At 64.9% G+C, this 52,801-nt stretch carries 41 protein-coding genes; 15 read left to right on the forward strand and 26 right to left on the reverse strand.

The genetic code is table 11. From position 1 onward, the window contains the following. Nucleotides 1-211 precede the first annotated feature (211 nt). Nucleotides 212-3,082: a S8 family serine peptidase gene (locus ABLA28_RS00645; protein WP_347712092.1), complete on the forward strand. Its 2,871-nt coding sequence runs from the start codon at nucleotides 212-214 to the stop codon at nucleotides 3,080-3,082. A 234-nt stretch (nucleotides 3,083-3,316) separates the two neighbouring features. On the opposite strand, the gene ABLA28_RS00650 is transcribed toward ABLA28_RS00645, so the two are convergent. From ABLA28_RS00650 to ABLA28_RS00670, 5 genes are all read right to left on the reverse strand, one after another. After that, nucleotides 3,317-3,781, reverse strand: a complete 465-nt coding sequence (locus tag ABLA28_RS00650; RefSeq protein ID WP_347712093.1) for an Hsp20/alpha crystallin family protein — start codon at nucleotides 3,779-3,781, stop codon at nucleotides 3,317-3,319. Nucleotides 3,782-4,116: 335 nt separating this feature from the next. After that, entirely contained in the window at nucleotides 4,117-5,352 is a 1,236-nt protein-coding gene (locus ABLA28_RS00655) for a dicarboxylate/amino acid:cation symporter (protein WP_347712094.1), read from the reverse strand. 129 nt (nucleotides 5,353-5,481) lie between these two features. After that, a complete protein-coding gene (locus ABLA28_RS00660; RefSeq protein WP_347712095.1) occupies nucleotides 5,482-6,123 on the reverse strand; it encodes a YigZ family protein in 642 nt (213 codons plus the stop codon). A gap of 21 nt (nucleotides 6,124-6,144) precedes the next feature. Then, nucleotides 6,145-6,627, reverse strand: a complete 483-nt coding sequence (locus ABLA28_RS00665; protein WP_299301304.1) for an HIT domain-containing protein — start codon at nucleotides 6,625-6,627, stop codon at nucleotides 6,145-6,147. A 110-nt stretch (nucleotides 6,628-6,737) separates the two neighbouring features. Next, the gene (locus ABLA28_RS00670) at nucleotides 6,738-7,490 is read right to left on the reverse strand and encodes an HD domain-containing protein (RefSeq protein ID WP_347712096.1); all 753 of its coding nucleotides are present in this window, start codon (nucleotides 7,488-7,490) and stop codon (nucleotides 6,738-6,740) included. Between the two features lie 169 nt (nucleotides 7,491-7,659). Here ABLA28_RS00670 and ABLA28_RS00675 point away from each other — a divergent pair, with 169 nt between their 5' ends. Continuing rightward, nucleotides 7,660-8,715: a PQQ-binding-like beta-propeller repeat protein gene (locus tag ABLA28_RS00675; protein WP_347712097.1), complete on the forward strand. Its 1,056-nt coding sequence runs from the start codon at nucleotides 7,660-7,662 to the stop codon at nucleotides 8,713-8,715. Nucleotides 8,716-8,798: 83 nt separating this feature from the next. On the opposite strand, the gene ABLA28_RS00680 is transcribed toward ABLA28_RS00675, so the two are convergent. Genes ABLA28_RS00680 through ABLA28_RS00715 form a run of 8 tightly spaced genes read right to left on the reverse strand, consistent with a single transcriptional unit; the run spans nucleotide 8,799 to nucleotide 15,225 of the window. Then, a complete protein-coding gene (locus tag ABLA28_RS00680; protein WP_347712098.1) occupies nucleotides 8,799-9,590 on the reverse strand; it encodes a histidinol-phosphatase in 792 nt (263 codons plus the stop codon). Continuing rightward, nucleotides 9,587-10,264 carry a bifunctional phosphoribosyl-AMP cyclohydrolase/phosphoribosyl-ATP diphosphatase HisIE gene (gene hisIE / locus ABLA28_RS00685; RefSeq protein ID WP_347712099.1) on the reverse strand — a complete coding sequence of 226 codons (678 nt, stop codon included), beginning with the start codon at nucleotides 10,262-10,264 and terminating at the stop codon, nucleotides 9,587-9,589. Before hisIE ends, ABLA28_RS00680 begins: the two co-directional genes overlap by 4 nt. A gap of 8 nt (nucleotides 10,265-10,272) precedes the next feature. Further along, entirely contained in the window at nucleotides 10,273-11,058 is a 786-nt protein-coding gene (hisF, locus tag ABLA28_RS00690) for an imidazole glycerol phosphate synthase subunit HisF (RefSeq protein ID WP_347712100.1), read from the reverse strand. A 45-nt stretch (nucleotides 11,059-11,103) separates the two neighbouring features. Next, on the reverse strand, nucleotides 11,104-11,817 hold the full coding sequence (hisA, locus tag ABLA28_RS00695; RefSeq protein ID WP_347712101.1) for a 1-(5-phosphoribosyl)-5-[(5-phosphoribosylamino)methylideneamino]imidazole-4-carboxamide isomerase: 714 nt from the start codon (nucleotides 11,815-11,817) through the stop codon (nucleotides 11,104-11,106). Nucleotides 11,818-11,848: 31 nt separating this feature from the next. Further along, on the reverse strand, nucleotides 11,849-12,442 hold the full coding sequence (hisB, locus tag ABLA28_RS00700; RefSeq protein ID WP_347712102.1) for an imidazoleglycerol-phosphate dehydratase HisB: 594 nt from the start codon (nucleotides 12,440-12,442) through the stop codon (nucleotides 11,849-11,851). Further along, nucleotides 12,429-13,532, reverse strand: coding sequence for a histidinol-phosphate transaminase (locus tag ABLA28_RS00705; protein WP_347712103.1), 1,104 nt, complete (start codon nucleotides 13,530-13,532; stop codon nucleotides 12,429-12,431). The genes hisB and ABLA28_RS00705 overlap by 14 nt, the downstream gene beginning before the upstream one ends. Continuing rightward, the gene (hisG, locus tag ABLA28_RS00710; protein ID WP_299299706.1) at nucleotides 13,529-14,140 is read right to left on the reverse strand and encodes an ATP phosphoribosyltransferase; all 612 of its coding nucleotides are present in this window, start codon (nucleotides 14,138-14,140) and stop codon (nucleotides 13,529-13,531) included. The genes ABLA28_RS00705 and hisG overlap by 4 nt, the downstream gene beginning before the upstream one ends. Further along, nucleotides 14,137-15,225: an ATP phosphoribosyltransferase regulatory subunit gene (locus ABLA28_RS00715; RefSeq protein WP_347712104.1), complete on the reverse strand. Its 1,089-nt coding sequence runs from the start codon at nucleotides 15,223-15,225 to the stop codon at nucleotides 14,137-14,139. The genes hisG and ABLA28_RS00715 overlap by 4 nt, the downstream gene beginning before the upstream one ends. Nucleotides 15,226-15,839: 614 nt before the next feature. Here ABLA28_RS00715 and ABLA28_RS00720 point away from each other — a divergent pair. The 4 genes from ABLA28_RS00720 to brnQ all read left to right on the forward strand — a co-directional run bounded on the left by ABLA28_RS00720 (nucleotide 15,840) and on the right by brnQ (nucleotide 23,484). Beyond that, nucleotides 15,840-17,894 carry a methyl-accepting chemotaxis protein gene (locus ABLA28_RS00720; protein ID WP_347712105.1) on the forward strand — a complete coding sequence of 685 codons (2,055 nt, stop codon included), beginning with the start codon at nucleotides 15,840-15,842 and terminating at the stop codon, nucleotides 17,892-17,894. A 2,562-nt stretch (nucleotides 17,895-20,456) separates the two neighbouring features. Continuing rightward, nucleotides 20,457-20,759 carry an HU family DNA-binding protein gene (locus ABLA28_RS00725; protein WP_299301450.1) on the forward strand — a complete coding sequence of 101 codons (303 nt, stop codon included), beginning with the start codon at nucleotides 20,457-20,459 and terminating at the stop codon, nucleotides 20,757-20,759. Between the two features lie 136 nt (nucleotides 20,760-20,895). Further along, a complete protein-coding gene (locus ABLA28_RS00730; RefSeq protein ID WP_347712106.1) occupies nucleotides 20,896-21,789 on the forward strand; it encodes a phosphatidylglycerol lysyltransferase domain-containing protein in 894 nt (297 codons plus the stop codon). 381 nt (nucleotides 21,790-22,170) lie between these two features. Then, complete coding sequence (gene brnQ / locus ABLA28_RS00735) at nucleotides 22,171-23,484, forward strand: branched-chain amino acid transport system II carrier protein (RefSeq protein WP_347712107.1); 1,314 nt, start codon at nucleotides 22,171-22,173, stop codon at nucleotides 23,482-23,484. Nucleotides 23,485-23,550: 66 nt separating this feature from the next. On the opposite strand, the gene ABLA28_RS00740 is transcribed toward brnQ, so the two are convergent. Beyond that, entirely contained in the window at nucleotides 23,551-23,775 is a 225-nt protein-coding gene (locus tag ABLA28_RS00740; RefSeq protein ID WP_314717015.1) for a DUF3343 domain-containing protein, read from the reverse strand. A 365-nt stretch (nucleotides 23,776-24,140) separates the two neighbouring features. On the opposite strand from ABLA28_RS00740, the gene ABLA28_RS00745 reads away from it, so the two are divergent. Next, nucleotides 24,141-26,216, forward strand: coding sequence for a TerB N-terminal domain-containing protein (locus ABLA28_RS00745; RefSeq protein WP_347712108.1), 2,076 nt, complete (start codon nucleotides 24,141-24,143; stop codon nucleotides 26,214-26,216). 138 nt (nucleotides 26,217-26,354) lie between these two features. Next, nucleotides 26,355-27,590, forward strand: a complete 1,236-nt coding sequence (locus tag ABLA28_RS00750) for a four-carbon acid sugar kinase family protein (RefSeq protein ID WP_347712109.1) — start codon at nucleotides 26,355-26,357, stop codon at nucleotides 27,588-27,590. 208 nt (nucleotides 27,591-27,798) lie between these two features. Here the strand turns inward: ABLA28_RS00750 and ABLA28_RS00755 are convergent, their stop codons facing one another. The 5 genes from ABLA28_RS00755 to dnaA form a co-directional block, all read right to left on the reverse strand. Beyond that, nucleotides 27,799-28,320, reverse strand: a complete 522-nt coding sequence (locus ABLA28_RS00755; RefSeq protein ID WP_347712110.1) for a DciA family protein — start codon at nucleotides 28,318-28,320, stop codon at nucleotides 27,799-27,801. Next, nucleotides 28,317-30,224: a tRNA uridine-5-carboxymethylaminomethyl(34) synthesis enzyme MnmG gene (gene mnmG / locus ABLA28_RS00760; RefSeq protein ID WP_347712111.1), complete on the reverse strand. Its 1,908-nt coding sequence runs from the start codon at nucleotides 30,222-30,224 to the stop codon at nucleotides 28,317-28,319. The genes ABLA28_RS00755 and mnmG overlap by 4 nt, the downstream gene beginning before the upstream one ends. A 98-nt stretch (nucleotides 30,225-30,322) precedes the next feature. After that, complete coding sequence (locus tag ABLA28_RS00765) at nucleotides 30,323-31,366, reverse strand: hypothetical protein (RefSeq protein ID WP_347712112.1); 1,044 nt, start codon at nucleotides 31,364-31,366, stop codon at nucleotides 30,323-30,325. An 88-nt stretch (nucleotides 31,367-31,454) separates the two neighbouring features. Further along, a complete protein-coding gene (gene dnaN, locus ABLA28_RS00770) occupies nucleotides 31,455-32,690 on the reverse strand; it encodes a DNA polymerase III subunit beta (protein WP_347712124.1) in 1,236 nt (411 codons plus the stop codon). Nucleotides 32,691-32,977: 287 nt separating this feature from the next. Next, entirely contained in the window at nucleotides 32,978-34,303 is a 1,326-nt protein-coding gene (dnaA, locus tag ABLA28_RS00775; protein WP_299301281.1) for a chromosomal replication initiator protein DnaA, read from the reverse strand. 353 nt (nucleotides 34,304-34,656) lie between these two features. Between dnaA and ABLA28_RS00780 the strand changes: the two genes are divergently transcribed. The 4 genes from ABLA28_RS00780 (at nucleotide 34,657) to ABLA28_RS00795 (ending at nucleotide 40,144) form a co-directional block, all read left to right on the forward strand. Further along, nucleotides 34,657-35,430 carry an acyl-ACP thioesterase domain-containing protein gene (locus tag ABLA28_RS00780; protein ID WP_347712113.1) on the forward strand — a complete coding sequence of 258 codons (774 nt, stop codon included), beginning with the start codon at nucleotides 34,657-34,659 and terminating at the stop codon, nucleotides 35,428-35,430. Then, nucleotides 35,427-36,824 carry a Trk system potassium transporter TrkA gene (gene trkA / locus ABLA28_RS00785; protein ID WP_347712114.1) on the forward strand — a complete coding sequence of 466 codons (1,398 nt, stop codon included), beginning with the start codon at nucleotides 35,427-35,429 and terminating at the stop codon, nucleotides 36,822-36,824. The genes ABLA28_RS00780 and trkA overlap by 4 nt, the downstream gene beginning before the upstream one ends. After that, a complete protein-coding gene (locus ABLA28_RS00790; RefSeq protein ID WP_347712115.1) occupies nucleotides 36,821-38,284 on the forward strand; it encodes a TrkH family potassium uptake protein in 1,464 nt (487 codons plus the stop codon). Before trkA ends, ABLA28_RS00790 begins: the two co-directional genes overlap by 4 nt. A gap of 270 nt (nucleotides 38,285-38,554) precedes the next feature. Then, complete coding sequence (locus ABLA28_RS00795) at nucleotides 38,555-40,144, forward strand: fused MFS/spermidine synthase (protein ID WP_347712116.1); 1,590 nt, start codon at nucleotides 38,555-38,557, stop codon at nucleotides 40,142-40,144. 129 nt (nucleotides 40,145-40,273) lie between these two features. Here ABLA28_RS00795 and ABLA28_RS00800 read toward each other — a convergent pair whose 3' ends face one another. From ABLA28_RS00800 to ABLA28_RS00830, 7 genes are all read right to left on the reverse strand, one after another. Next, nucleotides 40,274-41,026: a class I SAM-dependent methyltransferase gene (locus tag ABLA28_RS00800; protein WP_347712117.1), complete on the reverse strand. Its 753-nt coding sequence runs from the start codon at nucleotides 41,024-41,026 to the stop codon at nucleotides 40,274-40,276. Between the two features lie 27 nt (nucleotides 41,027-41,053). Next, nucleotides 41,054-41,884: a class I SAM-dependent methyltransferase gene (locus tag ABLA28_RS00805; RefSeq protein ID WP_314717056.1), complete on the reverse strand. Its 831-nt coding sequence runs from the start codon at nucleotides 41,882-41,884 to the stop codon at nucleotides 41,054-41,056. A 76-nt stretch (nucleotides 41,885-41,960) separates the two neighbouring features. After that, complete coding sequence (locus ABLA28_RS00810) at nucleotides 41,961-43,064, reverse strand: ABC transporter substrate-binding protein (RefSeq protein WP_299302378.1); 1,104 nt, start codon at nucleotides 43,062-43,064, stop codon at nucleotides 41,961-41,963. A 257-nt stretch (nucleotides 43,065-43,321) separates the two neighbouring features. Beyond that, entirely contained in the window at nucleotides 43,322-45,118 is a 1,797-nt protein-coding gene (locus ABLA28_RS00815) for an ATP-binding cassette domain-containing protein (protein WP_347712118.1), read from the reverse strand. Further along, nucleotides 45,115-46,161: an HlyD family efflux transporter periplasmic adaptor subunit gene (locus ABLA28_RS00820; protein ID WP_347712119.1), complete on the reverse strand. Its 1,047-nt coding sequence runs from the start codon at nucleotides 46,159-46,161 to the stop codon at nucleotides 45,115-45,117. The genes ABLA28_RS00815 and ABLA28_RS00820 overlap by 4 nt, the downstream gene beginning before the upstream one ends. Before the next feature lie 97 nt (nucleotides 46,162-46,258). Further along, a complete protein-coding gene (locus ABLA28_RS00825; protein WP_347712120.1) occupies nucleotides 46,259-47,368 on the reverse strand; it encodes an ABC transporter permease in 1,110 nt (369 codons plus the stop codon). Nucleotides 47,369-47,370: 2 nt separating this feature from the next. Then, nucleotides 47,371-48,483: an ABC transporter permease gene (locus ABLA28_RS00830; RefSeq protein ID WP_314718100.1), complete on the reverse strand. Its 1,113-nt coding sequence runs from the start codon at nucleotides 48,481-48,483 to the stop codon at nucleotides 47,371-47,373. A 426-nt stretch (nucleotides 48,484-48,909) separates the two neighbouring features. Here ABLA28_RS00830 and ABLA28_RS00835 point away from each other — a divergent pair, with 426 nt between their 5' ends. The 3 genes from ABLA28_RS00835 to ABLA28_RS00845 all read left to right on the forward strand — a co-directional run. Then, nucleotides 48,910-49,605, forward strand: coding sequence for a hypothetical protein (locus ABLA28_RS00835; RefSeq protein ID WP_347712121.1), 696 nt, complete (start codon nucleotides 48,910-48,912; stop codon nucleotides 49,603-49,605). A 215-nt stretch (nucleotides 49,606-49,820) separates the two neighbouring features. Then, nucleotides 49,821-52,511 (forward strand): EAL domain-containing protein, encoded by a 2,691-nt coding sequence (locus tag ABLA28_RS00840; protein ID WP_347712122.1) that lies wholly within the window; start codon nucleotides 49,821-49,823, stop codon nucleotides 52,509-52,511. Beyond that, nucleotides 52,508-52,801 (forward strand): hypothetical protein (locus ABLA28_RS00845; protein ID WP_347712123.1); only part of this gene is annotated, 294 nt, incomplete at its 3' end. The genes ABLA28_RS00840 and ABLA28_RS00845, both read left to right, overlap by 4 nt.

Here is a 52,801-nt window from a genome sequence, read left to right on the forward strand (position 1 = left end):
TCCGGGAGCGGCGGTTGCGACGCCGGCTTCGGGGGACTGCTCCTCCTCTCCGCTGTAGCTCTGTTCCCGTTCCGTAAAGTGTTTAAGGCAAGATAAGGCAGTATGTCATGCGGCTCTCCCCCGCCGTGCCTCTGGGGGGTGGGGGGCCGCGTATGTCGTTATTGGAAGTATATGTCGCTATTGGAAGCAAAGGTAAAGGAGTGTTTCGATGTTGAAGCGTTGCAGGTGCTGGCTTTCGATCCTGTTGGCCTGTTTGTTGTCGACGGCGGCCTGGGGATCGGAGCATTCGGAGTATGTGGAAGGGCAGGCCCTGGTGGTGCTGAGGGGCGGAGTTTCGCGCGTGACGGCCGCGGACGTCTCCCGCGGTGGGGCCAGGAATCGGCTGAATCACGTGGCGGCCTCCGCCCAAGCCCGGGTCCTCAGCACGTACCCCGCGCTGTCCGAGGCGTCCGGCAGGGAGGTCTTCGCACTGGTGGCGTCGGACCGGAAGACCACGGAGGAGCTCGTCAGGGAATTGGAGAAGGACCCCAACGTTCTGGCCGCCTCTCCGAACTACAGGGTCTATCCTTTGAAGAGTCCCAACGACCCTCAGTATGCGGATGGAAGCCTCTGGGGAATGGAAAAGATCGGGGTTGCCGAGGTATGGGATACGGCGACGGGCAGCCCGGACGTCTACACGGCAGTCATAGACACCGGGATCGCTAAGGAGCACGAGGACCTTAAGGACCGCGTCAGCCTGCAGTACAGCCGAAACTGCTGCGGCGAGGCGGAGACATATATCGATGACAAGAAGGGTCACGGTTCCCATGTAGCCGGGACGATCGCGGCGACGGGGAACAACGGCAAGGGCGTGGTCGGGGTCAACTGGAACGGCGGGATCATCGCGCTCAAGGTCTTCCCGGACCGGGGGAAGGGCGCGGCGGACTCCGACATCGCGAAGGCCCTCGACTATCTGACGAAGCTCCTGCTGAAGGACCCTTCCCTGAAGGTCCCCGCTGTGAACCTGTCTCTTGGAGGCTATGAGCCCAACAGGCCAGACAAAAACATGGGAACGCCCATGTGGCTGGCCTACAAGGCGCTGGACAAACTGGACCGGACGGTGATCGTGGTCGCCGCCGGAAACGAGGGGCTCGAGGTCGGCAGGCCGGCCCCCTTCACGGACTACGCAAGGAGCGTCGTGCAGGGCCATTACGTCTACCCGGCCTCCTACATCGGAATCGACAATCTGGTCGTCGTGGGCGCCATGCAGAGCGACGACCAAGGGGCTTCCTTCAGCAACTGGAGCGACACGAACGTCGACATCACGGCCCCCGGGGCCGGCATTCTGAGCTCGATCCCGCGAGAGGCGCCCGATGAGAATGGCTTGCCGTACAATAAGGATTATGACCGGTGGAGCGGCACCTCCATGGCGGCGCCTCACGTGGCGGGAGCGATTTCCCTTCTGGCCTCCATCTTCCCGGACAAAAAAGCCTCGGAGCTCAAGGCGGCCATTCTGGAGGGGGCCAACCGGGAGATCAACCCCATCGCGAAACCCGATCCGGAGGGGCCCAACCACGTGGGGCTCAACGCGTTGGGTCAGAAGCTCTCCGTTTGGGGAATGCTGGACGTGAAGGGCGCGTATGACCGGCTCAGGACGGGGAGCCTCAATGCTCCCAACCCCATCGAGGTCCCCAGGGCCTCTTGGAGCATTTCCGTAGGAGAGGAGCCCGGAAGGGCGGGGTATAGGAAGGTCATCCTCACGGCGAGCTTCGACCTCGCCCCATTGAAGGGAAAGGTTCCCAGCGCTCCGGAGGTCTTCTGCAACAACCAGTTGGAAAACATTCGAGCGGTGCTGAACGTGGCATCGGGGACGGGGGAGGTCCGTATCGAGGGGGTTCTCTCGAAGGACCTGCTGGACTATACCGTCCTCAGGAGGCTCACCTACGAGGCCGACGGGCACCGTTACGCCGCGAAGCTGCAGGGAGCACCCATGCTTTTTCGCAGGATCAAGGGGTACACGGTCATTCCACCGACCCCGGTGGCCCTGAAAAAGGAGAGCTGGAGGGTCTACATCAACGAGGACACTGACGGCGACACCTGCCGCGTCTGGGTGGAGGCTCCCTTCAATACGGGGTGGCGCAGCCCTTCGAGCCCCGATGTCGAAGTCGTCGACGTTCCCGGAGTCGAGTTGATCACGGCGGCGTACTTCGACTACGCACAGGACGGAAGCGGATGGCGGCTCATCTGGAGGGGCAGGATCCCAACCGCTCGGCTCAAGGCGTTCGGGATCGCCTCGATCCGATACAAGGTCAGGGAATGGAATGACGTTATTGAAGCGACGCTGTCTCCGTCCCCGATGATGATCAAGGATATGCGTGGCTTCAAGGATCCCTCCGACCCCACGCCGCCCAATCCCAATCCTAACCCTAACCCTGGGCCCAATCCCGGGCCCAATCCTAATCCCGGGCCCAGTCCCAGGCCTCAGGACCCCGCGCCGGACAGACCCAAGGACCCCTCTCCCGGCAAGCCATCGCCGGAAAAGCCCAGGCCGGATGAGCCGGAAAACCCGGACGACAACTCCGTCCCGAGGGACCCCGAACAGTGGGGGATCACCGTGGGCGAGTCGGACGCGGCGGGCAACGTGCCCGTGAAGCTCGAGACGCGGATATCGCTGCCCAAGCCGCTGGTCGCGGGTTCCCTGAAGGCGGACGCCATCGGGTTCGTACCCGGGACGATAACGGTCGAGGCCGTGCGGGAGAAAGGCACGATGGCCTTCGCGGAGGATCCGGAGGCGGACCCCCTCGAGCGGACCGCCTCCACCCAGGCTCTGAGCTACGGACTTCGGATCGCAGGCAAGGTGGCCAAGGGGCAGTGGGATACGGCCAGCATCCGGTCGATACGCTGCAGGCTGGAGGGCGTCGAGGGCGAGAGGACCATCGGCCTGGGTGAACGGGGAGTCCTCCTGAAGTCCATGAAAAAGCAGGAGCCGGAGGTAAAGCCCGAGGAGAGGAAAACCTCCGGGAGCGGCGGTTGCGACGCCGGCTTCGGGGGACTGCTCCTCCTCTCCGCTGCGGCTCTGTTCCTGCGCGGACGCTGCCGGTAGGACCGTATTCCGTATCCGTGCGGGCTCGTTTGGGGCAAGCCCAAAAGCTCCTCACGGAGATGTGCGGAAAAGTCCCGATACGCTTACGCTGCCCGAGATTCGTCCTGAGCGAGAGCCCCACGGTTAAACCGTGGGGCTTCGCTTGGTCGCGCCAGGCGCACGAAAAGGGAGGCGGGGCACCCCTTGCGGGCCCCGCCTCCACTCGCTCGCCGATCGCCGCGCCCCTCGTCCGCGCTACGCCTCGGCGGACACGGCAACCTTTCTGTAGCCCTTCTCCTGGCTCTTCTCCGTCATCTCAACGGTAAGGACCCCGTTCCTGAAGGAGGCCTTCGCGCTCTCCGGGTCCACCTCGACCGGGAAGGAGATCATGCGCTCGACCTTGCCGTAGCTGCGCTCGGACCGGAAGTAGCTCTTGTCCTCGCCGCCCTCCTTCTTCTCGGCGCTCTTCTCGGCGGAGAGGGTCAGCTTGTCGGCGCAGACGTTCAGCTCCACATCCTCGGGCCTGACCCCCGGCAGCTCGGCCTCGACGAAGAGCTTGCCGTCATGCCGGTAAAAGTCCACGTGTACGTTCAGGCCCGCGTCAACGTCAAGGAAGGGCAACGCCCCCATCCTCTCGGCAAGACCCTGCATCCCCTGGAACAGAGAAACCGCCGGATCCGAAAACCTGTCGAAGACCACAGGGAAATACCTGCTTCTCATCATGTATCCCTCCAAAAATTTCAGGTTCGGCCCCCTGAGGAGGCCTCCTTGTTTCTGACCAATATGATACTACTGACCTTAATTAACCATATCGTCTATTTTCGTGATTGGCCGATGGTGAGTTTTGCGTAGGGCTCGAGCGTCCTCTCGCCCCCGCTCCGTTACGCTTGAGCACGCCCGCGCTCCGCCGCGGCACTTGGGTGCGGGCTTCCCGGTCAGACCGATCCCCGAGCCCGAAGGGCTCCGCAGAGGGAATGAAAAAACGGCCCGGGACTCCCCCGGGCCGTTCGCGTTATCGCCGTAATAGATGTGGCCGCCGCAACGGGCGCTCCGCGTCAGCCCGCCAGGTTCTCGCCCTCGCTGGCCGCGACCACGGCGCAGACGGCCGTATCACCCGTGACGTTCAAAGAGGTGCGCGCCGCATCCAGAATGGCGTCGATCCCCGCCACCAGGCCGATACCCTCGATGGGCAGCCCCACGCTGGTCAGCACCAGGGTCAGCATGATCAGCCCTCCGCCGGGAACGCCCGCCGTCCCGATGGAGCCCAGCGTCGCCGTCACGACGATCCCCACCTGCGCCTGCAGGTCCAGGGGAATGCCGAAGGCCTGTGCCACGAAGAGCGCGCAGACCCCCTGATAGAGCGCCGTGCCGTCCATGTTGATCGTGGCGCCGAGCGGCAGTACGAAGGAGCTGACCCCCTCGGAGACGCCCAGGTTGTCGCGCACGTTCGCGATGGTCACGGGCAGGGTTCCCGAGCTGGAGCGCGTGACGAACGCGGTGATGGCGGCCTCCCGGATCCCCTTGAAATACCACAGGGGCGAACGCCTGCAGAACGCGGAGATCATCCCCGAGTACACCACCGCGGCGTGGAGGGCGCACCCCAGGTACACCGCTCCGATCACCTTGGCGAACGGCGCCAGGATCGCCAGCCCGTACTTGGCCGCCGTCGTCGCGATCAGGGCGAAGACTCCGTAGGGGGCCAGGCCCATAATCATGTGGGTCATGGCGTACATGACCTCGGCCACCGACTCGAAGAAGCCCGCGACGCGACGCCCCCTCTCCCCGGCGAAGATGCAGGCGACCCCGAAGAACAGGGCGAACACGATGATCTGAAGCATGTTGGCCTTGACCATCGCGTCCAGGGGATTGGACGGGAAGATGTCCAGGATGACGTCCGCTAGGGGCTTGGCCTCCTTGGCCGCGGCCGTCACGCCCTCGATGTTCATCCCCACGCCGGGCCGAATGAGGTTGCCCAGCGCCAGCCCGATCACGATCGCCACCGCCGTCGTGAGGAGGTAGAGCACCAGCGTCTTGGCCCCTATCCGCCCCAGCTTCCTCGGATCCCCGACGGACGCGGAGCCCGCGACCAGGGAGGCGAACACCAGCGGGACGATGAGCATCTTCAGAAGCGTGAGGAATATCCTGCCGACCACGTCCAGCGCCGGCATCACGAAGTCCTTCAAAACCGGAGTCCCCGCAACCGACGGGCCGACCGCAAAGCCGAACACGATGCCCAGGACGAACCCGATGCCGATCTTCCAGAGCAGGGACATGCCTCTTTTGCCGCTCACAACAGATCACCCCTTCGGTTCAAGATGGCCGGGACCTGCGCCCCATCGAGAGGGCCGCGGTCCAGCTGTCTTTATTGTACAGCAAATTCATCGTGCGACAGCATAATAAAGGGGTGAGATTCGAAAGGGTCAGGCGGACCAGGCATCGAGCGTGCCCCGTGCCCTAAGCTCGTCCAGCGCCGCGAACAGCGACTCCGAGCGGGACAGGGGGACGGAGGCGCGCACGCAGGCGTCCGTTCCGTAGGTCCACTCCGGGGCATCCCCGGCATCGTGTTCCTCCAGAAGGCGCGTCACTGCGCCGATGGAGGCATAGGGAAGCCGAACCTCGACGGGCCGGGCCACCCTCCGCTCCACGCGCTCCGCCGCGGCCAGGACCCGCTCCGCGGCCAGGCCGTAGGCCTCGATCAGGCCGCGCACCCCCAGCTTGACGCCCCCGAAATAGCGCGTCACCACCACCATGACGTTGACCATGCCGCTCCTTCGGACCGCGCCGAGGATCGGCCGGCCGGCCGTCCCCGAGGGCTCCCCGTCGTCGGAGCAGTATTCCGTCGTGGGATGCGGCCCCAGGAGGTAGGCCCAGCAGTTGTGCGTTGCGTCCCGGTGAGCCGCGTGTATCTCGTTCAGAAAGCCGCGGCACCCCGCCTCGTCCCGGCAGGGCGCCAGACAGGCGATGAAGCGCGACCGCCTGATCCGCTCCTCGATCCTCCCGTCGACTCCGACGGGGCCCGACGGCTCAAAGTAAGCGTCCGGCCCCCGCCCGGCTTCACCCATCTCCTAGGACCACGCCCCGGCTCAGACCGAGTCCCAGTCGGCGGCGAGCTCGCGGTAGGTGGCCTCCAGGGACTCGGGGACCACGCGGGTGTCCGCCAGGACGGGCATGAAGTTGTTGTCCCCGTTCCAGCGCGGCACGATGTGACGGTGCAGGTGCCCCTCCACCCCGGCCCCGGCCGGATGCCCCAGGTTGATGCCGATATTGAAGCCGTCCGGCCCCATCTTGCGCTTGAGCAGCGCCACCGCGTGCGCCGTGAGCCGGTGCATGTCCGCGGCCTCCGCCTCCGTCAGGGACTCGTAGACGTTGGTGTGCCGGTAGGGCACCACCATCATGTGGCCGGGATTGTAGGGATAGAGGTTCAGGATGACGAAGCAGGACTCCCCGCGGTGCAGGATGTAGCGCTCCGCGTCGCGGCGCTCCGCGGGGAAGTCGCAGAAGATGCAGCCCTCGTGCTTCGGGGCCGCGATGTAGGCCATGCGCCAGGTGGCGAAGATATGCTCCATGAGGCCGCTCCCCTTTTCTCGAAATTTTCGTGAACTTCATCGAGGCGGGCCCCCGGAGGGGAAAACGCCCCTCCCAAGCCCTTCGTCCATTATATCGCGACCCCGCCGCCTCAGGAGTCCGCGGCCCCGGCCAGCCGCTCCAGGACCCTCTGCACGCGCGCGTCGCCGCGGGGGAAGCGCCCGCGGATGTCGTCCAGAATTCCGCTTCTCCTCAGGATGGCCCGAGAGGGCGCGTAGTTGAGGTCGAGCGTCCAGGTCATCTGGATCAGCAGGTAGTCCAGCATGGACGCGGCGTTCGCGTACGAGCCCCTGCCGGTGCGCTCCACCTCGTCGAGCAGGGTCTCCGAGAGCGGCAGGCCCAGCCTGTGGCTGGGCAGCAGCTCCACCTCCCGCCCCTCCCTCATGCAGCGCTGAACCAGCCGGAACACGTCCAGCTTGTCGGCGTCCCTCACCAGGCGGCAGAACGGCAGGACCCCTTCGCCGAGCCCCTTCGGCAGCTCCCGTTTGTTGTGCAGCCGGACGGACTCCAGGATGGCCGCCCGCGCCCCGTCGTCCGCGAGCTCCCGGGGAAGCTCCGCGGCCAGGACCGCATACCCCCGGTCGCCGTGGTCGATGGACTTTCCGTCCTGGTAGGTGCGGAAGTCCCGGTATTGGCTGAACCGCCCCGTGTCGTGCAGCAGGCAGGCGGCGACTCCGGTCTCCGCCTCCGCGGCGCCCCAGCCCAGGTCCCGGACCAGCGCCTCCCCCACTCGCATCACGTCGCGGCTGTGGACGTATTTCATCTCCAACATGGGCTCCGTCAGATCGAAGCCCCGCGCGTACGACTCGAACCAGCCTCGTACACCCTCCAGATTCACAACCATGAAAAGACCCCGTTCTCCCGTGTCGCGGCGGAATATTTTCAGTAACTATAACATGGCCCGCCCCCTTGAAACTGCTTATAATATTGAAGCAACGACGCTGCCCGGTCCGGATTTCCCGGGCCCGAAGTGCCGCCGTTACGATCGATCAATGTATGGGAGGTTATCGATGATGAGACGCGTTCTTTCTGTAATGCTGCTTTCGCTTCTTGCATGTGCGGCCCCGTTCTTCGGGAATGCGGCCTGGGCCTGGAGCGGCAGGCTCGCCTGGACCTTCAGGGCCGAGGCGCCGCTGACCAGCTCCGTGGCGGTGGCGGGCGGCCTTGTGCTCGCAGGGGACAGCGTGGGCAATCTGTACGCCGTCCACAGCGCCTCGGGGCAGGCCGCCTGGATCTATAACGGGACGAATTCGATCGTCGGCCGTCCGACGGTTGCGGGCAACAAGGTGATCTTCGCCCAGGCGGACGGGACGATAACGTGCCTGTCCCTGAAGAACGGCGACGTCGCCTGGCAGTACGTTCCCCCGGAGGAGAGCTATGCCGCCGAGACGGTGGTCGACGGCGCGGCGGTCGGAGACGGCAAGGTGTTCTTCGTGAAGGGGGACGGCAAGCTCTACGCCATCTCGGCGGTCAACGGCAGGGCCCTTTGGACCTATAACTCCGAGCTGGAGCTGCGCAGCGCCCCAGCCTTCGCCTCCGGGCTCGTCCTGCTGGGCGAGCAGAGGGGCGTCTTCAGCGCCATCAGCCCCGCGAACGGCAAGCGCCTGTGGGGCGGCGGCGCGGGCGGCGCGATCAACACCCCGGCTACCGACGGCGCCAACGTCTACTTCTCCAGCTGGGACGGCTCCGTCCAGAGCGTCCGGATCAAGGGCGTGGTCCCGCAGTGGAAGTCGGACGTCGGCGACCCCATCACGACGGCCCCCTTCATCGGCGGCGGCAAGGTCTTCGTGGGGACGGCGAACGGAAAGGTCGCCGCGCTCGACTCCAGGAGCGGCTCGGTGCTGTGGACCTTCGACACCCAGGGGGGCAACATGGCGGCCCAGCCTGTCTTCGCCGAGGGGCTCGTCTTCGCCGGCGGCGGACAGGGAACGCTCTTCGTCCTCGACGCCGCTTCGGGCACGGAGCGCTTCACCTTCTCGGCCGGGGCCGGCATCAACAGCTCGCCCGCCTTCGCGGGGGGCGTGCTTTACCTGGCCAGCGCGGACGGGAACCTCTACGCCATCAGGTAGCGCACAGCGTATTCGGAGCATGAAGGAAGCGCCGACTCGAGTCGGCGCTTCCTTCATGAATGCACTTTTGACCTGGCGCTTCCCTAAAGCCCGACCTCCTGCCAGGCTCCGTCGATCCACTGGAGCGTCGAGCGGAAACCGAAATGCCTCAGGACCTCGGCGGCCTCCGGGATGAAGCGCAGGAGGGCCTGGGCGTCGTGGCAGTCCGCCTGCAGGGTCAGGAGGCGGTTCTTCTCCCGGAGCCGGCGCAGCAGAAAACCGTCCGGGTACGGCCGTCCCCGCCAGCGGAACCCGCTGGCGTTCAGCTCCGGGACGCATTCGCTCCCGATCACGACGTCCAGCGCCTCCAGCGCGGCCCTTCGGTACGCTTCGTCCTCCCTGAAAAAGCGCTCGTCCGCGTTGAACTTGCCGATCAGATCGAAGTGCCCGACGACATTCGGGCGCTGGGTCCGCACCATGTCCGCAACGCTCGCGTAATAGGCCCGGATGGCGCTCTCCGGGCCCCCCCCCGCCGCCAGGAGCGCCGCGAACCGTTCCTCGTCCCAGTCCACGGAAAGGCATTCCCCGCCCACCTTCAAAAAGTGCACGGAACCGATCAGAAAGTCGTAGTCCGAACGGCGGGCCACCGGGGCCAGATAGTCCTGCTCCATTCCAAGGACGATGCGGATAGTCCCGGCGTACCTCTCCCTCAGCCCCAGGATCGTCCTTCGGTACTCCGCCTCGGACCTCAGGGATCCCGCATCGAAAGGGGCTGGAGAATGGGCGCTGAAGCCCAGGTCCGTAAGCCCTGCGGCGACGGCCGCCAGGACCATCTCCTCGGGCGAGCTCCGGCCGTCGCAGAGCGTCGTGTGGTTGTGAAGGGTCGAGCGGATCACCGAAGCGCCTCCTGCTTCACCTTGTGGTCGACGACGTGCCGGGAGGCCAGCTCGCCGCGCACCTCGTCGAGGGTCACGCCGCACTGCACCATCAGCACGAGGGCATGGTAGCAGAGGTCCGCCAGCTCGTAAATCGTCTCCTCCCTCGACCCCTTCATGGCGGCGACGACGACCTCCGTCGCCTCCTCGCCGCACTTCTTCAGAATCTTCTCCAGCCCCTTCTCGAACAGGTAGGTGGTGTAGCTGCCCTCCGGCCGCCTCTCGTTCCGGTCCTGGAGCAGCCGGTACAGGTCGTCGATTGTGAGGCGCGGGTCCCCTTTCTTTTCCGCCCCTGTACCTTCCGCCTCCGCACCGTCGAAACAGGAGTCGGTCCCCCGGTGGCAGGCCGGCCCGTCCTTCACCACCTCCACCAGCAGCGCGTCCCCGTCGCAGTCGGGGCGAATGGACGCCACGCGCTGGACGTTCCCGCTCGTCTCCCCCTTGCGCCAGAGCGTCCCGCGGCTGCGCGAGTAGAAGCAGGTGCGCCCCTCGCGCAGGGTGATCTCCAGGCTCTCGCGGTTCATGTAGGCCAGCGTCAGCACCTTCCGGCTACGGAGGTCCTGGACCACCGCCGGGATCAGCCCCCGCTCGTCGAACCTCAGCGCGCCGACATCAAGTTCGAGGTCCATCCTCATATCCGACCCTATCCTTCCTTCCGGCCCTCGAGCGGCTCCTCGATGCGGACCGGGACCCCCCGCTCCCTCAGATAGCGTTTCAGCTCCGGGATGAGGACCGTTTTCGAGTGGAAGGCCCCGGCGGACAGGCCCGCGCCCACGCCGGGGATTCGGAAGGCCTCGGCGAAGTCCTGCATCGTCCCCGCCCCCCCGGAGGCGACGATCGGGACGCTCACGACCCGGCCCACGGCCTCGAGCATCGGCAGGTCGAAGCCGTCCCGGACGCCGTCGGTATCGATGCTGTTCAGGACGATCTCCCCGGCTCCCAGCTCCTCCCCCAGACGGGCCCACTCCAGGGCGTCCCGCCCCGTATCCGTCTGCCCGCCCTCCGCGAACACGCGGTAGGCATCCCCTACCCTGCGCACATCCATCGACAGCACCACGCGCCGGCTGCCGTACTTCTCGGCCGCGCGCCGGAGGAGCTCCGGATCGCGCAGCGCCCCGGAGTTCACGCTCACCTTGTCGGCGCCGCAGTCCAGGACCCGGTCGAAGTCCTCCAGGCCCGCGATGCCCCCACCCGCCATGAGCGGGATGTGGACGCACTCCGCGACCCGGCGCAGGAGCTCGATGAAGATTGGCCGGCCCTCCCGGCTGGCGGCGATGTCGTAGAACACCAGCTCGTCCGCCTGGTTGTCGTCGTAAAAGCGGGCGAGGACGACGGGGTCCTCCACGTCGCGCAGCCCCTCGAAGCGCACGCCCTTGACGACCCGTCCGCCCTTGATGTCGAGACAGGGAATGATGCGTTTTACGGTCATAATCTCTCCTCCAATTCGGAAGGCGCCGATCGAATCAGCGCTTCCTCAGCGTAGTGCGCAAACGAGTTCCTCCAGACGAAGCCGCCCCGCATAGAGCGCCTTGCCGACGACGGCCCCCGAGACCCCCAGGCCGCGCAGCGCGAGGAGCTCCTCCAGCGACGAGATCCCCCCCGAGGCGATGACGTTGGGGATCCCTGAGGTCCTCAGCCGCTCGTACAGCGCGAGGTTGGTCCCCTCCAGCCTGCCGTCCTTCGCGATGTCGGTCGCGATGACGGTCGCGACGCCGCGCACCGCCAGTCTACCGCAAAACTCCAGCCCGTCGAGGCCCGAGCCCCGCTCCCAGCCGTGGGTCATGACCTCCCCGTCCAGCAGATCGACGCCGACGGCGACGCGGTCCTCGAACAACTCCAGGCAGCGGTCGAGAAAATCCGGGTCGGAGACGGCCGCCGAGCCCAGGATCACCCGTCCGGCCCCGGCGTCGAGATAGGCCCGGGCACGCTCCTCCGTGCGGATGCCGCCGCCGACCTGGACGAAGAGCTCCGTCTCGCGGACGATCGCCTCGATCAGCCGGTGGTTCGCGGCCCGGCCGCCCCGTGCCCCATCCAGGTCCACGACGTGCAGGCACTCGGCCCCCGCCTCGCGGAAGCGCCGCGCCGCCTCGCAGGCCTCCACGGAATACGAGGTCCGGCGCCGAAAGTCCCCCTGCTCCAGCCGGACGACCTGGCCGTCCAGCAGATCTATTGCCGGGTAGAGCCTCATCGCCCGGCACCGCGGCCCGATATCGGCATGGTCATGAGTTCAGGACCCCCTTGCTGGACGGAATCTCGTCCCGAAAATCCGGGTCGGGCCCGGCCGCCTCGGCGAGGGCCCGGCCGAATCCCTTGAAGACCGCCTCGATGACGTGGTGCGCGTTCTCCCCCGAGAGGAGCCGGATGTGCAGCGTCAGCCCCAGGGTCCGGACGACGGCCTCGAAGAACTCGCGCACGAGCTCCGTGTCGAACGCGCCGACCCGCGCCTGCGGCATCGGGACCTCGAAGCGGAGGAAGGACCGTCCGCTCACGTCCAGGGCCACGAGGACGAGGGCCTCGTCCATCGGCAGGAGGCGCTGCCCGTAGCGGCGTATCCCGCGGCGGTCCTCCAGCGCCTCGTTCAAGGCCGTCCCCAGAGCGATCCCCACGTCCTCGACCAGATGGTGGAAGTCCACGCGCGCGTCCCCGGACGCACGGACCGTCAGGTCGAAGCGGCCGTGATAGGCGAGGAGCTCCAGCATGTGGTCGAGGAAGCCGCAGTCCGTCAGGACGTCGCGGCGCCCGCTGCCGTCAAGGTCCAGCGTCAGCCGGACCGTGGTCTCCCTCGTGACCCGCTCGATCTCAGAGCGCCGCATCGGCCGTCCCCCTCCTCATATCCCGCAGGATGTCCCGGAGGGCGTCCAGAAACGCCCCCACCTGTTCGGCCGTCCCCACGGACACGCGGAGCCAGGCCCCGGTCCGTGCGGGCCTGCCGGGCTCATCCGGAAAGTGGCGCACCAGAATGCCCCGCTCCCTCAGGATACGGTGGAGCAACGCGGCGGCCGCCGGGGGCCGCGTGAAGACGAAGTTCGCCTTCGAGGGAACGACCTCCGCGCCGAGCGCCCTCAGTCCCTCCTGGAGGGTCTCGCGGTTCCTCATGATCTCCCGCCGGGTGCACTCGAAGTACGCCTCGTCTCTCAAGGCCGCTTCACCCGCCGCCAGGGCCTGAGCGTTGACGCTGTAGGGGTTGAAGCCGAACTTCAGCGTCATGAGGTCGGCCGCGAGCGAGCTCGACCCCAGGGCGAAGGCCAGCCGGACCCCGGCGAGCTGGCGCGACTTCGAGAAGGTCCGGATCACCAGCAGGTTGTCGTACTCGTCCAGCAGGGGCGCGGCGGACTCCGCCCCGAAGTCGACGTAGGCCTCGTCGACGACCGTCAGGCGGTCCCGGTCCTGTTCCAGCAGCCTCCGGACGTCGGGGAGCGCCAGGGCCAGCCCGGTCGGCGCGTTGGGGTTGGCCAGAAAGACCGTCTCCCTGCGGCCCCGGTAGTCGTCGACGTTCAGGGAAAAATCATCCCGGAGCGGTACGGTCTCGAAGGGCACCCCGAACATCCGGCAGAATACGGGGTAGAACCCGTAGGTGACGTCGGCGAAGACGGCCCCCCTTGGGCAGAACCCGTGAAAGCAGAAGGCAAGCAGCTCGTCGCTCCCGTTCCCGGTTACGACCCGGTCCGTATCGAGGCCGAAGAGGTCGGCGACGGCGCGGGTCAGGCCCCGCGCCTCCGGGTCCGGGTAGAGGTTCAGCCTCTCCGCCCCGGCGGCGGAAAGCGCCTTCACCACGGCCGGAGAGGGCGGAAAGGGGTTCTCGTTGGTGTTCAGCTTGATCACGGGCCGCCCGTCCCGCGGCACCTCGCCGGGAACGTAGCGGACAAGCCCCGCGAGCCTGGGATCCAGGAAATGCCGCGTCATGATCTTGCCCTCCAGGGATCCGTCAGGCGTTCTATCGCCGTCCGGATGAAATGATAGCGGGAGCGGTTGGCGATCAGGCGGGCGCTCAGGGGCGCGATCTCCTCCAGCACCTCGAGCCCGTTCTCCCGAAGCGTCGTCCCGGTCTCGACGATGTCCACGATGACGTCGCCGAGCCCGACGAGCGGAGCCAGCTCGACGCTCCCGTGCAGCTCGATGACCTCCGCCGCCCGGTTCTTCCGGGCAAAATGCTCCCCCGCCACATGGGGATATTTGCTGGCCACGCGCAGGACCCGCGAGGGGTCGTCGGAGAACCCGGCCGGGGCCGCGACGACCATGCGGCAGGCCCCGAACCCGAGGTCCATGAGCTCGAAGACGTCCGGCTCGTCCTCCATCAGCACGTCCTTCCCGACGACGCCGATATCCGCCGCGCCATGCTCCACGTAGACCGCGACGTCGCTGGGCTTGACGAGGGTCGCCTCGATGTCGCCCATCGTGAAGGCCAGCCTGCGCGACCCGTTCCGCAGTCCGGCGCAGTCGTAGCCGCTCCTGTGGAGCAGGTCGGCGACCGACTCGCTCAGACGCCCCTTGGGGATGGCCAGGCGGATCATGACCTTCCCTCCTCCCGGATCTCTCCCGCCGCATCAATGCGCCGCACCGACGCCGCTCCCCCGGCCTCCGCGCGGCTGCGGCAGACGAGCACCTTCAGCCCCTCCCGCACCCAGGCATCCACCCGCCCGAGGACCGCGCGGAGGTCGGGGCATTCGTTGACCAGGGCGACGTCGATGGGCCGCGGCCCGTCGCGGAACAGCGCGTCGAGCTCGGCGAGGTAGACGGCGAACCCCACGGCGGCCGAGGGCTTCCCCAGCTTCTCGAGCAGGTTGTCGTAGCGCCCGCCGCTCAGCACGGGCCTGGGCAGGCCGTTGACGAAGCCCTGGAAGAACAGTCCGTTGTAGTAGTCCAGCCCCTGGACCACGGAGAAATCGAGGCGCAGGCGTCCTCCCAGGCCGCTCGCCTCGAGGACGCCGCAGAGGGTTTCCAGCTCGCTCAGCTCCTCCTCCGCACCCCGATCCGGGAAGACCTCCCGTATCGCCTCGAGGGCACGATCCGGCTCCTGAGGAAGCCGCATCAGCCGGGCCAGGGGCCGCGCCCGTTCCTCCCCGATCAGGCGAACGAGGTCGTGGAGGTTCCTGTGGCGCACGCAGCCCAGCACCGCCTCCGTGAGGGGAACGCCCTCGAGCGAGCGGGCGAGAAGCCCCAGGTGCCCCAGCGCCAGGACGAAGTCCCCGGAGAACACGGCAAGGCTCCTCAGCGCGAGCAGAAGCACCTCGGCCTGAGCGTAGAGGGGATCGCCGCCCAGGGACTCTATACCGATCTGCCGTATCTCGCGAAAGTCCCCGCCCCGCCCGCGGCGGAACACGCTCTCGGCATAATGCCACTTCGCCGAACCGGCGCTGGGCTCGTAGCTCTTGACGATGCTCATCGTAACGTCCGGCTTCAGCGCCATGAGCCGTCCGCGCGAGTCCGGAAAGGTGATCGCCGTCTCCTCGTTTAGGAAATTCCTGTTCTCCCGATACAGGTCGTAGGGCTCGAACTTCTCGATCCGGTAGCGGCGGTAACCGTAGCCCTCGTAGAGCTGCCGAAGCGTCAGGACCGCACGCTCTCCCCGGGTCAGGATATCGGGGGATAAATCCATCTCAGCTCACGCCTCTCTTTAGTTCTTTATGCTATCACTCTAAAGCGATGAATGATATTTTACACCACCTCATTTTGGGGGACAATCGGTCTAGGCAATAAAAAACATTGTCAAGCAAGACAGAGTATGTCAGAATGAACGAGACAGAGACCGTGCGGATCCGGCCCGAACGGCCCGAAGCGCCGCAGCCGGTTTTTTGTGGGCTCCTGCCGTTCCTCGTGGATCGACGAAGGAGGCCCTTTGCGACGGCCTCTTCCGATCCATTGCGGCACGCATTCCGGAGAGCGGGGGTGTTTCGAGAACATTTTACACACAATGACGATACCAACCGGCTCCTGGCGGCGGATTGTTTTTGGGATTTTCGGGAGGGCTGCCGGCGGCAGCCTCAAAGCATGGAGGTATTTTGGAGGAGGGGATGAAAAGGAAGATCGTCTACGATCACGGGAAACGGATGTCTCGTTTCCGCTGCGGCGCTGTCGTTCTATCGTCTCATCTTTGTTTTCGAGTCGGTTTTTCAGGATAACGCATTGGAGTGTTCTTTGAAAAGCGAGGCAAATCGATAAAGAAGTCGGGCTCTTCACATTCCCCACAACTATATGAAAAGAGGGTTTTCGATGACAATTCGAGGGAAGCTGCGTTTGATCGCAGGGGTTATTTTTCTGGTCATCCTGTTGATGACCGGCATCACTTATGTCCGGTCGGGAACCATGCTCGATAATTTTCTGAAGAGCTCCGGCACCGAGATTGCCGTAAACGCGGCGAACATCGTCCAAGATCAACTCGATCGTTACATCATGACCGTGAACATCGCCGCGGCTGCCATGCGCCAGATCTACATCGACGCAGCGAATCCCGAGCTCGGGGCGAAGAACGTCGAGTTGCTCTGCGAGAGAATGCTGAAGAACACCGAGGACAAGAACATCCTGAACATGTACCTGGCCCTGGAGTCCACGGGGCTGCTTGCCATCGCGAGCTCGGAGGGCAAGTGGGTGGCTCCCGCAGGATACGACGCCCGGACGCGGGGCTGGTATCAGCAGGCCGTGGCCGACCATGGGACGACAAAATTTACGGAGCCCTACGTCGAGGCGGCATCGGGCAAGCTTGTGCTCGCGGCGACCAAGGCCGTCTACGACGACGACAACAGGCTGATCGGAGTGGCGACCATCGAGGTCGAGCTGGACAAGCTGAGCGCCTTTGTGGTCGGACAGAAGGTATTCGGACAGGGATCCGGTGCACTGGTGCAGAAGGACGGCACCCTCATCGCCTACACCGACAAAAATTATGTTTTGAAGGGCAATCTTTTGAGCGGGCGGGATTTCAATGCGTCTGTTCACGCCTTTGCGGCAAAGGCCCTCAACGGGGAGACGGGCTTTGCCGATTACGTCAACAACGGCGAGAGACGGCGCGTTTTCTACGCCCCCGCCGGCCATGACTTTTTCTTCATCATCTTCTTCCCGATCTCGGTGATCGAGGCCATGGTGCGCGGCCTGACGGTCTTTCTCATCGTCATCGCCACAGCAGCGTTCCTGGTCATCGGCTTCCTCATCTTCGCCATCATGCGCAGCCTTTCCCGCTCTCTCAAGGGTATGAGCGCCGCCACCGTCGACCTGAGCAAGGGAGATCTGACCGTCCGTTTCAACGAATCCGGACGCGACGAACTGGCCGTCATGTCCCGGGAGCTCAACGCGATGCTCTCCTCCGTCTCCGAGACGCTCCACAACATCCGGACGGAGGCCGACGAGACCTCCAAACAGGCGGACACCCTGGCGGCCCTCTCCGAGGAGACCCTCGCCTCGATGGAGGAGGTTGCCGCTTCCATTGAGCGCGTCAACGGCGTCGTCAACTCCGCCTCCTCCGCGACGGAGCAGACCCACGCCTCTATCGGAGAGATTGCCGACAGCGCCCAGTCCAGCGCACAAAGCGCCACCGAGAGCGCCGAGCAGGCCTCCCGGGTGGCGGACGTCTCCAAGAATGCCGTCGACGAGGTCGGGGTCGTCGTCGCGGGGATGAAGGAGGCCAAGGACAAGTCCAGCCAAAGCATCGCCCAGATTCGGGAGCTCGGACAATCCGTCAATGCCATTTCCTCCTTTGTGACCACGATCACCTCCATTGCCGACCAGACCAACCTCCTGGCGCTGAACGCGGCTATCGAGGCCGCGCGAGCCGGGGACGCCGGGCGAGGGTTCGCCGTCGTCGCGGAGGAGGTGCGCAAGCTGGCCGAGGAGTCGGGACATGCGGCACAGGAGATCGAGAAGTTGATCTTGGGCCTTCAGAAGCACTCCGAGAGCTCCATCGAGGCGACCGAGGAGACGGAGAAGCTGCTGGTCGAGACCTCGGCTACGGCGGAGACGACGCAGCAGAGGCTGAATGGCGCCATGGACGCCATAGCGCGCCTGAACGAGGCCATTCAGAACATCGCGGCGATCTCCGAGGAACAGGCCGCCGCCTCCGAGGAGATGACGTCGGCGGTGCAGCACGTCACGGACGCCAATCATGATGTCGTCCAGGCCACCAATTCGATCCAGACCGCAGCCCATGAGACGACCAAGGCCGCGGAATCCATCGCCGGGGCCGCACAGAGCCTGGCCTCGACGGCGGAGAAACTTCAGGGATTCATCGGGTCCTTCATCCTCGACAATCGGGGCGGCATCGTTCCACAAAAGCAATAGCTTCCGCTTCTCTAAGGAGGGCGCTCGGCGATCTCGGAGAGGGTTTTGCCGAGCGCCCTCCTTTTTTTGGCGCCGAATCCCTTTTATCCTGAAGTTTGGGGGACGTTTGAAGGAGCATCCATTGCGTTTCCGATCCCTCAGAGGCCCCAATGTTTCACGTGAAACATCAGGGGAGGAGATACTCGACTCCATGAGGCTCAGCCCGCGCATTTCAAATCCGGACCACTCCGGACTACTTCGGACCACCTCGACAACATCGTCCCCCCGCATCCCCTCATGAAGGGGAATCGTCCGGGACTCAGGGAACAGAAAGTCATCCTTGAAGGCCCTCGATGGCCCGACATCTCGCCTCGGGGAGATGTCGTTTTACCCTATCCTTTATCCCTGGCTTCTCTCCTGAATGAAGGCGGCTTGGAATGAGCAGGTCTCAGGAAGTCAAGGGCTGTTTACAAAATCCTGAGAGAAAAAGCGAGCTATTCTCCAAGGGGTCAAAACTCCCAAAGCTTTGTAAGGCTTAAACCAGCCCAAAACCGCAGGTAAGGTCCTGGGGCTTCGCCCCAGACCCCACCAGAGGACAAGTCCTCTGGGCACCTGTCTGTCATTTTACTTTTCACCCAATGGGTGAAAAGTAAAATGACAGAAGAGACAGGGAAACTCTCTCCCGCAGTGGGTATGGGCGAGATTCCACGATTTTTAACCTGCGGATTTGGGACCAGTTGTAACCATTGACAAAACGAGCCTGTGATTTTCCGCGAGTCTCCGAAGACGCGAAATGCTCTTTATCCACATCTTCATCGAGGTTCGCAGGACTCATTTCCCTTGCCTTTGTTCTTGGGGGGTGCCGGGCGCGCGAACTTCCGCTCAATGCCGTTTCTCATGACAGCTCCGCAAAAGCATGATGCCTTGGATTCCCTTGAAAGTCTTTGCCGTTATCCCTATGGGCCGTCTCTATCGTACAGGCCCATTTCCCCAACACCTCTTCCGGAAAACGCGCGGCGAAACCCGCCGTCCCATCGGGCGTAACAAGAGCGTAAAGCTCCCGGATGAAGTCGGCGAAAGTCGCCTCCACTCCAGCCAAAGGAAACATGGGCTACAGGCATTGTGAACGGAGCAGTCACATTTGTGGCCTCGGGACGGAATCTTATCGATCGTCGGACGGAAGAGCAGATATTTCTCGGCCGGCAAGGCAACTCGGACACGCTCCCTGTGCTGCTCGAGATCGATCTCTTTCCGCTGCAGGGGAGTCAATTGGGTGCGTTTGTGGATGTTCATTTCGGGCGGCTTTTTCCCGGGCGTTTTTCCCCTGCAACCTTACCCGGCTTGCAAAGGACCCAAAATCAGCCTGCGGATGAGCTTGCGAAGAAAAGAAGCTTGAAAGCCGGCCGTACCGCCCCTGGACAATCTACGAGAGCGAAGCGGATGCCCCTCAAGGCGGCTTCTTTCATCGACTTACATTCCAGCTCCATGAAACCCTCTTTTGTGGACAACTTCTGTGTATATTGTGGGTAACCCCAAAAATCGCGTTTCATCCCCGCATGTCCTCCACAATTACCCATTAGATAGAATATACTTTTATCCCGGAATATTCCGACCAAATAATCCCGCCTGAAACCAGCTGTTCTCCCATCCGTCCGATCCCTCGGCCGAACAGGCGAGCGGGAGCTGAAGCAAAGCCTTCCCGGAAGTTCTTCATACTTCGGATCGTGGAGCGTGCGGCCTGCTCTCCAAGGCCGACCTCCTCCCCGAAGGTTCTTCATACCTCGGATCCCGCTCTCGCCCTCAGGATCTCCCCCCGGTCCACATGAGAAAAAGGCAAGGTCCCATACGAGCACGCCCCGCTCATAGCCGCATCCGATCCATCACAGCCCTGTCAGAGCCCTCATGGAGGAGGGGAGGAGGTTAAGAAAGGCTGGAGTCCCGGGGGCTCCTGCCAGGCAAAGCGCCGCAAGCCCCCTTCATAAGCGGGCGGAGAAGGCTCCTCGAGCAAAGCGAGGCGCCGATACCCTTTCTGCGGAATATCGGAAAGGGGGGCAGCTCGCGGGACCCCATGAACGGTCCTTCAGCAAAAATTTTAAAGCGTTTCAGAGAGGATAAAGATATTGATTTTTATTAACCTATATCCGCCGGGCGATCGGCTTTTCCGTTTTTCGCCCCTCACCGTCCGTCCGGGAGCGCGAAGGCGTGCCGCTCGAAAATCCCCGGCCCGCCATTGCCCTGATCCTGTAGAATTCGGTAAAACCGAGAAAACGGAGGCTTGACCGGGCCATCCCGGGTTTTCGGCGTCCCCGGCGGAGGGTTTCGTCCGACGGCGCGGACTCAGAAGGCCCACCACAGGAAAAGGAGGGGACGATGAATGGCGTCGGGGGTGGAAAAACACCCCCGTGACCGAAGTCAGAATCCCGCATGATTCTTGAGGCTTAATGGGACTGGGCACTATTGTTCATTTATGCGAAAAATCCTCTCAAGAGACGTCCACATCGCTATTTTTTGCCCAAAAGGGGCTTGTATATTTCATAAAGGCTGATAGAATGCAGAAAAATCTTTATTATGGAGGTGTAAGTTGTGACAAAAGCCGAGCTTATTGACCAGATTGCCGAGAAATTGCTTGTGAAGAAGAAGGACGTCACCCCCATCGTCGAGGAAGTTTTCGCTTCGATCGAGGGAGCCCTGGCAAAAGGGGAGAAGTGCACGTTCGTCGGCTTCGGCGTTTTTGAGGTCAAGGAGCGCGCCGCGCGCGAGGGCCGCAACCCTCAGGATCCTTCCAAGGTCGTCAAGATTCCCGCCAAGAAGGTCCCCGTATTCCGTCCCGGCAAGGATCTGAAGGAGAAGGTCCTGGCCGTCAAGGGCAAGAAGAAGGCGAAGTAACGCCTCTTTTTTTCCGCAAATACGGAGATTGCTTACGGAAAGCGGCCCTCAATGGAGCCGCTTTTTATTTTTTCGTCTCCCCGTCGGACAAGGGCGGGGCGGAGGAGCCCGAAGGGGCCGGAGAGGAACCGAATACATGCTCTCTTTCAGACCGTTGACCTGGGAGGACCGGGTACCCTACAGCGAATTATACGGCCGCACCTCCGTCAAGTATGCCGAATACTCCTTTTTTTCCCTGTGGGGCTGGGGGGACACGAACCCCATGGAGCTGGCATGGGACGATACGCTCTGCTGGCTGCGCTCACACGGAAACAAGCCGGGGTTCTGTTCGCCCGTAGGGGACTGGGACGCCGCGGACTGGGACGCCCTCCTTCGGGAACATTTCGCGCCCGGCGACGTTCTGCTGGACGTGCCGGAGGCCGTCGTCGAACGCTTTTCCGATTCCCTCTCCGCCCGGGTCCGGGTTACGGAGGATCGGGACGAATGGGAATATCTTCATTCCGTGCCCGAGCTGATCGCCCTGAAGGGAAGCCGCTTCGCCCAGAAACGGGCCTATGTCCGCTCCTTTCAGTCCTCCTGCGACTGGGAATACGTCCCGCTCCTCCCGGAGGATTTTCCCGAGCTCCTGGATTTTCAGGCGGAGTGGCTGCGGCGCAGGGAGGCCGACCCCTCGCTCTCCCTCGAGGACGAGGACCGGGCCATCCGGCGCGCCCTCGAGAGGTGGGACGATCTTCCCTTTCTGGGGGCCCTGCTGCGGGCCGACGGAACGACCGTCGGCTACACGATCGCCGAGGAACTGGACGCGAAGACCCTGGACATCCGCTTCGAGAAGGCCCTCGAGGATTACGCCGGAAGCTACCAGGCCCTGAATCAACTTTTTCTGCAGAATCAGGGCTCGGACTACGCCTGGGTGAACCGCGAGGAGGACATGGGCAATCCGGGGCTGAGGGAGGCGAAGCTCTCCTATCATCCGGTTCGGCTGCTCAAAAAATACCGTGTCGAGATCCTGTCCGCGCCGCGGCAAGGCTGAGGAACTCCGTCCATGCGGCATCGAACGGCAAACGCGGTTCCCCGCAGAGGCGCAGGACAACGATGACCGCAGAACCCATCGCTCCCATTTTCCGGGGGCGTCATTATAACCATTGGCACTGTTTATTCCCTCCTTGTCGCTCTTTTTCATGATTGTTGAGAAACTTGACAAATCAGGGTATTTCAATATCATGATATGCTAGGTACTTTTCTCGAGGCATCGGCACAGGAGCGACAGCCGCGTTCCCGTTTCGTCCTCTGTTTGGCGGCACTCCGTCGGCCCGTCTCGGTGTTTTTCAGGCATCGCCCCGTTTTTACGAGCTCCATGAACCCTCATGAGCCGGGGTTCAAAAAAATACAGGATCGAAGGAGTTGTGAGCGCATGCAGTCGAAAAACAAGGAAATTCTCGTCATGGGTTTCGCCCTGTTCGCCATGTTCTTTGGCGCAGGCAACGTCATTTTCCCGCCCTATATCGGGATCATGGGGGGCAGCGATTGGCCCGCGGCCCTTTTGGGGTTCACGATCACGGGCATGGGCATGCCCCTCCTGGGTCTGCTCGCCACATTCAGGGCGGGCGGCGATGTCGACAGATTCGCGGGAAAGGTCAGCCTGTCCTTCGCCAAGCTCTTCAACTTCGCCATCCTCCTCTGCATCGGGCCGATGTTCGCCATCCCCCGGACCGCGGCGACGACCTTCGAGGTCGGCATCCTTCCTTACCTGGGACCCCTTCACGCCAGCCCCATCATGGGAATCTCGTGGGAGGCGATCGCCGTCTCCGCGGTCTTCTTCATCATCACCCTCCATTTTTCGCTCAACCCCTCCAAGATCGTGGACCAGATCGGAAAGTACTTCACGCCCGTGTTGGTCTTCATGCTGGGTTTCGTCATCGTCAAGGGCATCATCGCTCCTGTCGGCCAGCCAATCGCCCCCCGCGTCCCGAACGCCTTTGCCATGAGCTTCACCGAGGGGTATCAGACCATGGACGCGCTCGCCTCGATGGCCTTCGCGGCGATCATCATGGCCAACATCATGAGCCGCGGACACGGGAACACCGGCGAGGGGATGGCCATGGCCGTCAAGGTCGCCATCGTGGCCATGCTGGGCTTCCTCTTCGTCTATGGAGGGCTCATCTATCTGGGAGCCACCGGATCGGGGTTCTTCCAGGGCACTGAGGGCCATACCAAGATCACCGTCGAGCTCATCGGCAGGATCGGGGGCGACTTAGGCCGATACGCCCTGTCCATCTCCGTCCTCTTCGCCTGTCTCACCACGGCCATCGGACTGACCACGGCGGTCTCCGAGTACTTCGAAAAGCTCCTGAACAGGGCGGTGACGTACAGGAGCCTGGTCTGGATCATCGTCCTGGTCAGCGCGGTGCTCTCCGTCTACGGGGTCAAGTACATCATCTCCCTGTCCGTTCCGGTGCTCTACGCCCTTTATCCCGTGGCCATCGTCCTGATCCTGCTGAACCTCTTCGATTTCGGTTTCAGCACCGGACTCTACCGCGGAGCCGTCGCCGGGGCGTTTCTGATGGGCATCCTCTATGGAATGCAGCATGTGAGCGCCGTCGCCGACCGAGTCAAAGATATGCTGGTCTCCATTCCCCTGGGGCCGGAGGGATTCGCCTGGATCTTCACCGCCCTCATCGGCGGCATCATCGGCGGCATTTTTGGGCGGTTTATGCCGAAGGCCTGACGGAAATATCCGAGTCAAACCTCAAAATCCGTTTTCTCAAAGGGAAGCCCGGGCATCGGGCTTCCCTTAAATTTTGTCCAGGTCGTGCACGGCGGCGACCTCGATTTTACGCTCGGCGGCCAGGGCCTCCGCTTTCGTCCGCTCCTCACAGGGGAACTCGCAGGCCAGTCCGCAGCTGGAGGACAGCTTGCGGGGAACGGGGGCGATGCGTGCCCCGATCCCGGCCTCCCTGCAGGACCGCTCGAACAAGAGCGCCATGCTGGTCGTCTTGAATGTGGCGAGACAGCTCAACGAAACACACCTCCCTTCTCGAAAAAACGTCTTTCCTCCCGGCTCTCTCCTCTTCGGATTTCCTTTCTTCGAGGACCGGAGCTCGCGATTTTTTTGGAATCCGGGCAAGATTATACCCTCCGGCCGACTTTCCGGAACGGCCTCATTTTCCGCCTCAAACGGCAAAAAGGCCGGGGAACGTATATAATGAAAAACGGCTGCCGGGGCCGCGAAGCACGGGGCAAAACGCGCCTCCCTGCAGGGGGACCCCTGGACGGCGGAGGTCATGTTTTTCGGACGGGGACCCGGGAAACCGAAGGGGGAGAACCGCACTTTCGCTTCGCCGGTACGGCAGCGCTCCCCAACGACAAAAGGGAGGCGGATTCGTGCTTTTTCTCATGATCGGGATTGTCGTTGTCGTGGCCGTCGGGGCCCTGCTCAAGCAGCAGGCGAGGCATGCCCTCCCCAACGAGGCGCCGGCACAGCCCACCCTCAGCGAGTCCGACGAAAGGGCGCCGCAGGCCGTCCCGCTTCCCCTGGAGGAGCCCGATCGCCTCGTCATCGCCGGATCCTCCGAGGAAAGGCCGGCCTCCATAGGCGAAAGGGACGAACGTCCCGCCTCTTCGGCCCCCTCGGAGGAGCGGATCGAAGGACAGGCGGGCCTACCGGCTATCCAGGAGGAGATCGACCCCCTCACCCCGGTTCTGGCTGCGGCCCCGATCAGCTCTCCAAGCGCCGTGGCGAGCGCGACGTACTCCTCCGCGGCCCCAACGGCCTTGGGCGGGGATTCGCCCTACTCCTACGGCGCCCCTCAGGAACGAAAGAAGCCGGGAGCCGCTCCTCTGCTTCTACGCTGGTGCGGAAAGACGGGCTCACTCCAGATCGGGGATTTCGTTATCCTCGGGCCCGTCACCTACTGGTCCGACGGCTCCAGCACCACATCGGAGCCCTGCTGCATCGACATCACCCTGCCCGTCGAGTACCCGGACGAGGAGACGCCGCTTCCGGCCGACGGCGCCGTCTCCTACGAGGCCATGACGCCGCTCCAGCGCGGAATTTACCTGACATGGCTGGCAGGGGGGCGCATCCAGCCTCCCCAGCATGTCTGTTACCCGGCCCTGTGGCTCTTCGGCCTCGAGCGCCGCGTCCTGGTCGACCGTCTGGACCTGGGAATCTGCATCGGCGAGGCCTTTCGCCTGATGCCGCTTCTCCGTTGGGAAAGCCTCAAGGACAGCCTGGTTCGCTTCGTCACCTGGATGGCCGTGAAGCTCTGGCTGCCCGAGGAGGACCTTCTCGCCTTCTGTAAGACCTTGGCCGTCGTCCCCGACGAGCTGCTCGGCATGCTGCTCGGACCCTATGCCGGCTCCGGGCTGCCCCTGCCCGCCATCGTGGCCTTCACCCTGATGCGCTCCTCCCGAACCCTGAACGCCGCATCCGCCGACGACCCGGAAAAAGGCGGCTTTGTCCCTTCCCCCATGTTCCATTCGGAGGCCCTGTTCGAACAGTTCTCCCCCCGGTATCGAAGCGCCTGCAGGGGGGGGCTAGTGCTCTCCCGTCCCAGGACCTCCGTTTTTCTGGCCTACGTCCCGACCAATCCCTCGCTGGCCTCCGAGAAGAACGCCTCCGGCGGGGTTCTGGAGCTTCCCAACTTCTTCGAGAAGCTCGAAGCCTTTGTCCCCCTGATCGCGGTCTGGAGGGATCTGATGCGGGAGGTCTCCCAGACCGCCGCCGAGCGGGAGGCGAAGGAGCTGACCGACCGTCCCGATCTGGAGGGCTTCGTCCTTCGCCTTCGAGGAGAGGCCGACCCCGTGTCGCAGCCGGCCGGCCCCACCCGGACGACGCTCGCCGCCCTGGCGGACCTGATGGGGATCCCCTGCAGCGAACCGGACTCCAAACCCAGGGGATCGGACAGGAAAAGAATCGTGGAGACCGCCCGGGTGGAGGGCTATGGGATCCTTCCGAACCTCGGCATCGCGGGGAAGGATTACCATTGGGGCGACCCCGTCCTCCTCGTGCCCATGGAAATGGGCGCGCGGCTCTCCGCGGACTACTGCGCGTCCGAACTTCTGCTGGAGTTCGCCTGTTCCCTGACGGGACCCGAGGACTTCGCCCGGTTCGAGGCCCTGAGGCTTCGCCTGGACGAGTACTTCGCCCTCTCCCCGGAGGACCACGCCCGGCTTGCCGCCCTGGCGGACCTTCTGATCCCCAACCCCTCGACGCCCGAATCCTGGGGCGAGGTGCTGTGCTTCTGGCTTCAGGAGGATCAGCGCGCGGTCCTGAGGAACTTCATGATGAACTTTCTGGGGTTCCTTCCCTCGGAACGGCACCCGGAACTCCTGGGCCGGATCTGTACGGCCCTCGAGGTTGCGCCGGACACCCTCCCGCTGCCGGACGAGAGGCCCGCCCCGGAGCGGGGGAGGGAGGTCGCGAACATCCTCGCCGCGCTGTTCAAACGCTCGTGATACAATGCACCTTCCGACAAGGGCATTTTGCAAGGGTTTCCGGGACGGCCGGGGAGGCTTAAAATATCCGTGGGACCGCCGTCCGGCCAAAAACTTTCAGACCGTATTTTTCAAGCCGTTTTGAGGAGGAGTCGCAGCATGTTCGATTACGTGGTTGTCGCCGACGATTATACCGGGGCCGTGGAGACCGCGGCAAAGTTCATGAACGGGGGTTACCGCACCGCCGTGACCCTGGATTCGGGTTCTCTGGGGTCCCTCAGGAAATACTCCGTCGTCGCCGTCGATACCGAGACCTTTTTTTCTTCTCCGGAACGCGCCGGCGGCAAGCTTGAGAACGTCGCACGCGACCTGATGCCCTGGAAGGACAGCACTGTCTTCTTCAAGCGCATCGAGCCGGGCCTCCGGGGCAACGTCGGACCCGAGGTACAGGCCCTGGCCCGTGAGATGGGGTTCGACACCATCATCGTCGTGTCCGCCTTCTCCCGCAGCCGCCGGGCCATCGAGGAGGGGACCGTCTACCTGGACAAGCACGAGCGGATGTCGTCCCTTACCGTGACGACCTCGCAATCCGCCAGCTCGGCCGCGACCGTCGCCCTTCTTGCCCAGGCGGGATTGAATCCCACCGAGATCCCGGCCGACCAGATCCGATCGGGCCGGACGGCGGAGATCGTCGCCAAGGAGGGATGCTATTGCTTCGACGCCGAGAACGACGAGGACCTCCGGATGATCGTGCGGGGCGTTCTGAAGGCCCGGCCCGCCAAAGAGGTGCTCTGGGTGGGGTCCGTCGGGCTCGCCGAGGCCCTGGCCACGGCCCCGAAACCCTTCGTCTTCGTCGTCGGGACGGCCCATCCGCGAAGCGTGCGCCAAGCGCGCCAGCTGCTGGAGAATGGATTCGTCCAGACCGTCGGCGTCTCGGCCGCAGGGATTGGGACCGACCGGGCCGCGGAGGCCCTCGTCAAGGCGGCGGACGAGGCGGAGCCGCTGCTCCGCTGCGGACAGTCCATTCTGCTCATCGCGACGACGGAGGAAAAACGTTTCGTGCGCGGCGAATACCCGAACGGGGACATCGAAGGGTTCATGGACCTGATGGCGGACACGGTCCGCGAGATCATGGGACGCACGAAGATCGGAGGACTGTGCGTCACCGGCGGGGACTGCGCCGTGCGCATCGCCCAGAGGGTCAAGGCGGAGAACGTGGCCCTGGAACGGGAGATCCAGGAGGGGATCACGCTCCTGAGCCTGTCCGGAGGGCCCTTCGACAGGCTTCCCATGATCTCCAAGAGCGGCTCGCTCGGGGGCGAACGCGCCCTCGTCCACTGCATGGAGTACTTCCTTCATCACGACGAGAACCCCGACACCCTCCCCTGGATGTGAGGGCACAAAGCAGATTCGCCCCCGGCCGGGAAACGTGTTCCCCGGCGCCCCTCTCAACCGTTCCCCTATGGGAACGGTTAGGGGTTCCAAGGGACTCGTCCCTTGATGAAGCCCCTAAGCGACCTGCACAACTCGCTTTCGCTCGTTGGCGGTCTGCTTATGGCAGGGTTCGGGACGGAGTCCCGAGATCCCGTCTTTCGTTTCTTCATCACGCGCGGGGGAAGCGGCGGGCGAAGTAGGCGCGGAGGCGGGCCAGCCCTTCCGCAGCCTCGTCGGACAGCGTCTCGGGGCAGGCCCTCCTGAGCTCCTCGACCTCCTCCTGCGGAAGCACGACGCGCGCGTGCCGGCGTCGCGGAGCATCCTGTGTGGGCCGGGGCCTCGGGGTCGGCGGCCCGAGGGTGACCCGGATCCTCTCGACGTCCAGGTTCCAGCGGCCCTTCAGGATGCGGAGGATGTTGCCCTTCATATTGACGATCTGCTGGGCGGCATGGGGCGTCGCCGCGGCAATCCGCAGTTCTCCGTCCTCCAGCTCGTAGGGGGCCGAGAGACGGGCTCGGACGGGCCCGACGACCGCCGACCAGTTCCTCGTTACATCCTCCAGCCGTTCGATCCGCTCGTTCCGCCCGGGGACCATCCCCTCCAGAAGCTCCTTCAGGGACGTCACCCGTTCCAGGCGCCCGCGCCCCGCTCGAATCGCGTTTTGGACGTTTTCTCCCGCGGGCCCCTTCATCGCGCTTCCCCCCCGTCCGCGGAGTTCCCGCCCATCCGCCTGACGACGACGGAGAGGAGCTGGACGTCGGCGGGCGTGACCCCGGATATCCTCAGGGCCGCCCCGAGCGACCGGGGCCGGAAGCGCAGGAGCTTTTGACGCCCCTCCGAGGAAAGCCCCTTCACGGCGATGTAGTCGAACCCGTCCGGGACGAGCACGCCGTCCAGCCCGGCCATGCGTTCGGCCAGCCGGGCCTCCTTCTCCAGATAGCCCGCATAACGCAGGCTCGTCTCCACATAAAAAGCCGAGTCGGGCTCCAGGGCCGATCCCTGTGGACCCGGCTCCCCGATCAGCTTTTCGACCAGGGGGTACGTCGCCCCGCGATGCCGCAGGAACGCCGCGGCCGTCAGCGATTCCTTCGGCGGCTCGGCCCCAGACGCCTCGCAGAGGCGGTCCGTCTCCTCCGAGGGCACGATGCGGATCGATTCCAGCCGGGCAACCTCGCGGTCCTCGCGCTCCCACCGCCGCTCCAGCCCGGCCCAGCGTTCCGGGCTCAGCAGCCCGAGACGATGCGCCAGCGGGGAGAGACGGCGCGCGGCGTTGTCGTGCCGCATCAGCAAACGATGCTCGCAGCGGCTGGTCAGCATCCTGTAGGGCTCGTCCGTGCTCTTCGTCGTCAGATCGTCTGCCAGAACCCCAAGGTACCCGTCCGACCGGCTCAGAACGAGCGGCGGCTCGCCCCTCACCGACAGGGCCGCGTTGATCCCCGCCAGGAGCCCCTGAGCCGCAGCCTCCTCGTAGCCCGAGGTCCCGTTGATCTGACCGGCGCAGAAAAACCCCCGGAGCTCGCGGTTCTCCAATGAAGGTGAAAGTTGATCAGGCGTTAGATACGCATAATGGATCCCATATCCGGGCCGGATGATCTTGGCCTCCGCGCACCCCGGAAGGGAACGCACCATCTCGACCTGGACGTCGTAGGGCAGGCTGGTGGAGAAGTTCTGAACATAGACCTCCTTCGAGTCGGCCGACACGGGCTCGAAGACGATGGGATGGGTCCTTCTGTCCGGGAAGCGCAGAAACTTGTCCTCGATGGAGGGACAGTAGCGCGGCCCGAGGGCGTCCATCCCCCCCGTGACGAGGGGGGAACGGTGGATGCTGCGCTCCAGGATCTCGTGGGTACGCTCCGTCGTCCGGGCAAACCAGCAGGCGTAGTCCGACCGGTAGACGCGCTTTTCGCCCCAGATGTCGAAGCAGAGCGGCTCCTCCTCCGACCGCTGCGGCGCCGCCGAGGAGAGGTCGAGGGTGTCGAGGTTCAGGCGCGGCGGCGTGTCCGTCCTCATGTACCCCAGCCTCAGGCCCAGGGCCGCCAGGGAATCGAGCAGGCGCTCGGCCGGCGCCTGTCCCATGGGGCCCGAGGGAAAGGAGGCCTCCCCCACGTAAACCCGTCCGCCGAGGTACGTCCCCGAACAGAGGACGACCGCACGGGCCTCGTAGCGCGAGCCATGACGGGTGAGGACCCCCCGGACCCGGGAGCCGTCGATCGACAGCTCCACGGCCTCGTCCTGATGCAGGTCGAGGTTCCTGCAGGTGTAGAGCAGGCCCCGATAATGGGCCGCGTACCGCGCCGGGTCGCACTGCGCGCGCAGCGCCCGGACGGCGACGCCCTTCGAGGTGTTCAGCCAGCGGATCATCAGGGTGGAGGCATCCGCAGCACGGGCCTGCTCCCCCCCCAGGGCGCTGACCTCCCGGACCAGGTGCCCCTTTGCCGGACCGCCGATCGAGGGATTGCAGGGCATCAGCGCCGTGGCGTCCACCCCGAGGGTCAGAAGCAAAGTGCGGCGCCCCATCCGGGCGGCCGCCAGAGCCGCCTCGCACCCCGCATGCCCTCCGCCGATCACGACGACATCATACCGGTCCTGGAACACGGGAGATCACCTCACAATACAAACGACAACGGGGGCTTTGCCCCCGTCCCCCAGTCGGGGAACGTGTTCCCCGACGCCCTCGACCCTCAAGAAAAAAATTAGCGATCCAGGCCGTAGATTTGGGCCGGGACCTCCGGAAAGGGGTTCTCCGTCCCCGTCACGAACACCTGCCAGCCCGTGCCCAGGAGGGCGGACCCCGCCTCGCGCCTTCCCGCCGCATCCAGCTCCGCCCCAAGGTCGTCGAGAAGCAGGACCGGCCGGGCCCGGAGATACGTCCCGACGAAGCGCCCCGCCATCAGGATCAGGGAAACGACCAGCCGCCGCTTCTGCCCGCGGCTGAGGGCGGCGGAGGCGGGCCGCCCGAGACACGATACGACCAGATCGTCCCGGTGCGGCCCGGCGAGCGGACGACAGGCACGCGCCTCCCGCTCCGCCGTCGCCTCCAGCGCCGCGAGCAGAAAGTCGGAGCCGCTCCCCGGGATCTCGGGCTCGACCCTTAGGACGAAGGGAAAGGGGAGGGAAAGGGGGGAAAAGTCCGGCTCGGTCCTCAGGCCCTCCAGCATCCGATCGAGCACCCGCCTTCGGCTCTCCAGGATCCATCCTCCCAGACGAACAAAGGGCGGGGTCGTCCTCGCGGGAGAACGGCCCTGCCGTAGAAGGGCGACGCGATGGCGGACGAGCTGGCGATACTCCGAGAGCCGGCGCGCATAGGAGGGGATGCAGAGGGCGCAGAGCCGATCGAGAAAACGGCGCCGGACGGAGGACGGGCCGTCGATCAGGTCGATATCCGTGGGCAGGAAGGAGAGGGAGGGAAGGCGCGCCCGGAGGTCCGACCCGCTGATCCGCTCTCCGTCCGCCTTCAGGGTCATGCGGGACGAGAGGAGCGCCGAGACCTCGATGTCCCGCTCCCCGGAGGTCCTCGCGGCCAGAAGCGCCCGCCCGTCCGGCGAGTCCCAGGCCACGGCCGAACTCACCCTCCCCGAGAACGTCCCCCACCCGGACAGGACGTTCAGGGACTCCAGAAGGTTCGTCTTTCCGGCGCCGTTCGGGCCCAGGATGAGGTTCAAGCCCGGCCCCCAGTCCGTGCGGCGCACGGACCCGAGGTTTCGATACCCCCTGAGGGCGGTGCTCTGAAACCTCATCTCGAGGCCCCGAGGGGAGAAAGACGAGCCTCAATGGGAGAAAAACGGGAGAGAGGAAGACAAAAAGGAAAAAATCGGGCGGCTTCTCTCAGAATGGTTCCCCTTCCTCCTCAGGGCTCCTGTCGGGTTCAGAGGCGAGTTCGGCCAGGGCCTGGAGGGGTTCCTGGCCGGGCCCGGCTTCGGCCTCCTCGTCCTCCATGAGGTCCTGGGGGCTCAGGCGGGTCGGCATGAGCATGTACAGAAAATCCTCCGAGCCCTCCCGAAGCAGCCGGGTCTGTCCCTCCCCGCCGTTGAAGTCCATGCGGATCTCCCCGCTGCCGAGCGCCTTCAGGCCGTCCTGAAGGAACCCGACGTTGAATCCGACCCGAAGGGGGTCGCCGTCGATGTTCGAGTCCAGGACCTCCGTGGTGGTCCCCAGCTCCGGCGCCCTGCCGGTCAGGCGGAATTCCCCGCCGGGCGAGAGGTGAAACACCACGAGGCGGGTCAGGGTGTTGCGGACCATGATGTCGATGCGCTCCAGTGCGGGCAGCAGCTCGTCGCGCTGGATTCTGAGGGTCGTGGAGGCCCCGGGCGTGAGGATCTTCTCGTAGTTCGGGAAGGAGGACTCCACGCGGCGCGCCGAGAACTCCAGGCCCTCCAGACGGAACCAGACGGTGGAGCCATCGTACAGGACGTCTATCCGGGACTCCGGCGCGTTTCCCATCAGAAGGCGCACCAGCTCCTTGAGGGCCGGAATGGGAAGCAGCAGGTCGACCTCCGCCCCGGCTTCGCAGGGACACTGGGAGAGGGAGAGCCGCTTTCCGTCCGTCGCCACGATCTTCAGAAAGTCCCTCTGGGCCTTCAGCAGACAGGCGCCCAGGTACTTCGGAAAGTCCGCGGGCGTCGAGCTGGCGACGGAGCCCTCGGAGATGGCCCGGGCGAGATCCGCCGCGACGATGGTGCACAGGGGGTCCGCCCCGTCGCTTCGGGGGATGTTGGGGAATTCCGAGACCGGCCAGGTGGCGAAGCGGGTCCGGTTCCTCCCCGCGGAGAGCGTGCCCCTCTCGTCGTCGATCTCCAGTGAGACCTTGTCGTGGGGCGTTTTTTTGAGAAATTCCCCGAAGATTCGGACCGGCAGGACCGCCGAACCCGCGGTGACGGTACGGACGCCCTGAGCCGAGCAGCGTATCGCGGTCTTGAAGTCCGTGGCCTCCAGGTACGTCTCTTCCTCGGAGGCCGTGATCAGAATGCCGCTTACGGCGCTGATGGTGCTTTTGGTGCTGCTGGAGCGCTCGGTCATCTGCCAGGCCTTCAGGAACTCCAGGCGGTCGAGCTCTATCTTCATCGTGTTCACCGTTCCCTTCCGTGCGCTTTTCTGTCCCGGGTTCCGTCGAGGGGGCTGTGAAGAACCTCCTTGTGGACAGTTGTCCTCGTGTTCTTTTTTTTAGAGTAGAGACAGCAGTAGTAGTGTTGAACAAGGTTGTGGATATCCTGTCCGCCGTCCGTCGCCCGCGCTTTTCGGGCGGTGTGGGCCGGCGGTGGATCCGCCGTGGAGGACCTGTGGATTCCGTGTACGCTTTCGCGGTTTTCCGGGGAGGGTTGTGGAAAACTGTCGGCCGTCCCCATACGCCTTCACAACTTGTTCCGTATGTTGTCCACAGCCCGTTTCACGTCCGGGTCGGACTTGACGAGCTGCTCGATCTTCCTCTGAGCGTGGATGACGGTCGTGTGGTCCTTCTTGCGGAAGGCGTGCCCGATCCGCTGAAGGCTGATGTCCGTGAGTTCGCGGCAGAGGTACATGGCGATCTGGCGGGCCAGGGCGATCTCCGCCGTGCGCTTGGATCCGGTGAGGTCGTCCGGGTTCATGCCGAAGTTCTCGGCCACGACGGCCTGGATGCTCTCGATCGTCACGGGGCCCTTCAGGTCCATGCGGAGGATGTCCTTGAGCCAGACGGAGGTCTTCTCGATCGTGACGGCCTCCCCGGAGAGCTCCGCGCATGCGATGACGCGATTGAGGGCCCCCTCCAGCTCCCGGATGTTGCTGGGGATGTGCTGGGCCAGGAAGTGGATGACCTCGTCGGGCATCTCGTACTCCCGGGACAGCGCCTTTTTCTGGAGGATGGCGATGCGGGTCTCCAGGTCCGGCGGCTGGATGTCCGTCACCAGCCCCCAGGCGAAGCGGCTGATCAGCCGGTCCTCGATGTTCTGGAGCTCGGAGGGCTGGCGGTCCGAACAGATGACGACCTGCTTGTTGCCCTCGTGAAGGGTGTTGAAGGTGTGGAAGAACTCCTCCTGGCTCTGGCCCTTGTTGCCGAGAAACTGGATGTCGTCGATCAGCAGGATGTCCACGTTGCGGTAGCGTTCCTTGAACTGGGGCATCTTCGAGGAGCCGATGGCCTGGACGAACTCGTTCAGGAACTTCTCCGCACTGAGGTAGAGCGCCCTCAGCCCGTGCGAGCGCGAGAGCGCGTAGTGGCAGATGGCGTGCATCAGGTGCGTCTTGCCGAGGCCGACCCCGCCCCAGATGAAGAGCGGGTTGTACGCCTTTCCCGGCATCTCCGCGACGGCCAGGCTGGCCGCGTGGGCGAGGCGGTTGGACTTGCCCACGACGAAGGTGGAGAAGGTGTAGTTCGGGTTCAGGTTGGCCCGGTTCGGCTCCGGCCGGCTGGCCTCCTCGGCGCGGGCCACCCACTCCCGCTTCTTGTCCTCCCCCTCGGGGTGGACGCTGGCCCTGAGGCGGATGCCCCTGACCGCTCCGCCGGCTCGAGCGGAACGGTTCAGCTCGCCCAGAAAGTTCTTGGCGATGTACTCCTGCGTGAAGGGATTCGACGTATCGACCACCAGCTCGTCCTCCTCCAGGGCCACGGGCACGCACGTGGTCAGCCACAGCGAGACCGCGCCCTCCGGCAGAACGGCGCCCTGGACGATTCCGTCCCATAGTTCCTTCAGTTCCCTCATGTCCTTCTGCAATCCGTTTCACCCCTGCAATGGAGTCTGTCCCCCGTTGCGGCAGGCCGCAAAATACCGGTTTTCTCCCGGCCGTCCGGTCCGGAACGGCGTCTTTCGTTTTTTCCTCATGAGGTGCACAGGTTCGTCCACAAAGAGTCTCCTGATTGGAGCTCGTTCAGCCCAATTATACACTTATCCACAGGTAAACCCCGGAAATGGTGTGGATAAATCCGAACGGGCGTCGGAACGCACCCCTCGAGGCGGAGCCGGTTCGTATGTCGGGAAGTTAATGATATCATGGTGCGAAAGAGGGCTTTTCGGAAAACGGAAAGTATGGATTGGGTAAGGAGGAACGCTGAACGATGTACGTCCGGGAATTGACGGTTCTGCCGTCCGACGCGTCCTGTCACGGCGAGCTGAAGCTGCATGGGCTGCTGAACCATCTGCAGGATACAGCCAGCTTGGCGGCGACCGGACTGGAGGGCGGCCCCACACAGGTGCTGGCCCGCGGCTACGCCTGGGTGCTGCTCCGCTACGAGGTGGAACTGCTGCGGCGCCTGCCGGAGATGGATGAGCGCTTCGTCATCAAAACCTTTCACGATATGAATCACGGCTACCATACCCTGCGCGTCTTCCAGGTGGAGACGCCGTCGGGGGTTCCGCTGGTCTGGGCCAAGACCTCCTGGCTCCTGCTGGACCTGGCCGCCGGCCGGCCCGTGCGTCCGGCGGCATATCTCCCCGGGTTCCTGGACCGCGACACGGAGCCGATCGATCCCGACTTCCGCGACATCCCCGACTTTTCCGAGCTCGGCGATGCCGGGGAGATTCATGAGACCGTCTATCCGGTCCGGTTTCACGACCTGGATGCCAATGGGCACGTCAACAACGCTGTCTACTTCGAGTGGGTCTTCGAGGCGACCCCGATCGACCTCATGGCCTGGGGCCCGAGGTCGATCTCCGCCTCGTTCCGCGCAAGCGCCAAATTGGGCGACGTCCTGACGGTCCGGGCCCGCGAGCTTAAGGGGCCCCGCTCCGGCGAGGCGCGGACGTTCGTCTACGAGATCGCCGGCGCGGCCCGCGGGAGCGGCCGGTCCCTGACCACATTTTCCTGCGTTTGGGAGCCGCACCGCTCATGAATATCGTCATCGTCGGAGCCGGGGAGGTCGGGCGCAGCGTCGCCGCCACCCTGGCCGCGGAGGGGCACGACATCAACCTGGTGGAGCAGAACGAGGAGCATGCGGAGCACGTGGCGGAGGAGCTGGACGTCCGCGTCGTCTGCGGCAACGGGGCACGGCCCCAGGTGCTCTACGACGCCGGGGTCCGGGAGGGCTGCACGGTCGACCTTCTCGTGGCCTGCACGGATCGGGACGAGGTCAACATGCTCTCCTGCTGGATCGCGCGTCATGCGGGGGTCCGCAGGGTCATCTCCCGGGTGCGGGGGCTCGAGTTCACGGACTCCCCGACCTGGGGGCGGGACCTGGGCATCGACCTCATGCTCTCGCCCGAGCGGTCCGTCGCGCGGGAGATACTGGAGCTTCTGTCCGTCAGCACGGCCGTGCGGACGGCGGAGCTGCTGGGCGGCCGCGCGGCCATCTACGCCTTCCGCATTGCGGAGGGCTCCCCTCTGGTGAATCTCTCCCTCAAGGAGATTCGCAGGGACCATCCGGACCTGGTGGCGATCGTGGTCTACGTGGAGCGCTCGGAGGGGGAGCGGTCGGAGGGCGAGAATATCGTACCGGACGGCGACACGGTACTGAAGGCCGGGGACCTCTGCTACGTCGTCTCCTACCGGGAACAGGTCTGGATGCTGGAGAGGCTCTTTCAGCTCAGGAGCACCCGGCCCCTGCGCAAGGTGTTCGTGGTGGGCGGGGGCAAGCTGGGCTATCAGGTCGTCCAGAGGATCCAGAAGGAGTACGGCAACGTCAGGATCCGTCTGATCGACCACGACCCGCATCAGTGTGAAAAGCTGGCCGGGGAGCTGGGCGAGGCTCTGGTCCTGAACGGGGACGGGGCCGACCGGGCGCTCCTGCTGGAGGAGGGCATCGAGGAGGCGGACGGCTACGTCTGCGCCACGGACTCCGACGAGGTCAACCTGGTCTACGCCGCCATCGCCAAGTCCATGGGGGCGCGCAAGAGCATCGCGGTCGTGCGGCGGCATCTCTATCGGGACATGCCGAACCACATGCCCGTCGATGCCGTGGTGGACTCCAACGAGGCGCTGGCCGCGATGATCCTGAGGACCATCCGCTACCCCGGGCACGCCCGGGCCCTGTCCATCATCGAGAAGATCGACGCGGAGATGCTGGAGATCGTCCTGCCCGCGGAGCACGGCCTGACGGACATCCCGCTTGCGGAGCTGAAGCTGCCGAAGGGGGTCCTGGTGGCGCTGCTGGGCAGGAAGGAGAAGGTGGTGGTCCCGAACGGGGCCACGCGGCTTCAGGCCGGCGACCATCTCATCCTGTTCGCCTCCACGTCCCTCATGCGCGAGGCGATGGAGCTGTTCGGCGGGGCCGACGGGGAGCGGTCATGAGGCTGGGCGTCGTCCTTCGGGTGCTCTCGCTCATCTCCCTCATCGTCTCCCTCTTTATGATCTTCCCCCTGGCCTTGGCGGTCTGTGACGGGGCCGCGGGCCGGCTCGCCTTCCTCGCCTCCCTCGCCGTCGGCCTGCTGATCAGCCTCGGCTTCTTTCTGGCCGGAAAGCGCGGGACCGACTATCAGCAGCTGGGCATCCACGAGGCCATCGCCGTCGTGGGGTTCTCCTGGGTGATCGCCTCGGCCGTCGGGGCCCTGCCCTATCTGTTCTCGGGCGCCGCGTCGACCTACGCGGACGCCTTCTTCGAGACCATGTCGGGGTTCACCACGACCGGGGCCACCATCCTGACGGACATCGAGGGGCTTCCCCGTGGGCTCCTCCTCTGGCGCAGCCTGACGCACTGGATAGGCGGGATGGGGATCATCGTCCTGAGCCTCGCCGTGCTCCCCTTCCTCGGGGTCGGGGGGATGGAGCTCTACAAGGCGGAGGTTCCCGGCCCGACGCCCGAGAAGATCACCCCGAGGGTCCAGCAGACGGCCCTCTACCTCTGGGGCGTCTACGTCCTGCTGACCGCACTGGAGACGGCCTTTCTGACCGCCGGGGGCATGGGGTTCTTCGATGCCCTGAACCACAGCTTCTCCACCATCGCCACGGGGGGGTTTTCGACGAAGAACGCCTCGGTGGGACATTTCCACAGCGCCTACGTCGAGTGGGTGATCACCGTCTTCATGTTCGTCTCCGGGATCAACTTCTCCCTGCATTTTTTGATGCTCACGGGGCGCTTTCGCGGGGCCCTTCGGGACGAGGAGCTGCGTTGCTACTCCGTCCTGACCGTTGCGGCCTCGGTCGCCATCGCGTTTTTTCTGCTTCGCCAAGACCTCTTCGATCGGGTGGAGCCGGCTTTGCGCGCTGCGGCCTTTCACGTCGTGAGCCTGATGACCACCACGGGGTTCGTTACGACGAACTACGACCTGTGGCCGGAGTTCGCCCGTTTTCTTCTGCTTCTGCTGATGATCGTCGGGGCCTGTGCGGGCTCCACCGGCGGAGGATGCAAGGTCGTGCGCTTCCTGCTGCTGGGGCGGCAGATCCGCGCCGAGGTCCGCAGCCTGCTGCATCCCAGGGCGATCGTCAATACGCGGGTCAACGGCCGGGTGGTCTCGATACGGTCCCTGAGCTCCGTCACGGCCTTCTTCATGCTCTACATCGCCATCCTGGTCCTCTCCACCCTCGTGCTGACCGCTTTCGGACACCCCAGGCTGGACTTCGTGGCCTCCCTGTCCGGGGTCGTCGCCTGCCTCGGCAACGTGGGGCCGGGGCTCGCCTCGCTGGGGCCGGTGGAGAACTTTTCCTGGCTGCCCGAGGGAGTCAAGTGGATCCTCTCGTTCTGCATGCTGGCCGGACGGCTGGAGCTCTTCGCCGTGATTCTCCTGTTCGTGCCGGAGACCTGGACGCGCTGAGCCTTCTCGAAGGAAACGCCGCTTGAGAATGAAAAGGCCTATTTATCAAGAGTAAATTTCGGGTAAAAATCTCCAACGCTTCCCTAAGGAACGCCTCCCCCCGACTCTGGTAGAATGGGTGGCGTGTCCCGCCGGGGTGCGGGGGTTTTGGGGGAACTTTTCGGTTCAACGGCTTTTTGCCGTTTCTTCGAGAGGTGCTGACTGTTGCGATGATGGGTTTGATCGTTCATGGGAGCTAAAAATCGGAAATCCACCGGGCGGCATCCGTCCGTGGACGAGGGCGCGAAACGGAAGGAGGAGGCGTTCCCCTTTACCGCGGAAAGGATCGGGACCGCGGAACCGCCCCGTCCTGCGCGCCGGGGCTTCGGACTGCTGGAGGCCACGTCCTTCCTGTGCGGCGCGTGCGTTATGATTCTGGAGATGACGGGGTCGCGTCTCGTCGCGCCCTTTTTTGGGACGTCCCTGGTCGTGTGGACGGCCCTGATCGGGGTCGTCATGGCGAGCCTCTGTGCGGGCAACTGGGCGGGAGGGCTTCTGGCGGACCGCCGCCCGGAACGCCGCGTGCTGGCCCGGATCGTCCTCCTGTCGGCGGTCTGCACGGGCTGCCTGGCGTGGGCGGGCAACGCGGTGCTCTCGTTCCTCGGCGGGCTGAACCTGAACCTTTATCTGGCCGTGGTCCTCGCGGCCCTGCTGATCTTCGCGCTCCCGAGCCTGCTCCTGGGCATGGTCTCCCCCTTCGTCATCCGCCTCGCGATGGACGACGTCGGCACCTCGGGGGGGACGGTGGGGCGCTTCTCGGCGCTCTCGTCCGCGGGCAGCATTCTGGGGACCTTTCTGGGAGGGTTCATCCTGATCTCCCTCGCTCCGTCGGGGGTCATCCTCCTGATGCTGGCGACCGTCCTGGCCGTTCTGGCCCTGCTGCTCCGCCTGCCGGTTTGGAAGGGCACTCTCCTGGTCCTGTGCCTGCTCGCGGCCGCTGCCGTGGCCGCGAAGACGGGGGGGCTGCCGATGATGCCCGTGGGCGTGCATATCGAGACGCTCTACAACCACATCTCCATCGTGGAGAGCAATCAGGCGGACGGGCGGCGCGTCCGGATTCTGATGACGGACCCGCAGGGCGCACAGTCCCTGATGTACACGGACGATCCCAACGAGCTCGTGAGCGACTACACGAAGTTCTACGACCTCGCCTTTCACTTCAAGCCCGACACGAAGAATATCCTGATGCTGGGCGGCGGAGGCTACTGTGTGCCCCGCCACGTCCTGGCGGAGCGTCCCGGGGTCTCGTTCGACGTCGTCGAGCTGGACCCCGGCATCACGGAGGCGGCGCGGCAGTATTTCTCCATCCCGGAGGACCCGCGCCTGCGCATCTTTCACGAGGATGCGCGGGCGTTCCTGAACCGGGAGGCGCGGGACCCCGGGCGTCGGGGCTCCTACGACGCCGTCTTCATGGACGTCTTCGGGTCGTGGTACTCCATCCCCTTCCACCTGGCGACGGTGGAGGCCGCGCAGCGCATGCACGATCTGCTGAGCCCGGACGGGGTGCTGATCGTCAACGTCATCGCCTCGCTCCAGGGGCCCCGCAGCGGGGTGTTCCACGGGATCTACGCGGCGCTCGAGTCGGTATTCCCAAGGCTCCTGATCTTCCCGGCGTCCGCCTCGGACCCCAAGTATGCGCTGTCCCGGCAGAACCTGATGATCGTGGCCTTTCGGTCCCGGGAGCTGCCCGCCGTTCCGCCGGTCCCGGAGCTCGCCGTCGTGAGTCTGCTGGAGCATCAGTGGCTCGAGCACTTCGAGGCCTCGGTCCCGGCGTTCACCGACGCCTTCGCGCCCGTCGAGCGCTACGCCCTGATGCGGTAGGGGACGGCAATGCGAAAAGGTACGCCCTGAAAAGGTGCGATCTGAAAAGGTGCAAAACGGGAGGAGGCGGGGAAAATCCCGCTTCCTCCCGTTTGTCGCGTATGTCGGCGATCTCCGCAGGGATCCCGCTCAGGCCTTGGTGCCGACGACGGCGATATAGTTCAGCTGTCTTCGGTGCGCATTGAAGAAACCGGACATCCGCCCGAAGAACTCCCGATTCTCCTTCTTCCGCCCGTTCAGAAAGATCCGCAGCGCGCCCCAGAGCCCTTCGTCGTAAATCATTCCCTTGAAGCTCATGAGGGTGATGGGCCCCTCCCGGACCTTGAGGCCGGAAAAGCCGCGCTCCTCGAAGACCTTTCGCCATTCCGTCCCCGTCAGCGGGTACACCCTGACGTTGATCGCCCGGGTCAGGCCCTGGACGAGTTCCGGGGAGTCCTCCGTCAGCATGACGTCGTGCGTTAGCAGCACCCCGCCCTTTTTCAGCACGCGGAAATACTCGGCGACGGCCTTGGCCCGGCTTTCGGGGTCGAGCATCGTCAGCATGGCCTCGTTGACCACCGCGTCGAAGTGCCCGTCGGGGAACGGCAGGGCCGTGGCGTTCCCCTCGACGAAGGTGACGCGGTCCGCCGCGCCCGCGGCGGCGAGGTTCCTCCGCGCCTTCTCCAGCGCCTCGGGGTCCATGTCCAGCCCCGTGACGCGGCATCCGTATTTTTTGACGAGCTCCGCCGTCGTCGTGCCCATGTTGCACGCCACCTCCAGGACCTCCGTCCCGGGCCCGAGCCCGCCGCTTCGCATCAGCCAGTCCGTTGCCGCCCGTCCGCCGGGACGCAGCCGCCGCTTGCCGAGCCTGGCCAGAAAAACATGTCCCACTTCCATCGCCATGAGTTTCACCCTCTTCGTCGAATGTCGTTAAAGGCGGCCCTCTCCGGAGGAGCCCTTCCAGGACACGAGGGCCAGGATGGTCCTTCCGGAGACGCGGATGCAGCCGTCCCTTTCCTGCGTGCGCAGCAGGGAGCGAAGGTCCGCGCCCCGTTCCGAGGCCGCCTTGCCCAGGCCCATCCTGTAGCGGTCGCACGCCTCGTCCAGGCTCAGGGTTCGGTCCTCGTTCCTCTCCAGAAACGTCATCCGGGGGAGAAAGCCGTTCAGCCACTGCCGGTTGAAGACCGCCCAGGCGATGTCCCCGCCGTTGTGGGAATCGGCGCTCTGGTCCACGCCGAGCTCCCCGGCCAGGGCGTCCATGATGGAGTCCTTCATGGAGACGTATTGGGCGACGACGCAGTGTCCCCGGCTGGCCGCGGTCATCTTCTCCAGGCCCGCGGAGGTCCTCGCGGGCGTGCACATGCAGGCGAACACCAGATCGAAACGCCCCTTCAGCCCGCCAAGCTCATCCTTCTTCCAGTCGTGCTTCAGCGTCTCGAGGTTGGAAAGGCCCTTCTCCCCGGCCTGCTCCGCGCACAGTTCCAGCATCCTGGGGGAGATGTCCGCGGCGGTCACGTCCCTCGCGGCCGCGGCGAAGGGCAGGGCGTAGCGTCCATAGGCGCACCCGACGTCCAGGACGGAGGCCCCCGGACCGAGCATCCCCTCGTCGGAGAGGTATCGGACCACCCGGTCCGTCAGGCTCGTGCCGTAGGTTCGCTTGCAGGCGAAAAAGGGCTCGGCCTTAGCGTCCCAGAAGTCCTCGGACTCGGAGAGGTTCGGATCCGGACGGTTCAGGATCGCGTCAAAAAAATCCGCGCTCATGTTCAATCGAAAATCCTCCTTTGCTCAAAACCCGCACTCGGTCAAGAACGAAAGCCCGGAGCGCCTCGGAACGGCATCAGAAAAAGTCCCGCCGCATCTCGGCCCCGGGCGAAAGGAGCTTTTCGACCTCCCCGTCCGTGAGCTCCATGCCGTAGAATCTGCCGTAGTACTCCTTCACCTTCAGGGGGATGTCGATGTCCTCGAAAAGATCGGGGTAGACCGCCTTCGCAAACCACCACAGGGCCAGGGGCGTATCGGTGCAGGGCGGCCACCAGCGGTGCATGCCCAGCGGGAACTTGTGGCAGTCCCGGTTTCTGACCGCAGGGACGTGGCTCCAGTCGTGGCCGGGGCCCGCCGTGTTGTCGTACAGGTTCTGCGGGACCAGGGCCGTGAACGTCGTCAGAAACACCTTGTCGGGCGCCCAGTCGTAGATCTGTTCCATGTTGACGTTCTTCTTCCCGACGTCCAGTCCCACGTTCACGGCTCCAACGGCGTCGCACCAGTACTCCCCGAAGGTCTTCCGGCCCGATACGCTGATTGCCGTATCGTTGTAGTTGCTCAGGATCAGGACCCTGGCGCGCTTCTCCCGAGGAATGTCCCGGACGCGCCGGGCGATCTCCGCCTCGACCTCCCTGCCGTAGGCGACGATGCCCCTGGCCTTGTTCTCCCCGCCCAGGACCTGCTCCATGAGGTCCAGCCACATCTCCAGGGTGCGGAGCGTGCTGACCGATCCGCCGATGTTGGGGTGGGTGAAGGCCACCGCGGGGATCCCCGCTTTTTTGTACGTCTCCGTGTGAACGGCGCCGGAGTAGAAGACGACGTCCGGCTTCAGGTTCAGCAGTTCCTCGATGTTCAGGGACCCTCCCTTGTAGAAGTCGCTGGACACGGAGAGCAGGCCGGGCGCGTACTTCCCCAGCACGGAGCGCCGCGCCGTGTTGAGCAGGTCCGGCGGTATCCCCACCAGGTTTCTCACGTCGCCTCCCTGATACACGGCGACCACCGAGGCCAGCGGCAGCGGCGCCACGACGGCGATGCGCTCGATCTTCTCGGGCAGATCCACGTCGAGGCCCAGGTGGTCCCGTACCGTCCGCGCCTCCGAGCTCCCCGGCCAGGTCAGCGCCACGGCAAGGACCACCACGGCTCCAACAAGCCGGGAACGAAGCCTCTTACACCTCTTCATCTCGATCGACCTCCATTCTTCCACCATTTCTCCACCATTTCTCCAAGGAAGCAAACCCCGATTTCAATCAGGGACAGGCCTCCGACAACCAAAAAGTCCCATAGAGTTGGCTTAAGCCAACTTTATGGGACCCATTCTGACACGAAGGGCGGAGGGCGTCTGTTGCCAGGGCCACGGAAAGAGCGGAGGGGGCGAAGAGGAGTACCGGGTTGCGGACGGGGCCGTCCCGGGCCCGTCTCACGCCGGCCGGACCCGCGTCACGGCTTCGGGACGGCGGCCCCCGCCGCGTCCTGACGCTCGATCAGGGCGATGAACGCCTCCTCCAGGGTGGGGTCGGGGCGCTCGTCCGTCCGCACGGAGGCCTTGAGCGCGTCGGGGGGGCCGGAGGCTATGGTCCTGCCGCGGTAGACCAGCGCGATGCGGTCGCAGTACTCCGCCTCGTCCATGAAGTGCGTCGTCACCATCACGGTGACGCCCTTCAGCGCAAAGCTGTTGATGCAGGTCCAGAACTCGCGCCGCGTCACGGGGTCCACGCCGCTCGTCGGCTCGTCCAGGAAGAGGACGTCCGGCCCGTGCATCACGGCGCAGCCCATCGCCAGGCGCTGCTTGAAGCCCAGGGGCAGCGAGCCCGCCCGGGAGGAGAGGTAGGGCCCCAGATCGAACGTCTCGATCACGCGCTCCACCGCCGCGCCGCCCCTCAGCCCGTAGATGCCCGAGAAGAACCGCAGGTTCTGCAGCACGGTCAGGTCCCCGTACAGCGAAAACTTCTGCGCCATGTAGCCCAGCTTCGCCCGCGCCGCGCCGGGCGCCGTCCTGAAGTCCAGGCCGGACACGGCGCAGCCGCCCTCCGTGGGGGTGAGCAGCCCGCACATCATCTTGAACGTGGTGGACTTCCCGGCCCCGTTGGGGCCCAGGAGCCCGAAGATTTCGCCCCGCCCGATCGAGAAGGAGACGTCGTCCACCGCCGTGAAGCTCCCGAACCGCTTCGTCAGGTGCCGCGCCTCCACGGAGACGCCGCCCGTCCCCTTCTCGCCGAAGAACTCCGCCACCGCGCCGCTGCCGCGCCGGGCCCCGCCCAGAAGCTGCATGAACGCGTCCTCGAAACGGGGCGGCGTCGGCCCGAGCCCGAGTCCGGCCGGGGCCCCGGACGCCGCGACAATCCCGGCCTCGCGGGAGAGGGCGTCCAGGTCCCCCCTCAGCTCCGTGCCGTCGTCGCTCGTCAGGACGCGCACGCTCGACCCCTGGATGACCGCGTCCAGGGTGCTCCTGCGCTCCATCAGGGGGGCTATGAGCTTCCGTCGCCCCCCGCCGGCCCCACTCAGCAGGAAGACCCGGCTCTCGACGCGCTTCGCCAGGTCCTCCGGCGTCCCGTCGTAGAGCAGTTTGCCATCATTGAGGAGCAGCACCGTGTCGCAGGCCTCCGCCTCGTCCAGATAGGCGGTGCTCCAGACGACGATCCGGTCCTGGGCCAGAAGCTCCCGCACCATGCGCCACAGCTCGCGCCGCGCCAGGGGGTCCACGCCCACGCCCGGCTCGTCCAGCAGCAGGACGGGCGGCCGGGAGAGCAGCGTGCAGGCCAGGCCCAGCTTCTGCTTCATCCCGCCGGAGAGCCGGCCCGCCAGGCGGCCCGTGAAGGGGCCGAGCCCGGTGAAGGCGAGGAGCTCCTCGTACCGGGCGGCTCTCTCCTCGCGGGGCACGGAGCGCAGCTCGGCGTACAGGTCCAGGTTCTCCCGGACCGTCAGGTCCTCGTAGAGCCCGAACCGCTGCGGCATGTAGCCGACCCGCTCGTGGATGGCGTCCGTATCCGCCGCCGTGTCGTACCCGCACACCGTGACCCGTCCCCCCGTGGGCGCCAGGAGGCCGCAGAGCAGGCGCAGCAGCGTCGTCTTTCCCGCTCCGTCCGGCCCGACGAGGCCCGTGATCCGCCCCCCTGCGATGCGCGCCGTGATCCCGTCCAGCGCGGCGCGCCGGCCGAAGGTGCGGACCAGCCCCTCGATGACGATCTCGGAGCCCGAGGCGGGCCCTGCAGGCGGACGCTTTTCGGCCGGGCTCATTTCGATGCCGCGGCCTCGGAGGCTTCTTTGGATTCCATCGAGACGGCCTCCATCAGGACGGTGACGGGCATCCCGTTCTTGAGCCGTCCATCCCTGTCGTCCTCCACCAGGATCCGTGCGCGGTAGACCAGGTCGGTGCGCAGGTCCTCGGTCTGCACCTGCTTGGGGGTGAACTCGGCCGTCGGGGAGATGAAGGTGAGCGTGCCCTCGATGGGATCGGGGGACGAGTCCGTGACGATGCGCGCCGGCATCCCCACCCGGACCCGGCCGAGCTGCGGCTCCGGGATGTAGGCCCGGACCTGGATGGGGCGCTCGAGCGCCAGGGCATAGACGACCTGGCCCGCCCCCACGACGGTCCCGGGCTCGGAGATGCGGGTCAGGATGGTCCCCTCCGCCGGGGAACGGAGCTCCGTGTCCGACAGGGCGTTTTCGGCCTCCGCGAGCCGGGCGACGGCCGTCTCGTAGGCCGCCTCGGCCGCCTCGATATCCTCCCTGCGGTAGCCCTCGCGCACCAGGGCCAGGGCGTTCTCGGCCGCCACGAGCTCCGCCTTCAGGGCGCTGCGCTGCGACGCCGACCGGTCCAAATCGCTCTTGGCGACGGCCTTCCGGGCGAACAGGTTGGAGATGCGGCCATAGTCCTTCTCGGCCAGGTTCAGCGAGGCCCGGACCCGGTCGCGCTGCGCCTCCGCCTCCCGGACCTCCTCGGCGCGGAATCCGCGGTGCAGCTTGTCCAGCGCCGCCTTCGCCTGGAGCATGGCTCCCCGGGCCTCCGACCGCTTGATTCGGTAGGGGACGGGGTCCAAAATGCCCAGCAGGTCGCCGGACGCCACCCTCTCGCCCTCCTCGCGGTAAATAGCCTCGATGCGGCCGGGGACGCGGAAGCCCAGGAGCACCTGCCGGATCTCCACGTTGCCGTAGAGCCGGATCCGATTGGGGTCCTTCTTGCGGAAGCGATCGATCAGCCCCTCGAGCTCCCCGGTCGCGTAAAGTACGCCGAGGACGGCCGCGAAAATAAAAAACAGAAGGAGAAACCGTTTTTTCATGGCAAAGACTCCTTTTCTCGACTTCCGGGGCTCCGCCCCGGAACCCCGGCTTGCAACCCGAATGGTGACCGAATGGGAACGAACGGCGCAGCGACGGTCACTGTATCCTGCGCTTGAAGAACCACCCGGCGGCGCCGAGCGTCGTCGCCGCGATCCCGCAAAGCCAGAGGAGCTGTACGGTGACCTCGCGCAGGGGAATGTCCTTGAGGTAGACGCCGAGGGCGATGACGATGATGTGGCGGGCGGGGTTGAGCAGGGTCAGGGTCTGCAGGGCGTGCGGCATGTTCTCGATGGGCGTGGCGAACCCCGAGAGCAGGACGAAGGGCACCATGCAGGTGAACACCCCCAGGAACGCCTGCTGCTGCGTGCTGCAGAGCGAGGAGACGAAGAGCCCCACCCCCGTGCAGGCCAGGATGAAGAGCAGGAAACTGAGGGCCAGCAGCCCCAGGCTCCCCAGGCAGGGCACGCCGAAGACCGTGCGGGCCAGGACGTGGATGGTGACCCCGATGCCGAGGGCGATAGCGGCGGCCGGCAGCGCCTTTCCGATCACGATCTCCAGGGGTGAGAGCGGGGAGACGAGCAGCTGCTCGAACGTCCCGAGCTCCCGTTCGCGCGCGACGCTCATGCCCGAGACGACCAGGGACAGCATCTGGGTCAGCACCACCAGCAGCACCGGCAGGGTAAACCAGAGGTAGTCGTGGTTCGGGTTGAAGAGCTGGCGCGGCTCCACGGACAGGAGCGCGTCGGCCCCGGTGAGGGTCTTCCTGAGCCCGCGGGCGAAGCCGTTCGTGATGGATACGGCGTAGCCGTAGGCGATTTGGACTGCGTTGGCCTTCCGCCCGTCCAGGACGACCTGCACGGAAACCGGCTCGCCGCGCATCAGGGAGGCCGAGAAGCCCTCGGGGATGCGCAGGACCATCAGCGCTTTCTGCTCGGCGATGGCCGGCTCGACCTCCGGGACGCTCGACAGGCTGAAGGCGCGCGTGAAGGCCGGGCTCGCCGTGAAGGCCGCCTCGAGCCTGCGCCCCAGGTCCCCGTTGTCCTGGTTCAGGACCGCCAGGGGCGCGTTGCGCACCTCCATGGTGATGGCGAAACTGAACAGGAAGAGCATGATGAACGGCCCGACGAACACCTGAAAGCGCGTCTTCGGGTCCAGCAGGACGGCGTAGAGCTCCTTGACGACCAGGGAACGGATGCGTCCGAACATGGTCAGGCCAGCACCTTTTTGGTGTATCGAAGCGTCATGGCCAGGAAGAACAGACCCAGCAGCCCCAGCTTGATCATGTTGGGGATCAGGAGCGGCCAGACGTCGCCGGCCAGGAAAAGGGTCTGGAGGCAGGTCACCAGGTACCGCGCCGGCAGGACGGCGGCGATCGCCCTCTGGACGAACGGCATGGAGTTCAGCTCGAAGATGAAGCCGGACAGGAGCACGACGGGCAGGAAGGCGGAGAGCAGCGCGGCGAAGGAGGCGACGTACTGGTTTTTGGAGAGCGTCGAGATGATCAGGCCCTGCCCGAGCGCCGACATCATGAAGAGCGACGCCACGGCGAAGAGGGCCGGCAGGGAGCCGCGGAACGGGACGCCGAAGAGCGAAACGGCCAGGGCCAGGCTGAAGAACGTGGAGAAGATCGCCAGGAGGTAGTAGGGGATCAGCTTGCCCAGCAGGAGCTCCAGCGCGCTGACGGGCGTGGAGAAGAGCGCCTCCATGGTCCCGCGCTCCCACTCGCGCGCCACGACCAAGGCCGTGAGCATCGTCCCGATCAGGGCCATGATGACGGCCATGATGCCCGGGATGAGCGAGTACCGGCTCTCCAGCCCGTCGTTGTAGCGGAAATGGGGCTCCACGGCGATGGGCAGCGACGTGCGGGACAGCTCCCCTCCCCACTGGAGGATCGCGGCCACCGTGTAGTTCTCCGCCAGGGCTCCGGAGTTGGGGTAGCTCCCGTCCGTCAGCAGCTGAAGGGCGGCCTTCCGGCCCGAATTTTGGCCCGAATAAAGAGCGGCGGAGGTGCCTTGCGGGACGATCAGGACGCTCTTGAGCTCCCCCGTGATCAGCCCGGGCAGAAGCTCCTGGCGCGAGGCGGCGAGGCCGGGCTTGAAATAGGGGTTTCCGGCGAACCGCCGGGCCAGGTCCCGCGCCGGTTGTCCTCCGTCCTCCAGCGCGATCCCGAGGCGGATCCCGCGGGCGTCGAGGGACAGGCCGTAGCCGAAGAGGAAGAGCAGGGTGAGCGGCAATATGAAAGCGATGACGATGCTGCTGGGGTCCCGCACGATCTGAAGCGCCTCTTTTTTCGTCAGGGCCCGGAGTCTTTGGGCGAACATCGATCCCATCTCCTTGCAGACCCGGGAAAACCGACTCGCTCCGGCGGGCTCCCGGCCTTCCCGCAGGAGGGGGACATTCCGTCTCCGTAACCCCACCATCATAGCACTTCGGCGTATCCCATTTAAGGAAGATGAGGTCTGCGTATTTTTCCCCGTCCCAGGCCTCCCGTTGACGGCGGTAAGGACATTTGCTATTTTTGCCTTGGGTTCCCCTTTCCTTTCCAGACGAACGTATAAATGAGCATTTGAGCATTTTTGTCCTTTTGGAAGCTGGCCGAATTCGAAGCCTCTTGAATGGCGTCTGCGGGTTCGCCCGTTCCGGGGGATGGATTCGGTCGGCTGGAAGTATGAAGCCGCAGCGCTGTTCGATTTCTTGCGAGGCAGGAGTGACGGATTTTACGACGCGGGGGCTTGGGAGGCGATGTCATGGACGAGAGGGTACTGGGACCGACGCGGGAGGCCGCGCTGGAGGAGATCACAGAGTGCCGCCAGAAAATGGGGACGCTGCTGGTGATCTATTTTATAGTTATCCTGCTTCTGGTCCTGTATGGCGGAGGAAATCTTCTCTTTCTCATTGTGGTGGCGGCGGCTGGCGGGGGGTGCGCTTGGGGAAAAATCCTGTATGTGGCGCTGCCCATGTTCCTGTGGTTTTACAGTCAAGGAGCGAACACGAGCGGCAGAATCCTGATGCTCTATTCGGTTCTCGAGGAAATACAGGTCTGTATTGCAATGTACGTGCTGTTCGTGGCGATACCCTTCCTTCCGGTCCCGGAAGGGTATGTGCGGCTGTTGCTTCTGGCCGCCTTCGGAGGGTGGGTAGGTCTGACTTTGCTGTTCATCGGCCTTTTCAGGTCGGCACGACGGCTGGGCAAACTGATCTTTGCGTCGGGCGTTGGAGACAGGACCCGTGCGGGCCGATTGGATGTCGTGATGGTTGTGGTGATCATCATCTGCTATCTGGCACCGGCCCTTCCGGACTGGGGTTCGACACGGTCCTCGATGACGCTGAAGAGTCAACTGAAACAGTCGCCCGAGGTCGAGGTTCATCGAGCGAAGGAGGCGATTGACCGCATGGCCGCTTCCCCTCCGGCGGGCCAGGAGGGGGACGTCCCGTCTCCGTAACCCCACCATCACAGCACTTCGGCGTATCCTATTTAAGGAAGATGAGGTCTGCGTATTTTTCCCCGTTTGATGTTATACTGAAATATACTGTGGGCCGTTTGGCCCATTGGAATTGGGTACTAGGACAGGTCCTGTTCGTTCCCGGTTTACCCGGCCGGGATCGGGCAAGTGCGTTTGCGTCATCGGGAGGATGGCATGGAACGAGGAAACGCGTCATGAAATTGCAGAAAAAAATTTTCCGGGCCATCGTGGGGATCCTCCTGGGGCTTTCATTGGTCATGAGCGTGACCACGACCCACAGGACCGTCAAGGCGTTCGAGGGTATGGAGCGCCGCTTTTTCGAGCAGAACATGTTTCTCCTGCAGAAGTACATCGACGACGAGGTCAACCGCCTGGCCGGCTACGTCGCCGACTGGGGCGCGTGGGACGCCATGTACTCCTTCATGGAGACGCGGGACAACCTGCGCTTCGAGGAGCTGCTGACCGGGATGAGCCTTCGGGCGCTGGACATCGATTTTCTGGCGGTGCTCGACCGGGACATGAACATCGTGGTGGGGTACATGATCAACGAGCTCGGCAGCGAGGTCCCCCTGAGCAACGAGGCGCTGCGGCGGCTCAAGGCGGTGGGACCGCAGTTTCTGGCGATGGAGCCCGGGGCGTCCGATTCCGGCCCCGACGAGCGGACGCTTTCCCCCCATCTCATGAACCTGGACGGCGGCACGTACCTTTTTGGAAGCAATCCTATCCTGATGACGAACTGGAGCGGCCCCGCAAGGGGCGTGATCATCGTCGGGGTGGATTTTGCGAAACGGCTGAAGCAGATATCGGAGACCCTCGGGAGCCCCTGCGAATTCTTCCCCGTCCCTCTCCAGCGGTACCCGGACCGCTGGAGCCGAAGCGTCGCCATCGAGGAGTCGGCGGAGGGGCAGGCCCTGGTGTGGCAGACGCGCAGCGCGGTCATCGGCTCCGATGAGCCTTACGCCCTGATGATCCGCACCTCCCGCGACATCTACAACGAGGGCAAGAGAGCGGTCTACAATTCCTACCTCTGGATCTTCCTCAACGGCATCGTCGTCGTGGTGGCCGTGATGGAGCTTTTGTCCCGCCTGGTCCTCAAGCGCCTCGAAAAGCTGCGGGAGGTCGCGGACATGATCACCGAGGAGCTCAGCCTGTCCCTTCGCGTCCCCGTGACCCGGGACGACGAGATCTCGGACCTCTCCCGGTCCTTCAACGTCGTCTTCGGGACGCTCGAGCACATCGTTATGAACATCCCGGATGCCATGATTCTCTGCACCCCGGAGGGAGGGGTCATCCTGGCGAACCTCCAGGCCCGGAGGCTCCTCGGCCTGGAGGATGGAGCGTCTCGGAGCGGCAGGGGGATGCCGATAGAGGCCCTGGTCCGGAGGAACGGGGAGGGCGCCGCCCGTTCGGAGAAGGAACAGGATGTCTACGAGGCCTTCCTTTGTTCCCTGAGCGGCGTGGAGATCCCCGTCGAGATCCATCAGCGCTCCATCACCTTCGGAAAGCGAAGGCTGATCCTCTTCCTGGCACGGGACCTGACGGACCGCAAGCGCCTCGAGATGCGGCTCGCCTGGAAGCTCTATTACGATGACCTCACAGGGCTCCCCAACCGGACGTCGCTTGTCGAGGCCATAGGCAATGTCCTGAAGAAGACGGCGTCCAACTCGGACGCCGCCTGCCGGACGGCCCTGGCGCTCGTCAACATGGACCATTTCAAGAGCATCAACGCCGAGGTGGGGGACGTCAACGGGGACAGGATCCTGGTGATGGTCGCCGAACGGCTCAAGGCCACCCTGGACGGCAGGGGCGCGATCTACCGGACGGGCGGCGACGAGTTCGCCCTCCTGATCGGGATGCAGGGCGAGATGCAGGACAGGGTGGCCTTGCTCGCCATGCTGGAGAGGGCCCGGGATGCGGTCAACCTTCCGTGCGAGGTGGGGGAGGGCACGATCTATCCCAGCGCGAGCATCGGGGTTCTGTCGGACGTCTCCATCTGGAACTCCCCCGCGGTCATCATGGAAAAGGCGGCGAGCGCGCTGAAGAACGCGAAGAAGGCCGGGCTGGGGGCGGTCATCTTCTTCGAGGGCCACGACGACCGGGAGGAGGTCCCGTTCTCCGGCTCCATTCTCAGCATGAGGGCCGAGCTCCGGTCGGCGATCGAGAACGACGAGTTCATCCCCTACTTCCAGCCCGTCTACTCCATCGAGGATCGGGGGCTCAGCGGGTTCGAGACGCTGGTTCGCTGGATGCATCCTCAAAAGGGCTTCCTGCCGCCCTCGCGCTTCATCCCCTACGCCGAGCGCATCGGGCTGGTCGGCGAGATCGACCGCTGCATGATGCGCCGCGCCATGGAGGCCATACGCAAGTCCTCGAACGCCTTTTACTTCTCGGCCAACGGGTCGTCCAACCTGCTGCAGAACCCCAATGCGGCGGCCATCATCCGGGGCTCCCTGAACGAGGCGGGCATCGACCCCTCCTGTTTCGTGGTCGAGGTGACCGAGAGCGTCCTGATCGACAACCTGAAGGAGGTCAGCGCAACGCTCGACAGGCTTCGGGAGACGGGGGTCCGGATCTTCCTCGACGACTTCGGGACGGGCTACTCGTCGCTGCAGTACATCCATTCCCTGCCGCTCGACTGCATCAAGCTGGACATGGCCTTTGTCCGCCACGTCTTCGACTCCGAGAAGGAGGCCCGGATGCTGCGCACCATCATCGACATGGCCAACGCGCTGAACCTGGACACGATCGCCGAGGGCGTCGAGACGGAAGAGCAGTTGTCCTGGCTCGGCGAGGCCGGGTGCGGAAAGGCGCAGGGCTTCTATTTCTCCCAACCGCTGTCCTGGGCCGACGCGGAGAAGCTGATTCGGAGGGAAAGAGCAAAATGAAAAAATGGCTGTGGGGAACTGGCTTGATCTGCGGTATCCTTCTGGCGTTCGTCTCCCCGGCCGCCGGCAGGGACGGGAGGGTGACCATCCTCTCCATCAACCATCTGAAGAGCCAGCTCCTGCCGATCTCGGACAAGGTGAACAAGACCTCGGTACGCATGGGGGGGCTGGCTCATGCCGCGGGGCTCGTAAAACAGGAGCGGTCCCAGGACGACCCGAACGCCATCTTCGTCCAGACCGGGGAGGCGGTAGAGGGGCCGATGTGGCGTTATTTCGGCGGGGTCCCGGAG

The sequence above is a fragment of the uncultured Fretibacterium sp. genome (genome assembly GCF_963544685.1).
Classification (GTDB): domain Bacteria; phylum Synergistota; class Synergistia; order Synergistales; family Aminobacteriaceae; genus CAJPSE01.

Bases quoted from the DNA above. Each gene is read 5' to 3' on its own strand.
- ABLA28_RS00660 (WP_347712095.1), bottom strand. From the start codon at position 6,123: ATGGGTGAAGCCGGGCGGGGGCCGGACGCTTACTTTGAGCCGTCGGGC.
- ABLA28_RS00755 (WP_347712110.1), bottom strand. From the start codon at position 28,320: ATGAAGGGGCCCGCGGGAGAAAACGTCCAAAACGCGATTCGAGCGGGG.
- dnaN (WP_347712124.1), bottom strand. From the start codon at position 32,690: ATGAAGATAGAGCTCGACCGCCTGGAGTTCCTGAAGGCCTGGCAGATG.
- ABLA28_RS00830 (WP_314718100.1), bottom strand. From the start codon at position 48,483: ATGTTCGCCCAAAGACTCCGGGCCCTGACGAAAAAAGAGGCGCTTCAG.
- ABLA28_RS00705 (WP_347712103.1), bottom strand. From the start codon at position 13,532: ATGACGCGGCATTTCCTGGATCCCAGGCTCGCGGGGCTTGTCCGCTAC.
- ABLA28_RS00780 (WP_347712113.1), top strand. From the start codon at position 34,657: ATGTACGTCCGGGAATTGACGGTTCTGCCGTCCGACGCGTCCTGTCAC.
- ABLA28_RS00750 (WP_347712109.1), top strand. From the start codon at position 26,355: ATGTTCGATTACGTGGTTGTCGCCGACGATTATACCGGGGCCGTGGAG.
- ABLA28_RS00835 (WP_347712121.1), top strand. From the start codon at position 48,910: ATGGACGAGAGGGTACTGGGACCGACGCGGGAGGCCGCGCTGGAGGAG.
- ABLA28_RS00810 (WP_299302378.1), bottom strand. From the start codon at position 43,064: ATGAAGAGGTGTAAGAGGCTTCGTTCCCGGCTTGTTGGAGCCGTGGTG.
- ABLA28_RS00805 (WP_314717056.1), bottom strand. From the start codon at position 41,884: ATGAGCGCGGATTTTTTTGACGCGATCCTGAACCGTCCGGATCCGAAC.
- ABLA28_RS00670 (WP_347712096.1), bottom strand. From the start codon at position 7,490: ATGGTTGTGAATCTGGAGGGTGTACGAGGCTGGTTCGAGTCGTACGCG.
- hisG (WP_299299706.1), bottom strand. From the start codon at position 14,140: ATGATCCGCCTGGCCATCCCCAAGGGGCGTCTGAGCGAGTCGGTCGCC.
- hisB (WP_347712102.1), bottom strand. From the start codon at position 12,442: ATGCGGCGCTCTGAGATCGAGCGGGTCACGAGGGAGACCACGGTCCGG.
- ABLA28_RS00665 (WP_299301304.1), bottom strand. From the start codon at position 6,627: ATGGAGCATATCTTCGCCACCTGGCGCATGGCCTACATCGCGGCCCCG.
- hisA (WP_347712101.1), bottom strand. From the start codon at position 11,817: ATGAGGCTCTACCCGGCAATAGATCTGCTGGACGGCCAGGTCGTCCGG.
- ABLA28_RS00720 (WP_347712105.1), top strand. From the start codon at position 15,840: ATGACAATTCGAGGGAAGCTGCGTTTGATCGCAGGGGTTATTTTTCTG.
- ABLA28_RS00675 (WP_347712097.1), top strand. From the start codon at position 7,660: ATGAGACGCGTTCTTTCTGTAATGCTGCTTTCGCTTCTTGCATGTGCG.
- ABLA28_RS00820 (WP_347712119.1), bottom strand. From the start codon at position 46,161: ATGAAAAAACGGTTTCTCCTTCTGTTTTTTATTTTCGCGGCCGTCCTC.
- trkA (WP_347712114.1), top strand. From the start codon at position 35,427: ATGAATATCGTCATCGTCGGAGCCGGGGAGGTCGGGCGCAGCGTCGCC.
- ABLA28_RS00815 (WP_347712118.1), bottom strand. From the start codon at position 45,118: ATGAGCCCGGCCGAAAAGCGTCCGCCTGCAGGGCCCGCCTCGGGCTCC.
- ABLA28_RS00765 (WP_347712112.1), bottom strand. From the start codon at position 31,366: ATGAGGTTTCAGAGCACCGCCCTCAGGGGGTATCGAAACCTCGGGTCC.
- ABLA28_RS00840 (WP_347712122.1), top strand. From the start codon at position 49,821: ATGAAATTGCAGAAAAAAATTTTCCGGGCCATCGTGGGGATCCTCCTG.
- hisF (WP_347712100.1), bottom strand. From the start codon at position 11,058: ATGACCGTAAAACGCATCATTCCCTGTCTCGACATCAAGGGCGGACGG.
- dnaA (WP_299301281.1), bottom strand. From the start codon at position 34,303: ATGAGGGAACTGAAGGAACTATGGGACGGAATCGTCCAGGGCGCCGTT.
- brnQ (WP_347712107.1), top strand. From the start codon at position 22,171: ATGCAGTCGAAAAACAAGGAAATTCTCGTCATGGGTTTCGCCCTGTTC.
- ABLA28_RS00730 (WP_347712106.1), top strand. From the start codon at position 20,896: ATGCTCTCTTTCAGACCGTTGACCTGGGAGGACCGGGTACCCTACAGC.
- ABLA28_RS00800 (WP_347712117.1), bottom strand. From the start codon at position 41,026: ATGGCGATGGAAGTGGGACATGTTTTTCTGGCCAGGCTCGGCAAGCGG.
- ABLA28_RS00715 (WP_347712104.1), bottom strand. From the start codon at position 15,225: ATGGATTTATCCCCCGATATCCTGACCCGGGGAGAGCGTGCGGTCCTG.
- ABLA28_RS00790 (WP_347712115.1), top strand. From the start codon at position 36,821: ATGAGGCTGGGCGTCGTCCTTCGGGTGCTCTCGCTCATCTCCCTCATC.
- ABLA28_RS00825 (WP_347712120.1), bottom strand. From the start codon at position 47,368: ATGTTCGGACGCATCCGTTCCCTGGTCGTCAAGGAGCTCTACGCCGTC.
- hisIE (WP_347712099.1), bottom strand. From the start codon at position 10,264: ATGAGGATGGACCTCGAACTTGATGTCGGCGCGCTGAGGTTCGACGAG.
- ABLA28_RS00650 (WP_347712093.1), bottom strand. From the start codon at position 3,781: ATGAGAAGCAGGTATTTCCCTGTGGTCTTCGACAGGTTTTCGGATCCG.